We start from the raw sequence: 57,671 nt of genomic DNA, 5'->3' as shown, positions 1-57,671 counted from the left end.
TCGAGCGGAGAGAACCCATAGGGATACAGCGTTGGGGCAACAGACGGCATACGATAGTTTTCGTACGCCTCGGAATGACGGTGAGCATAGGTGATGAGGCCATAACCCGTCACACCTTCGGTCAGCGTCTTGCCGAACTCGATGCTGAGGTTTTCACGGGTTTCTTCCGGCGTACTCAGGATCTTGTTGGAGTTATGGGGAACATTATAGCCACTATATTCGGAATTTCCCGGCACCGTTCGCACGTCTGTCGTGTTCGGGACCATGTGATCGGTGTGGTACATCTGTCCGCTGATGTGGACATAGCCGTCACCCAGAAAGCCGAAGCCTCCATCCGCACCAAGCTGATACTGCCAGCCATCGCCGTTATAGGCGTTTGCACCCGTTTGGGCGGTCATGTTCAGACCGTGCGGTGTCTTTTTCAGAATGATGTTCACAACGCCTGCGATGGCGTCCGAGCCATACATGGCGGCCGCACCATCACGCAGGATTTCGATGTGATCAATTGCAGAGGCCGGAATCATGTTAAGATCGACCGGCGTTGAGCCCTGCTGCGGACCGGCATCCGCGTAGATGTTGGCTGTCGTATGACGGCGCTTTCCATCCACGAGAACCAGAACTTCGTTCGGGTTCAGACCACGCATACGGATCGAGGACGTCAGCGCACCGGCATCGGCTCCCATAGCGTTAACCGTAATCGACGGGTCCGTACGGACAATGGCATCCGCAAGGTTCATCTGACCGGAACGACGCAACGTTGCAGCCGTAAGAACACTGATCGGGCTCGTGGAATCACGGGCACGACGGTTGAACGCATGCGTTCCCGTCACGATCATCTGCTCATTGCTGTTGCTATCAACCGCATGGGGGCGACGCGGCGTAGCAGCAGCCTGACGGACGACTGTTTTCTTCCCTGTAGTTTTGACCGTTCCCTTCGCAGGCGTCGTGGCCTTGGTCGATTTATGCACGGCAGCAGAGGCCTGATGTGCTGGATGCAGAACCGTAACGATGGTAGTAGCGAGAAGAAGTGACTTGAGGCGCATTCAGGCAGTCCTAATCAGATCCGGTGTTCAGTTCAGATTAGGAACGTTTTTTAATGTGTCTAGAATTATTCCTCCCTCAAAATGTATCACACGATTTCCAGTGCACAAATGTCACACTATCGGGGCTCAAAACGAAATTTATGAACCCAGATAGAGTAACAGGAAGAAATTTCACGAAACAACGGGAGATTTTAGATCCGGGCCCCGGTATCTCCCATCATCGGGACGATTGACGGGCGGCGACATGAGGCTTTCAGGCCACGGTGCTTCAGACGGAGAATCTGATACGACAGCCGTACGACCGCGCGGCAGACATTCCGGCAGTTCAGACTGGATACGCCGCAGCATACGCTCTCGAATATCGCAGGACAGATTCCACATGTTTCCAGCATCCGCCGCACCCGCAATGATGCGGATGGATATGACCTGCGCATTACTATCTGCGACCTGGCAGGCAATGGACGAACGATCCTTATCCCAGTCCGGGCAATGTTCGATTTCTTCCATGAACATCTGACGCACCTGATCCATCGGCGTACGGTAATCCAGCCACAGGAAGACAGACCCGATCAAAGACTGGGAACTGTGCGTCCAGTTCTGGAATGGATTTTCCAGGAAGTATGAAATCGGCACGATGTAGCGACGGCGATCCCATGTTCTCAGAACCACATAGGTCGCATTGATTTCCTCAACCCAGGCCCAGTCACCATTCAGGATCAGCATGTCTTCCATACGGATCGGCTGCGTAATGGCAATCTGGATACCCGCAATCAGATTGGACAATGCGGGACGGGCAGACAGACCGACGATCAGAGATGCCGCCCCAGCGGAAGCGAAAAGCGACACGCCGAATTTCTGGACGGAATTGAAAACCATCAGAGAGGCAGCAACAGTCAGAACCCCGAAGGTAATCTCGATCAGACGCCGCAGAACGCGGATCTGCGTCTGATGGGAGCGGACCGTGATGTCATCCACGTTCTCCCGGGAACTGATCCGGTTGAGGTACTGATCCGTAATCAGACGAAACGCCCGGATGATACCAAAGCCCAGATTCATGATGAACAGACAGGCCAAAGCATGCGCGAGGAATGTCTCCGTCTTGGGAGAAAAACCCTCTGTTGCTGGCAAAGCCGCACTGGCCGCAATGATCATCAGGAAATAACTGATGTTCAGGCGCAACCGGTTGATGAGCGCATGAATGAACTGGATTTTCCGCAAACCCGGCAGGCGTGGAAGCGCCCCGGTAATGAGACGGCTCAGCAGAAGTGCAATCAGTGCGGCCGCGCAGAGGAGCAGAATGGAACCAAGTGGATCAGGCAGCCAGTCAAACTGGTGGCGGAGTGTGGACATCGAATCCACGTAATTCTGTCTGAACATGGGTCTCCCTAGACAATCGTGAGCAATCCACTTTCAGGTCGCGCAGGGGCCAACGTCCTGAACGGATGAAACGCTCTTTCTCAGTACTCCGCGGCGTATCTGCCAAGGAACGTCCGACTATAACCGCAGGAAGACCGAACCGTTCCCGAAATAGGGTTCCATTCATTTTCACTATATTATTTTGTTATTAAAGACCTTTCACGATCCATGTTGCCAAAAAGAGACACTGTGCAGGCCCTTTTCTGAGCAGCATAAAATCCAAACATTCACCAAAGGTGATTTGGCAAAAATCCTTAATATAAAAGAAGTTTTTAGTTTTTAATCGAAACGACACATAAACAACGATTCATATTGATGTTTTATTTTTTGAACGTAGGATTTGCGTAGTTTCTACATTTTACACTTCGGTGCAGTTTTATGGCAACCACCTCTTCTGTTTTGTCCTCTGTGCTTTCCTTCACTCTTCTCATGTCAGGCACCTCTGCCGTCGCATGGGCCGCAGCTCAGGAAGAACAATCGAAGACCAGCCATAAGACTGCTGTCAACACTCGTCATGACACGCAGAAATCGCGTCATGCGCCCTCCAAACATGTGAAGATCAGACATCAGGATGAGGCGGATGAAAGCCTCACAGTCCGTGGTCATGCCCATCCCGTTGATGGCGGCGCGTTGGGAACCAAACGTGTTCTGGACACACCGTTCTCGATCAGAACCGTTACGGCAGCCGAGCTTCAGGAGCGGCAGGTCAAATCCCTCGCCCGCGTCTTCTCACAGGACGCATCTGTCATTTCGAACGGGGACACCTATTCGTTCAATGCCTACTCCGTCACCGTCCGCGGAGTGCCGCTGGACGATTACAACGGCTACAAGATCAACGGCACGCCCTTCTTCATGACGACCGTGGAGCTACCGCTTGAATCGTTCGAGGCGGTACAGCTTCTCAAAGGTGCCTCCGGTTTCATGTACGGCTTCAATGCGCCCGGCGGCATCATTGACTTCCAGACCAAGAAACCAACAGACGCCCGCACATTTTCCTTTGATGCAGGCTACAGCTCAGGCGCCGTAGGCAGCCAGCACATTGATACAGGCGGCCGCCTCTTCCGGAACGACATCGTCGGATACCGCCTCAACCTCACGCATGAAAACGGTGAAACCTACAGCGGCTCTCACGTCACCCGGTTTTCAGGTTCTCTTTCCACCGACGTGCGCCTTGCACCCAACCTGCTGTGGACGGCCGACGCCATTTATCAGGACCGCAAGGTCCAGGGTGGCGTGCAGGACTTCTTTATTGATGATCCGTCCGCCTATGGCAGCAACCGTCTGCCTGATGCCATCAGCGGCCACAAGAACCTGACGGCCTCCCCCGCAAGCATGTTCACGTCTCACACGCTATTCGTTTCCACGGGGCTGCATTGGGACATCACGAAAAACTGGACCGCCCGCATCGATTACAGTCACAGCATGGATTACCGCCGCTATCGCGGGGAATGGATGTCCCTGCAGGATCAGGCCGGGAACTACGACACCTACATGAGTACCAATCCCGGCAGTTGGGCGCAGTACGACCAGGTGCAGGCCATTCTGGAAGGCAAGTTCCGGACAGGTTTTATCCGGCACGACTTTACAATGGGTGCTGCATGGCAGGGTCTGAGCCGGTATCTGCCTTATGATTCGGATTACGTTGATATTGGAGGACAGAACCTCTACGCGCCCGTCATCAGCCGATCCTATAGCGGAAGCTGGAACACGGCGACCTATCGCAATTACCGCTCAGACCAAGTCGGTCTTTTCGGAAGCGACACCCTGACGTTCGACGAACACTGGTCATTACTGGCCGGTATCCGCTTTACTGATTTCCATCAGTTGACCTGGACGTCATCCGGTACAAAAACGGCTCTGCGCACAACGCCGCTCACACCAACTGCGGCGCTGATGTTCCACCCGTGGAAAGACACCACAATTTACGCCAGCTACGTTCAGGCGCTGGAAAACGGTGGAACGGTGGGAGACACCTACAAGAACGCGCGTGAGACCCTTCCACCGATCCGTTCCGACCAGGTGGAAGTCGGTGCGAAAGTTGCTCGGGCAAGCTGGGATCTGACGGGCGCACTTTATCGCATCACGCGAGGCGCACAGTATGCAAATGCTGACAATGTCTATGTCTCGAACGGCACAGTCACATATCAGGGCGCAGAACTCAGCGGCCATGTGGATCTGCCGTTCGGCATTACCCTCACGGACAGTCTGGGCGCTGAAGGCGGAAAATACAGCAAGGCGGATGCCAGCATCAAAGGAAACAAGATCGAGGGCATTCCGCTGTTCCAGAACGTGTTTCAGCTGACAGACCGTATCCCCGGCGTACCGGGCCTCTCGGCCACAGCCGAGGTTCACTATACCGCCTCCATGTGGGGTGACAGCTCCAATACCTACCACGTTCCCAGCTATACCCTGCTCAACCTGCGGGCCAGCTATCGCACCAGCATCGGCCGCCACAAGGTGACGCTCCGTGCTGAACTCGATAACGCCACGAACCTTCATTACTGGGGCTTTCTGGCGTCTGATTACTTCTTCGTCGGTACGCCACGAGCTGTCTTCCTGAACGCCCGCTTCGATCTCTGATCTACGCCTGCGTCTCCCTTCCCTCTTCCGCTCCCAACCTCACAGGAGTAGGACAGGGGGCAGGGAGATGAGCACAATGAAGAAGACACATTACGACCTGTGCATTAACGGAGCCGGCCCGGTTGGAGCGACGCTCGCGTGCCGTCTGGCGGCAGAGGGCGTACGTGTTCTGCTGATTGACCGTGCGCCTCTCCCGGGCATGGAAGATCCCTCTCTGGATGGTCGCGCCTACGCCATCGCCGAAGGGTCACGCCAGATGCTCGAAGCCGCGGGCATCTGGGACAATCTGCCCGGCATCTCCCAGCCCATCCGTGAAATCCGCGTGTCTGATGGCCGCCCGCATGAGGCCGCCTCTCCGCTCTTCCTGCATTTTGGCGTTGAGGATGCGCCAGAAGGCATGAACTTCGGCTGGATGGTCGAGGCCCGCGATCTGCGGCTCGCCATCAACCAGACGCTGGGACAGTATGAAACGCTCGATGTCCGTGCGCCCGACACCGGTACCTTCACGTTCCACCCGGATCACGTTTCCATCCGGCTGGCCTCTGGCCCGACTGTCACGGCAAAGCTCGCCATTGCCGCAGAAGGTCGTCGTTCGCCCCTGCGCGAGCAGGCTCGCATTGGCCTGACGAAAATTCCCTACCATCAGTATGGTATCGTCGCGACAATCGCGCACGAAAAGCCGCATGACGGCGTGGCTCTGGAACACTTCCTTCCAGAAGGGCCGTTCGCCCGTCTTCCCATGCCCGGCACACCGGAACACCCACACCGTTCCGCTATCGTCTGGGCAGAAGGCGAAGGCCGTGCGCAGCGTTTCCATAGCCTTCCGCATGACGTCTTTGCGCGAGAAATCAAGGCTCGCATGGGAGACGAGGATCTGGGCGCGATTACTCCCATCGGGCGCCGCTGGATCTATCCCCTCTCCGCGCAATACGCCCAGACATACATCGCGCCCCGTCTGGCCCTTGTTGGAGATGCCGCACACGGTATTCACCCGATTGCCGGTCAGGGCCTGAACATCGGCTTCCGGGACGTCATTGCCCTTGCCGATCTGCTGATCGAAGCTCACAGCCATCGTGCCGATCCGGGCAGTCGCGACCTTCTGACGCGCTATCAGCGCCGGACGCGCCCCGGCAACATGGCCATGCTGGCTGCGACTGATATTCTTGAGCGTCTGTTCGGGAACGACAATCCGCTCCTTCGGCGCGTGCGCGATCTGGGCATTGCAGGCGTGCATCGTTTCCCACGCCTCAGACAGGCCTTTGTCCGTAGGGCGATGGGCGTATGACGACAGCGCCTAACCTCGTTCAGCTTTGGCAGGACATGCAGTCTCAGGCGTGCAGTTGCCATGACCCGCTGATCCAGGATGTCTTCGCGACCAATATTGGAGACCATGCCGATTTCAGCTCGGCTCTGGCGTCTCTGCTGGGTACGAAACTCGCTGACCGCTCGATTTCGGCCACAGCCATCACACGCCTTGTCGCCTCCATCCTTCAGGACGTTCCCGATATTGCGGAAGCGGCTGCCGAAGACATTCTGGCTACCCGGGACCGGGACCCTGCCTGCCCGGATCTCGTTACACCCTTCCTGTTCTTCAAAGGCTGGCAGGCTCTGCAAGCCCATCGTATCGCGCATTATCTGTGGCGACAAAACAGGCGCCATCTGGCCTATCATTTCCAAAGCCGGGTCAACGAACTGTTTTCGATCGACATTCATCCCGCAGCCCAACTGGGCCGCCGCCTGAGCATCGATCACGGGACAGGCATCGTCATTGGCGAAACCTGCATCATCGAAGATGACGTTTCACTGTTCCAGGATGTCACCCTTGGCGGAACTGGAAAACTGAGCGGGAATCGTCACCCGATCGTCCGTCGCGGAGCCATGATCGGTTCAGGCGCCAAGGTTCTCGGACGGCTTATCATCGGCGAATACGCGCGTATCGGCGCAGCATCCGTCGTTCTGGAAGACATCCCGGCCAATGCAACGGCGGTCGGGAATCCTGCCCGTATCCTCGGAACAGCCAAAACTGCGGCTGTTACGCCCACCCCCGCTCATCCCGTTTCCTGATGAACGCGGCAGGCAGGTTATTCCTGCCTGCACAGCAGAATTGTTTCTATATGAAACGATAATGTATCAGTAATTAACTTTATAAATTACCAGGAAACAGACAGTATAGTAGCGTTATTGTTGTATGATATTTATGCAACAGCGTGCCCTGATGGCATCTGTTACAGGTATTTCCGGATAGACAAAGTTCTGAGACAAAAACATTAATTGCGGGATCTCAGAAATATAGTCTGACTGTGAGCCCACATGATTCTTCATCGACGCAGGGAGCTGCTTCTGTGCGCTTCCGTTCTCGCCATGGGACTGGACGCGACCGCATCCGCGAACGCACAGACCGCCACGAGCACGCATCACCGTGCGTCCTCTCATCGCACAACCACACACGCCAAGACGAAGGCTTCGTCAAAGGCCACAACATCCTCAACCGTCGCAGCAACACCGGCAACGGTGCCGGTCGCAGTAACAGCGCCGACATCGACGTTGAGCGCTCAGGTTAACCGCCGCCAGGCTGTTGCCTCGATCGATTCAAGCCGGTCGGAAAGCGTTGTCGTAACGGGTTCAGCGCTCAGCACGTCTAACAACCAGAACGCCAACCCGGTCCAGATCGTGACCAGCAAGCAGATCGAGCAGACAGGCGCCACTACGCTTGGTGACTACCTGCAGCGTCTGCCGTCCATCGGCTCTTCCGGAACGACAAACAGCCAGACGAACGGAACGGGCGGCTCATCCTGCACCGATATCCGTAACCTCGGGCAGAACCGCGTTCTGGTTCTGATCGACGGCAAGCGTGCTGCCATTAACGGCAACAACAGCTGCTTCGACATGAACACGATCAACGTGCATCAGGTCGCAAGTGTTGAAATCCTGAAAGATGGCGGTTCCGAACTCTATGGTGCCGACGCTGTTTCCGGCGTTATCAACATCAAGCTCAAGCATAACCTGAGCGACGGCAACCTCACGGTCCGTGGCGGCATCACGGATGTAGGTGACGGCCAGACAGGCATGATCTCCGGCTACAAGGGCTGGAACTTCGATCATGGCAAGGGCAACGTCACGATTTCCGGCTCTTACATGACCCAGAGCGGAATCCAGCAGAAGAACCGTTCCTGGGCCAACCCGGTTCAGGCTAACGATCCTGCCAGCGCTTCCAGCATCAGCTATGGTTCAAGCATTCCAACGGCAGGGCGCTTCATCACGGATAGCGGTGATTACATCGCCACAGGCAGCGGGGGAGTCCGCGATTTCACATCCGCCGACCGTTACAACTACGGCAATGACCAGAGCCTGACGAACTCCCTGACGGACGCGACGCTGGCTTTTGATTCTCATTATGAGATCAACCGTCATTTCACGCCGTACCTGAACTTCAACTACAGCCACCGTAATTCGTCCACGACGATGGCACCGATGCCTGTCTCCGGCAGCATCTACCCCTCCACACTGCCGACGACGCTCTACATTCCCGCCAATGACCCGTACAATACGACGGGCGAAGATGCGGTCATGTACAAGCGCATGGCTGAGTGGGGAAATCGCCGCAACGAAAATGCTTCTGATACCTACACTGGTATTGCAGGCATCAAAGGCGAGATCACGCACGACTGGAACTATGACCTGTCCTACACCTACGGATGGAACCAGGTCATGAACCAGCTGTCAGGTGTGGGCAACTACTCCAAGCTTCTGGAAACATACGGCTTGCAACAGGTTGAGCCTGGAAACGCCGATAGCGCACTGGTCTACAACCCGTCTGTCTGCAATGCATCGGCTGGTTGCGTCCTGTCCAACCCGTTCACGAAGCTATCTTCCGCAGCAGCCGCGTATTCCAACTATACGGCCCACGACCACTATTACTATCAGCTGCGTGACCTGAACCTGCGCATCAACAACAACCATGTTGTTCACATGCCATGGGCAAATGGTGGCGATCTTGGTATCGCTCTGGGCATGGAACACCGTGGTGAGCAGCTTGCCTATCATCCTGACGCACTGGTTGAAGCTGGCCAGACGCTGACGAACTCCGCATCCTACACGGGCGGTGGCTTCAACGTCACGGAAGGTTACCTCGAAGGTAAGGCAACGCTTCTGCATAATGCGTTCCTCGCCAAGGATCTGACGATCGACGGCCAGGGCCGTTACTCGTCCTACAACACGTTCGGTGGCGCCAAGAACTGGAAGGTCTCCATCAACTGGGCCCCGATCCAGGACATCCGCTTCCGTGCAACGCTCGGCACCTCCTATCGTCAGCCGAACGTGTACGAACTGTATGGTGGCCAGTCTCTCGGTTACGCTTCAGCAACTGATCCGTGCGACTCTGTGCAGGCAGCCTCTTATGGCGCCAAGTCTGCGACAGTGGCTGCAACCTGCGCCAAGCAGGGCATCAATTCTTCCACGTTCTCTTCCGCTTACTCAGGCCAGACACCAACCCTGTATGGTGGCAACAGCAAGCTGAAGCCGGAAACCGGCCGCACCTATACAATTGGTACGGTCATTACGCCGCGCTGGATTCCAGGTCTGTCGGCTTCCGTGGAATACTGGCACTACACGCTCAAGAACATGATCACGTATCTGAGCAGCCAGTACATCATGGACCAGTGCTACACGGGTGCGAACACGAACTACTGCAGTGCGATCACACGCGTTGCCAGCACGGGACAGATCAACTCCGTCACATCCACCTATGCCAACATCGGTGGCCTGAAGACGAGTGGTATCGATTTCGATCTGGACTATCGTCTCCGGATCACACCGCATGACGTTCTGACGCTGTCCAACAACTTCCAGCAGCTCATCAGCTATCTGCAGCAGAACGAAGTGGGTGGTCAGTGGTACAACTATGCCGGTCGCATGTTCTATCAATCCGGAACGGGCAACCCTCGCGTTCGTGACTACGCTACAGTGGGCTGGCAGCATGGCGCTTTCGGCATCACCTACATGATGCAGTACACCGGCGGCATGATCTGGAACGATGGTACAACCGATCTTACCCGCGCCAACGGTTATGGCCGCACCAAGACCCCGGGCATCTTCTCCCACGATGTGACTGTGACGTATCGCTGGAAGAGCTGGAACTTCCAGGGCGGTGTAAACAACCTCTTTGACAAGAAGCCACCGTTCGTTGCCAGCGCAACAGACAACAGTGCCGCCGCTCTTTATGGCAGCCTGTACACGGGACGTTACGTCTTCCTGCAGGCAGGCGTGAACTTCTGATCCTGTTTCTTTGAACAGAAAAAAGGGGGGCGGTCCTTGCGGATCGCCCCTTTTTTTTATGCGTGTACCCGCCAGTCTTACTTGTTCGAGAACTTGAAGATCGTCGTGTAATCGAAGGTCTGACCCGGCTTCAGCTCCGTCGTCGGGAAAGACGGATGGTTCGGGCTGTCGGGATAGTGCTCGGCCTCGAAAGCGATCGCATCGGTCTGACGATAGGCCCGACCGGAAATGCCAGCGTAACCGCCATCCAGCGAGTTGGACGTATAGACCTGAAGACCCGGCTGGTTCGTCAGGATCTCCATGCTACGGCCCGAGCGCGGATCGTAGACCTTCCCGCCAAGGCGGGGAGCCTGCCCGTAAGCGCCGTTGACGACCCAGTTCATGTCATAGCCGCGTGCGTACATCATCTGCTGGTCGTTGCTGCGCAGACGATCCCCAATGACGGTCGGCTTGCTGAAGTCCAGCGGGGTTCCGGCCACGGGAACAATCTGGCCGGTTGGTAGGGACGTGCTGTCGGTCGGCGTGAAGCTGTCCGCGTTCAGTTGAAGAACTTCCGGCTCAATGCTGCCCGACCCTTCACCGTTCAGGTTCCAGTAGCTGTGGTTCGTCAGGTTCAGAACCGTGGGTGCATCCGTTGTCGCGACATAATGCAGAGCCAGCGCATCATCGTTACCCAGCGTGTAGGTGATGTGCGTCGTCAGAGTTCCCGGGAACCCCTGATCCCCGTTCGGGCTGACCAGCTTGAGGGTCACATAAGCGCCCGAACCGTTGGTTCCGGTCTTTTCAAGCGTCCAGACATTCTTGTCGAAGCCCTTCTTGCCGCCATGAAGCGCGTTAGGGCCAGCTGTGATGTCCGTGTGGTAGACCTTGCCCTCAACCGGGAAGCTGCCGCCAGCCAGACGGTTGGCGTAACGACCGATCATCGCACCGAAGAACAGACCACCCTTGGCGCTGTCGACCGTATAGCCCTTCAGATCGCCAAACCCGAGAACGATGTCCTGAACATGACCGCTCCGATCCGGCGTCTCAACGGACTGGATGATGCCGCCATACGTGATGACGCGGACGGTAACGTTATGATCGTTCTTCAGCGTCACGATACGAACGGGCTTACCATCCGGCGTTGTGCCCCATGGCTGTGAATTGACAGCCGGGTGTGCCTGAGCAGCCCCAAGCGACAGCCCGACGAGGGCGACAGTGGCGAAAAGAGGGGCTTTGAATGCAGTCAATGTGGACACCGAAAAACTCCCAGGTGTTGAGTTGCCGCCACACTGCTCTCAAAATATTTCAGCCGTCAAAGTCGCTGGAGTGTCCTTCAGGCATCTGGATCGTTAAAGGATCTCATCTCTTCCCTGTGTCATAATTTGGATACATAGAGGGGTGCGGCTTGGCACAGTATAGGCTATGACTACGGCCTTCCGCAGTTTTCCGCGACGGACGGCTCAAGGCTCCGCTGACGGCATGACAATTGAATGGGAACGGATTTTGAAAATTTCCGTTTTCAGATGAAGTCTTTGTGAGCACGCCCGCGGAGTGGGGTTTTTGAGGAATGGTTATGGACTCTCGGCAGGACAGAATCGGTATCAGGGCGACGCGTTCGCGTCGTGGCAGAGCCATTGCAGGTGTGTTGGCACTGCTGACGCTGGGGGCCTGCGGCTCCCTGCACAAACCGCCGCCGACAGATCCGGACGACCTTGCTGACTACAAGGCTGCCAACGATCCGTACGAGCCGTTTAACCGTAAGATGTATAACGTTCAGATGTGGGCCTACCATGTAGCGCTGCGTCCTGTGGCCAAGGCGTGGGTGTGGGCCGTGCCAAAGCCGGTGCGCCATAGTATTTCCAACATCAATGAAACCTGGCGTGAGCCTGCGGTGTTCTTCTCCGATGTCGGGGCAGGAAAGCCACGGCGCGCAGGCGACTCGTTCATGCGCTTCACGATCAACATGAGTGCAGGTGTGGCCGGTTTCTTCGATGTCGCCAGTCTGGTGGGTTACAAGCAGCATGAAACCGACCCAGGCATGACCATGGGAACATGGGGCGTGCCGAGCGGGCCGTATCTCTTCATCCCATTCGTCGGCCCCAGCAACATCCGCGATGGTGCAGGTTATGCGATCGGTCAGGCTCTGACCCCGATCAACTATGTGCCAAGAGGTTATGGTCTACTGACATTCAACTGGGCTTATAATATTCTGGGCACGGTTGATGGCTTTGCCAACAGTGTGGATCAGATCGATCATCTGGAGCAGGACAGCCTTGATCCGTACTCCTACGTCCGCAGTGCCTGGCAGCAGAACCGCCAGAGCCAGATCGACGCAATGCAGAACGATCACCGCGCCACCACCCCAGACTGGTACAACTGAGGACAAACGCATGCTTAAAGCCCTCTCGCGCCGCGCCCTTTTCGGTGCACTTGCTGCAACCCTCACGTTCGGGGCTGGTGTCGCGCATGCCAACCCTGCGACAGATTTCGTAAATTCCTTTGGTGGCCAGCTGGTCAGCATCGTCAACTCCAGCAAGCCACTGGGTGAGAAGAAGCGCGAAGTTCTCCCACTTCTTCAGTCCAACGTGGATATTCAGGGTATCGCCCGCTACTGCCTCGGCCGCTACTGGCGCACGGCAACGCCGGCACAGCAGCAGAAATATCTGCAGCTGTTCGATCAGGTTCTGGTCAATACGATCACGGACCAGATCGGTAACTATCAGGGCGTCAGCTTCCGTGTGACGGGTTCAACCCCCACGCCGGATGGCGAACGCGTCAATGCCCTGATCGACCGCCCTGGCCAGCCTGAAGTGAACATGCAGCTCGTTATTGGCGGCACTCCGGCCAAGGTCGTGGACATGTATGGCGAAGGCGCAAGCCTGCGCATGAACCAGCGCGGCGACTACAGCTCCTACCTCTCCCGCCACGGCGGCGATGTCGGCGCCCTGAACACTGCTCTGGAGCATCAGCTCAGCAATCATCACTGAGTGCTACGTCTACAGAACTGACATCATAAAAAAAGGCCTCCTGTTCAGGAGGTCTTTTTTGCTTCGTGCTGATGACCGCCCTTACCGAGCAGCACGCTTCACGACTGACACGTGAAAACGATAGATCGTGTCTTTCCCGGTGAAGAGAACATCCGTCTGTCCCTCATGGTGAGCCAGAATTTCTGCGACTTTCTGAGAGACGAGATTGACGTGCAGAACATCAGGCAGACTAAGAGTAGCCGTCTGGAGATCAGGGGGCAGAGCCACGATTTCCGTCCCTCCAACGGGCAGGACAAGCGTGCGATCAATAATATGCATGCCTCCCACGATAGACTCGGGCGGTTTGACCTCTGCCGCCTGCACTCCCGCAGTTACCGCAAATCCCATGATTGCAGCGCCAAGCGCCATTTTTCGCAGATTTCTCAGAAAATCGACCACACCGCATTCCTTAACGAACAATATCGTATGGTTTTAAACGGTAATTCCCGAGAGGCCAGGAAACAAACACCAGTGCCCCCTGTTTTGCGTCAGACAGGAGCAATTTCGTAAAGGAACATCGTATTGCCATCGCGCTTGAAGGTATCGACATGGCGCATACCAATACTGCCAAGCACGACGCGGGAAGCCAGATTGTCTTCTTTGGCCACAGCCACAATGCGTGGCTCTCCTTCATCCAGAACATACCGGATGGCAGCAGCGGCGGCTTCACGGGCAATACCGCGGCCGGCAGCCCATGGAAAAATGGAAAACCTCAGCCCAAGGCCACGCCCATCAGGACGTTCATGAACACCTGTTATCCCGACGAAACGCCCGTTCTCGCGAATAGCGAAAATTCCGATCCGGCGTCTCGCCCAGAACGCAACATCCTCGGCCATTTCCTGTTCAGTTTCGAAGCGGCTTCGCACACCACCCAGCATTTGCCCGAAAGCACCGGCATCAGCCTTGAGGGCGATCATATCCTCAAGGTCCGGCCAATTGACCGGGCTGAGAACCAGACGTGCAGTGCGGAGTTCGCGCCCTAGCAAACGGGCCTCCTCAAACCGTCAGAAACCGGGACAGATTGCCCTGCCCCGGTGACGAGCAGAAGGAACGGTCCGTCTTAGCGGGCCAGCGGGCGGTACTTGATGCGGCTTGGCTCAGTCGCATCCGGTCCAAGACGACGGCGCTTGTCTTCTTCGTAGTCCTGGAAGTTACCTTCGAACCACTCGACATGGCTGTCACCCTCGAAAGCGAGGATATGCGTTGCCAGACGGTCAAGGAACCAGCGATCATGGGAGATGACCACGGCGCAGCCAGCGAAGTCTGCCAGAGCATCTTCGAGGGCACGCAGCGTATCAACGTCAAGATCGTTGGTCGGCTCATCGAGCAGCAGCACGTTGCTGTCTTCCTTGAGCATCTTGGCAAGATGAACGCGGTTACGCTCACCACCCGACAGGATACCGACGCGCTTCTGCTGGTCAGAACCCTTGAAGTTGAACGCTCCGACATAGGCACGGGACGGAACCGTCCGCTTGCCAAGCTGAATGACGTCCGTGCCACCGGAAATCTCTTCCCAGACGGTCTTGTTGGCATCCAGCGTATCGCGGGACTGATCGACATAGCCAAGCTTTACGGTTTCACCGATCTTCAGTGAACCACCATCCGGCGTGTCCTGACCCGTGATCATCTTGAACAGCGTGGACTTACCTGCACCGTTCGGACCGATCACACCCACGATGCCACCAGGCGGCAGCTTGAAGTTCAGCCCATCAATCAGCAGACGGTCGCCAAAGCCCTTCGTCAGGTTCTCGGCTTCGATCACCGTACCGCCAAGGCGTGGACCCGGCGTGATGACAATATCCGCCGTACCACCAACCTTTTCGGAGTTGGCTGCCAGCATCTCTTCGTACTTGGTGATACGAGCCTGGCTCTTGGCCTGACGGGCCTTCGGAGAGCTGTTGATCCACTCCTGCTCGGCAGCGAGCGCACGCTGGCGGGAGCTTTCTTCCTTCTCTTCCTGGGCCAGACGCTTGCGCTTCTGTTCCAGCCAGGACGAGTAGTTGCCTTCGAACGGATAGCCACGGCCACGCTCGAGTTCGAGAATCCAGTTGGTGACGTTATCAAGGAAGTAACGGTCATGGGTGATGACCATGACGGTGCCCTGATAATCACGCAGCGTCTTTTCGAGCCAGCTGACACTCTCGGCATCAAGATGGTTGGTTGGCTCATCGAGCAGCAGAATGTCAGGCTTTTCCAGCAGCAGGCGGCACAGGGCCACACGGCGCTTCTCACCACCGGACAGCTTGTCAACCGGGCTGTCTGCGGGCGGGCAGCGCAGCGCATCCAGAGCGATTTCCAGCTTGCGATCCAGCTCCCAGCCGTCGCCTGCGTCGATAATTTCCTGAAGCTCGGCCTGTTCAGCCAGCAGGTTCGTCATTTCTTCATCGGACATCGGCTCTGCGAAGAGCATCGAAATCTCGTTGAAGCGATCAATGGCATGCTTGAGCTTGCCAAAACCAAGAGCGACGTTTTCCCCGACCGTCAGCTTCTCGTCGAGCTTTGGCTCCTGCTCAAGATAACCGATCTTGACGCCCTCAGCGGCCCAGGCCTCGCCACCGAATTCCTTGTCGATTCCGGCCATCACCTTGAGCAGCGTGGACTTACCGGCACCGTTGACGCCGAGAACGCCAATCTTCACGCCGGGCAGGAAGGACAGGGTGATGCCCTTGAAGACCTCACGTCCACCCGGATAGGCCTTTGTAAGATCCTTCATGACATAGACATACTGGTAGGCGGCCATGCGAGGTCTCCTGAACGGGGTGGAACGTGGAATGGGCGGCGGCAAACGGCACGCCAGACAGAATAGAACACCGTGCGCCCGGAGGGACTCGAACCCCCAACCAAGCCGTTATGAGCGGCCGGCTCTAACCAATTGAGCTACAGGCGCGCGGTTGCTGCACGGAATCGCTTACCTGACGCATTTTTGCAAGGCCTGACATGGTGAAATGTCTTTTTTTGCATTATGTGTCTAAAGCCTTCCCGTCTCCGACAGGCCTCCGATGAGCCGCTGCCGCCGTTTCGAGATGGCACCTGCCGGCCTGCATCGCTCTGGGGGAAGATATGACGGAAGACACCACACACCATAGTAGCGGCTGGCAAAAACAGTGATGTCAGCCAGCCCAGCGCTTCTTCTGCGCAAGCTGCGCTGGCTCTACGCTCCCGATCCGGTCATGGCCGGGTACGCCCTCCGAACAACACTGACCTCCCTGTTGGCTCTGGGAATCGCCCTGAAGATGGAACTGGGCAGCCCGCAATGGGCAGCCCTGACCGTCTGGATGGTAGCGCAGGGCACGCGTGGGCGCAGCCTGGCCAAAGCGAAGTGGCATCTGTTCGGCATGGTGCTGGGTGTGATCTGCGGCGTAGTCCTCGTGGCAGTATGCCCCCAGGCGCCACTGATGTTCATTTTTCTGCTGGCTGCGGGGATCGGTCTGTTCTGCCTGATCGGGACATTCATGCCCGGCCCGGCTTCCATGACCAATTATCGCATCCACGGCATGCGAGCGACGGGCTTCACCTACGCCATCGTCTCACTGGATGGGATCGCGGACCCGAACCATATCTTCGAAATCGCCATGTCCCGTGCGACCTATATCGTACTGGGCATCGTTCTGGAGGCTTCGGTTTCGGGGCTTTTCCAGTTAGGCCTGACAAAACGGACCCGCCAGCAACTCTCCAGCACCTTCAAGGACACGCTGAAACCAGCCCTGCTCACGATTGCCGATATTCTCATCGGCAAGGTGGATGCGCTGGAAACTATGCAGCCTGTGTTTAGCCGCATCACCACACTCGGTGATCAGGTCGAATTTGCGGAAGTCGAACTGGGCCGTCAGGATCATGCAGGGGATCACACCCGGGCGGCTTTAGCGGATATTGCCGTTCTACTGGCCAGAGCGCTCGATCTGGCCACGTTGATGCGCCTCCCGCTAAGTCAGGATGATGCCTTCCGGGAGCAGGCGGAACGCATCCGTACCCTGTTTCTGGCTCTCCCCGACAGGCTGGAAAGAGCTGAGCCCATGGATGGGATTCTGGACGAACTGCGAAGCCTCCGTCGGGACTGCCGCCGCCGCGTTGTCCAGTATTTCGGGACCAAGCTGCCAGGAGCAGATGATCGGGCAGCCATGCTGCGTCACGGCATGTTGCAACAGGCGCTTGTGGAACTAATTGATGCCCTGCGCATGGCCCTGCGTCAGTTCGAGGCCAGCCGCAACCCACAGCCCCACGATCATTTCCATGAACCGATTCGATCTTACCGGGACTGGCGACAGGCCATCGTCAACAGCCTGCGCTCCTCCGTGACGGTCTTCGGAGCTGGCGTAATCTGGATTGCAACCGCATGGCCCAGCGGCCTGACATTCATCATGTTCGTCGCGATTGCGTGCAGTCTGTTTTCCACACTCGAAAGACCGGCCCTTGCCACACAGGCCTTTCTGCATGGCGCGTGCTGCGCGGTTCTGGCAGGTGGCGTGCTGGACCTGCTTCTGCTCGGCAAACCTACCACCTTCGAGATGCTGGGGATGTGGTCAGGCGTCGCCATGATGCTGGGCGGCCTTGCCTTCGCATATCCGCCCCTGACACTTCCAGCCGTCTCCTACAATCTGTTCCTGCCCATCATGCTCGGCCCCTCAAATCAGGGCCGAACGGATGAGATCGTCTATTTCAATACGGCACTCCCGCTCGTGTTGGGGCTTTTCTACACGACATGGATGTACAGGGCTTTCCTCCCTTACGATCCGGCTCACCAGCGCTGGACCATGCGGGAAAATATTCTACGGGACCTGCATCACATCGCGGATGGGAAAAACGACACGACACTGGATGTCATCGTATCCCGAAATGTGGACCGCTTTGTGCGCCTCATGACCAACTCGGCAGACACCCCCTCCCCTGTTGTTCACGCCTATCTCCAGGGAATTCTGTCCGCCATGCGTGTCATGCTGAACCTTCTGCGCCTCCGCGCCATCAGCCATGATGCAGCTCTGAACCCACGGGCCCATCAGGCTCTGGAACTCGTTTTGGCCCGTATGAGCCATTTCAGCGGTCAATATCATGGGCATTACGGGAGAACTCTTCGCGCCACATTACTGGCCATCCAGCGTCTCAGAGACTGTGAAACAACCGAATCGCATCCCAGACAACGGTTTGTTCTGATTGCGGCCCTGACGGCTCTGGATGTCATTTCCACCGAACTGAATACGAACCGCGTCTTCTTTGACGCCCGTTCTCCCTATCTTGATCCTCCCGTCTGAATGCTCACGAAGAAATGTTCTGAAATGGACTTTTCTTTTCACGCAAACGGGAGAAGTGTTCCGTTTCAACCGCGGGGTGCCGCGGAAGACAGGGTCTCAGAAAGGATACCGTCCATGTTTCGTCGTATCGTGCCCGCTTTTGGCCTCGTAATTGGCCTCGGTATGGTTTCGTCGGCCGCTCTGGCACAGGAACAGTCACCGCCGCCACCACCGGCCGTTCAGGGCACGCCTGGCAAGGATTTCACGGGCGTTTCCCCCGCCAATCTCGCAGGAATCATGAATTACTGCGTCGAACTTCAGTATCTCTCCTATGATGAAGGCAACCCGGCTCTTTACGGCCTGAGCGAGAAGTACAAGGCCACCGAGCAGACGGTCGGCAACGAAGACTACGCTCTTGGTACTGCGGGTTATTTCAACAGCAATGGCAAGCGCTACTATCTCGTAGCCTACACCAACGAAGATGATCGCCGTGCAGCCTGCCACAATGCACTGAAGGCCGCCCAGCCGCTTCTCTGATCCTGCTTGATCATCAGTTTTTTTACGGGACGCCCTGGCTTCATGCCGGGGCGTTTTGCATTTCCGGACGCGTTTTCCGTCTACACTGGGCAGAAAGCTTAAGGGTCGTTAATGTCCCTCTGTTTTAAAACCAGTTCAGGACGTGAACATCATGGACGTTTCCAAGATCTCGCCCGGCAAAGATGTGCCGAACGACATCAACGTGGTCATCGAGATTCCGCAGGGCTCTCAGGTCAAGTACGAAGTGGACAAGGAAAGCGGCGCGATCTTCGTGGACCGTTTCCTGTTCACGCCCATGGCCTATCCGGCAGCCTACGGCTTCATTCCGGGCACGCTCGCCGCTGATGGCGACCCGGCTGACGCCCTCGTGCTCGCACCGGCTGCCGTAGTGCCGGGTGCCGTCATCCGTGCACGCCCGATCGGCATGCTGAAGATGGAAGACGAGAGCGGCCAGGATGAGAAGATCATCTGCGTCCCGCACGACAAGATCCATCCGCAGTTCACGGACGTTAAGTCCATCGATGACCTGCCGGAGATCACCCGCAAGTCCATCGAACACTTTTTTGAGCGTTACAAGGATCTTGAGCCAAACAAGTGGGTCAAGGTGACAGGTTGGGCCGGCAAGGAAGAAGCTGGTAAAGTGATCGAAGCAGCACTGGCTGCTGCAAAGTAATACGCGTTTGTGATCCGTTTTATACGGATCACAACTTCTTTTCTCTGGTACAAGCTGTGTTTGTTCCTTAAAAAGCACAGCTCGTATCATATGAACGTGATTTTTGAGATTTTTATCTCACAATCTCTGTTCTTTATCCCCGATAAAGTGTTACGAAGATCTCGCAACCTGATACCCGAGGATAAGAGACTTGTCTCGCCTGCATCTCTATGCCGCAGCCTGTGCGGTTTCGCTTACGCCCGCTATCGCCGCAGCTGAAGGCGCGGCCACAGCTCCTGCACCTGTCACGACCGTCGTCCAGTCAGCGACTGGAAAAAAGCTCACGACAGTTCACGTCCTCGCGCCCATCACGGTCATGGACTGGCCGGATCAGAACTCGGAAAACCCCAGCGCACGCGTTAATACACCGCTCACCATTCTGTCCTTCGACAAGGAACAGGTTCCGCCACTTCCAAAGCCGGAAGCGCTGCTGACCAATCCTTTCGGCTGGAACAAGTGGCTGCGTGATCGTGGTATTGCGCTGATGATGGACAATACAAACGAATATACCGGCGCAATTACCAAACCAACACCTGGTTATGGACTGCGCCAGGGCAGCAGCAATGCTGGCCAGTACAGCCTTGAGAACGATATCGACTGGGAAAAGCTCGCTGGTATCCGCGGGTTCTCAACCCATGCCGTCGTTGTCGGCCGTTACGGTATTCCTGCCAGCCGCATGTTTGGTGACAACCTCAACCCCAGCTCCGAAATCTACGGCGCCGGCGGCAACGTGGTGGTTCACCTTGTTTATGCTTACGGCGAAGAAACGCTCGGAAACGGTCATTTTGACATCGCCGCCGGGCGTATCCCGTTCCTGAACGACTTCTCCGCCAACCCACTGTACTGCAACTTCCAGAACAATGCCTTCTGCGGTAACCCGAAGGCATCGTCCGACAACACGACCCACTCATCCTACCCGGATGCCGTGTGGGCAACGCGTATCCGCGTTCGCCCGACGAAAAGCACCTATATCCAGACGGGTGTGTATTTCGCGCAGGCCGGTATCTACGGGAACGTCCAGTACCGGACAGGCTTCAAGTTCAATGGATCTGACATCAATGGCGAAGCCGTGCCGGTGGAGGCTGGCTGGGAGCCGCTGTTCGGCAAGGACCATCTGCCGGGCCACTACAAGGTCGGCTACGCCATCGACAACGCGCCCCACAAGGACAACTACTATGACATTAACGGAAATCCGTATGTCGTAACCGGCTTGGCCCAGCGAACAGTCAATTACTCCTGGGCTGCCTGGTTTCTGGCTGACCAGATGCTCTTCCGCCATCACACACCCGGCAATCCGGATGCTGGCCTCGTCGTGCTGGGCGGCTTCTACGCCAACAGCCCGCGCACCCAGACGCGCGCGCAGCAGTATGAAATCGGCTTCGTGGACAGTGGCTTCTGGAAGGCACGCCCTCTGGACGGCATCGGTGTGAACTTCACCTATGTCCGTGTTCCTAACAGCGTGTCAGACACCCAGCGCCTCCAGCTTGCCCGTGGCATGGCCCTGATGAACGGCTCCTACGGCATTCAGAGCTACGGCGAAGTGCTTGAAGCGAACTACCGTATTCATGTGATGCGCGGTGTGACCTTCGCACCTGACTTCCAGTACTATTTCCGCCCCGGCGGTCAGGCAGCTCTGCACAATGCTGCAATGCTTGGCTTCAAGAGCCATATCCAGTTCTTCTAAGCCGGACATATACGTCCCGGAAAGCGGCCAGCAGGTTCTCCTGACTGGCCGTTTTTTTTATTCAGTTCCCGTTAACGGGCTCGAACCGCACATCCAGACCAGCCACCTGTTCAACAAGAAAATGCGCCAGTTCCGCAGCCTGCTGACGAATTTCCGGAATGGCTGTTGTCTCGAACAGGGCACCCCACCGCATGGGACCAAGCGCATAAAGCGTTGTGCTCCAGCTCCCAGTCTCATCCTGCAACGCACCCGCAGAATTGCAGACCAGTCCCCCTAAAGGTGTCTGCTGCACAACGCCCTGTTCCAGCAGGCCTGTTAAAAGGGCCGATCCCACAGCCCTGTAATCGCGGCTTGGGCCGGTACAGTTCACAGCGTGAGCAACTGTCAGGGACGACAGCCCGTTCCTGCCCCGAATACTGAGCCGCACACGATCCGCCACTCCCGACACCTGCTCCACACGCCCCTTGAGCGTCCTCAGGGTGCCCAACTGAATGTCTGCATCAATCTGTTCCCGGAGAGCGGGAGCCATGCGATGCCGCACAATATCCCAGCGTCGCTGGAGATGGCGTGAGAAACGACGCTTCTCTTCCCAGGAAAGGCGATCCCATAAGGCATTCGTCTGAGACCTGAGCGCATTCACCACGCTTCGCCAGGGAATGCCGCTCCGCAAGCACTGACGGAACGCGGCAAGATAGGCACGCGCTGTCGGAGCCGTCTCAGCAAAGACAACCTGAGAGTCACCCGACAAACCTGCTGCGTGAGACGTCGGATACCATCCATGCCGGGAGATGGCCGTGATGCGCCCTCTGTGTCCCTGTTCCCGCAGACGCATCAGAACGTCTACCGCTGTGAGGCCGGTACCAATCAGGGCCACATCATCATCTGGCTGAATACGGGCATAAAGGTCGTTCTGCCACGCAGACGGATAGTACCCCGGTACCTGGCGCCGTGGATCCGACAGGCTGGCGGGCGCAAAATTTCCTGTGGCGAGCACAACATAGGATGCTTGCAGAATTTGCCCATCCGCCAGAACAAGCCGCCATCCAGAAGGCGTTCTGTCGCAAGTCAGAACATGCCCGTGCACATAATCTGCTGCAGTTTCTTTCCATAGACTGGACAGGTACTGCCCATACACCATTCTCGGCACGAAGCTTCCAGCCTGAACGTCCGGATCATGATGCAATTGCGCCCAGCGCAGGAAATGGTGGGGATCCTCCGCCAATGCACTCATTCCCGAGGCGCAGACATTCAGAAAATGGGAAGAGCAGCGCGTACCATACGCCAGACCAAGCGCAGGTTCCGGAGCATCCCCAATAACGACGACCTTTGCCTCTACTCCGATTTTCCAAAGACGCCACGCAAGAAGCGTACCGCTGGCACCGGCACCGATGATGGCAATGACCGGACAGGCAGGGTCAGAATTTTTCACAGGAATGAATCGCTTGGTTCAGGGCCAAAGAAGACCCTGATCATCGGGGTATTTCCTGCAACCATGCGATTTTTATCGTAACAGAACGCCACATCCTGACCATCGAGTGGTCCGGAAACGAAAAAAGACGCCCGAAGGCGTCTTTTTCAAACTGGAGCGGGTGATGGGATTCGAACCCACGACCCCAACCTTGGCAAGGTTGTGCTCTACCCCTGAGCTACACCCGCACTCCGTGTTGGGGCTTATGACGGAAACCGGCAGAGTCCGCAAGAGGAAAGACGCTCTGAAAAGCATTTTCCTGATGGGTCAAATCTCCGGTGCCGGAAACGAAAAAAGACGCCCGAAGGCGTCTTTTTCAAACTGGAGCGGGTGATGGGATTCGAACCCACGACCCCAACCTTGGCAAGGTTGTGCTCTACCCCTGAGCTACACCCGCGTTCCGTGGGCGGTGTTATTACCGAACTTCAGAAACCGCGCAAGAGGGAAAATAAGCCTGACAAACGAATTTCCCATTTCTCTCACTTTGATGATGATCGTCCGTCTTTTCCAGAGCCATTCCCCCTGCCCCAGCCAAAGTCCTCTTGCACTGATCCGCATCAACCCCGATCTTTCGGGGAAACAGATTTCTCCAGCAGGATGGCCTCCCTTTCATGAGCAGCACTTTTGACGAACATCTGATCGGCCAGTCTCCGTCACAGGGAGCCACAGCCCATATCGTCGACGCCGACCAGACGACTTTCATGGCGGAAGTTGTCGAAGCCAGTCAGCAGACACCCGTTCTGGTGGATTTCTGGGCTCCATGGTGCGGCCCCTGCAAGCAGCTCACACCCGTTCTTGAAAAGGTCATCCGCGCGACAGGCGGGCGGGTTCGCCTTGTCAAAGTGGATGTCGAAGCCAACAAGTCCCTCGCAGCCCAGCTCGCCCAGATGGGTCTGCCCCTTCAGTCGATTCCACTGGTTGTCGCATTCTGGAAAGGACAGGTGCTGGACCTTTTCCAGGGCGTGCAGTCAGAGGGTGAAATTCGCCGCTTTGTCGAAGCTCTCCTGAAAGCGGCAGGGGGCGCGATGCCATCAGCCGATCTTCTTGCTGAAGCCAAGAAAGCACTCGCTGAGAACCAGCCTGCAGAAGCCCTGGAACTTTATGCACAGCTTCTGGATGTTGAACCTGAAAATCCAGAAGCGTGGGGCGGAATGCTGCGCGCGCTTCTGGCACTCGATGAAATCGAAGGCGCAGAAGAAGCATCTGGCCAGATTCCGGCAAAGCTGAACGCTCACCCGGAAATTACCGGGGCCCGTGCCGCTCTGGCACTCAAAAAAGAAGGGGCCCAAGCTGCGTCCGAACTGGACAGTCTGCGTCAGCAGGCCGAAGCTGACCCTTCGAACTTTGACGTCGCCCTGAAACTGGCGGCCGCCCTGAACGCTTCCGGTCAACGTACTGAAGCCGCTGACGTTCTGCTCGGGATCATTCGCAAGGATCGGGACTGGAACGAAGGCGCTGCAAAAGCTGAACTCCTGCGCTTCTTTGAAGCCTGGGGCCATACTGATCCCATTACCCTTACCGCCCGTCGCAAACTGTCCTCCCTCCTGTTCGCGTGAGCCTATGACCCGGACGCCTGATACATTCGTGGATCTCAGCGATATTCCCCGCAGGGTTCCGGCCCTGACGGAGCTGACGCTGGCGGATCTTCCCCCTCGTGTCGGGCTTTTCCCGGTATCAGGGGCGATGCTGCTGCCGGGAGGACAACTCCCTCTCAATGTTTTTGAGCCGCGCTACGTCGCCCTTCTGGAAGATGCACTGGCCGAGCGTCGGCTGATCGGAATGATCCAGCCGCAAGAGGAAGACGAGGATGATCCTCTTCCCGTCCTGCACGACATCGGCACGCTCGGGCGCATCACCAGTTTCACGGAGCATCCGGACGGAACGTTCTCCGTGACTTTGCTGGGCGTGACCCGTTTCCGACTTCTCATGGAAGGCCTGACACGTCGCGGCTGGCGCGAAGGGGCTATCGATGCATCGCCATTCTTCTCGGATCTGGTGGAAAATGACCCCTCACCCCTCAACCGGTCCAGACTGCTCAGCCGGCTGAAAGAGTATCTGACAGCCCATGAACTCCAGACAGACTGGTCCCTGATCGACGAGATGGATGACGAGATGCTTCTTGTTGTCCTTCCCATGCTGGTGCCTTTCAGCCCCACACAGAAACAGGCCCTTCTGGAAGCCGGCACACTGGACGATCGCGCCGGGGTCTTGCTGGATCTTCTGGCAAAGGGCATGGAATGATCATGAACGCTGAACTTGACCCCCGCCTCCTGTCCCTTTTGGTCTGCCCGGTAACCAAAGGCCCTCTGACCTATGACCGGGACACACAGGAGCTTATCAGCCCGCGCGCAAAGCTGGCCTTCCCGATTCGGGATGGCATCCCCATCATGCTCCCGGAAGAAGCGCGCCACCTCTCGGACTGACGCGCCAAAGCGGCTCAGGCTTGTGAGAGCGCAGGCTGATCCTCGCGGACCTTGAAGTTCGTGACGATTTTCATCAGCTCTGCAGCATCTCCAACCAGTTCCTGGCTGGAGCCGCTCATTTCCTGCACGATGGCCGCATTGGTTTTCGTAACAGCTTCGAGTTGGGTCGTGCTGGCGTTGATATCCATGATCCGCTGAGCCTGTTCTTCTGCACCAGACGCAATCTCTCCGACCGCCTCTCCCAGCCGGTTCACGGATGTGCTGATGTTCTCGAGTGCCGAGCCTGTCTCGTCGACCATCTGTACACCCCGCTCGACGTCCTCCATGCTACTGCTGATCAATTCCTTGATCTCGCGCGCTGCCGTGGTCGATCTCTGTGCCAGCGCACGAATTTCCTGCGCGACGACTGCAAAACCCCGACCAGCATCGCCCGCTCTCGCAGCTTCCACGCCAGCGTTCAAAGCGAGCAGATTTGTCTGGAAGGCAATTTCATCAATGACGCTGATGATCTGCACGATCTGAGCCGAAGACTCGGAGATTTTGGCCATGGCTTCGACCGTGCGATTGACGATGTCCGTGCCCTGCCCGGTTTCCTGACAACAGGCCTCTACCGTTTCGTCCGCCTGCCGGGCCTCTTCGGCCACTTCCTTCACGGACGCCGTCAGCTCCGTAATGTTGCGCGACACTGTCCCCAGTGCCTGCACCTGCTCTGCGATCCGGCAGGCGACATCTTCCGAAGAACCATTCAGCGTTCTCGCACGATGTTCCACCATGCCAGACGTCGACCGCACAGCATGGACAATATGGCTCAAACCACTACAGGCGCTCTGAAAGGCACCACTCATCCGCGTTGTCTCGGTTTCCAGTGCCGGATCAATTTCCTGCACCAGATCGCCCCCAGCCATACGCTCAAGGGCGTCCGCAAGAGCTTCAGAGAGCGTTGTCAGGCTTTCCGTCCGCTCTTTCTCAGCCCTTGACCGCTCTTGTCCGTCCAGGTTCAGCGTATAGGTCTGAAGGCCCAGCTCCATATCCAGAAGCGCTGCCTTGATGAGAAGACCTGTTCTGCGTGTGACCTCTTCAACAGGCAGCGCAGGGTCAGACTTTCGAAAAAGGCGTCCAAAAAGCCCCTTCTGCGGCTTCGGCCAAGCTTCCTGAAGAAACTCTGAAACAATCCCTTCCAGCAGTAGCCCATAACTTCCAATGTACCACTGAGGCTCCAGACCAATCCGGGCATGGGTATTCCCAATAGCCTTCGTACTCTGAACGTAGTCAGGACCGAAGTCGCCATCGAGAATGCGGCTCCAGTGCTTTTCCTGCTGGGTACGAGCGGACTTCTGGTGGCTTGGATTAGAGAAAAGCCGGGACAGCGCGGGCGTCTCATCAATCCGGCGATAAAACCGATCCAACGCGGGCCTCAGCGTCTGCCGCACCTGATGACCAATACGGCTGATCAGGGCTTTTTCCGCAGCACCAATGCCCAGAAAAGCGAGACGTTCTTTAATATCTGTAGCGACCTGATCGGTCATCTTTGATCTCCAAGGCGTCACTCGGTCCGGAGGAAGGACGGCCCTCGCCCTAGCACATCAAAGGTTACGCAATCATGAAGACCACACCGTCAGGCAACGACAGAGTTAAGATGGAAGGCTAATTGCCGCTGTTCTGACCATAGGACACTTCCGTGTCCGGGACGGAAGGTCGGGGCGTAATATCCGCCGTGTTGCCTCCGGCGCCACCTGTGCCGAAGCTTACACCTTCAGAAGATGGGCCAGTTGTGTCACGCGGGCGACTATCCTCACTCATGCCTCCCGGCGGCATGGGCATGACAGGCGCATCGTCGGCATAGGACATGCCACTCGGGTGCGGACGACGCCTGTGATGATCTCCCCGATCCGGACCGGCACCAGGAGGCGGCAAAGCGGTCATGTCTGCAGCCGGGCCATCGAACATGGAACCGACACCACATCCCCCCAATGAAAGGCAGGACAACGTAAGGAAAAGAGAAAGCCAGCGCATGCCACGATATTAGCACTTTTCCGCGGTTGACGCATCCCCGTCCGGGATGGGACACACCGCAGCCATACGCCTTTCATCAGGCACCCACAGTCGAGGATCCCCTTTGATGTTTGAAGGCCGCATTACCTCTGCCGCCGATCTGAGACGCGCCTGGTGGGACAGTCTGTTCGTGGACCATTCCATTTTCCGCCTTGGCTGGACAAACCTTTCAGAGGTCGTCCCGGGAAAGGTGTGGCGCTGCAATCATCCTACGCCCGCGCGTCTGCGGAGCCTCAGCCGGCGTCTGCATCTGAAGACGCTGGTCAATCTGCGGGGGCACCGCAAATGCGGCTCTGATGCCCTGTCACGCAGGGCCAGCCAGCAGGTTGGCCTGACACATCTGGACATGGCCTTTGAAAGCCGTGGCGCTCCACACAAGGACCGTATCCTGCGCTTCTACGACATGTATCAGACGCTTCAGTTCCCGATGTTGATGCACTGCAAGTCCGGCGCAGACCGTGCGGGCCTGGCGTCAGGGCTGGTGACCATGTTTGAAGACGGAACGGCAACGGATGCCCTGAAGCAGCTTCACTGGCGCTTTGGTCATTTCAACCGCTCCAGAACCGGCATTCTGGACGCATTCTTCCTGCGCTACCGCGCCGAGGCTGAAGGCCGCTTGCCGTTCATGGACTGGGTGCGCACAGAATACGATGAAGATCGTTTGCGCGCAGACTTCAAAGCCGGAAAGATCTCATCCTTCCTGAACGACAGTATTCTGCGCAGGGAGTAACTCAGGCAGCCTTGTCGTCGGGCGCGCCAAGCGTCCGGATAAGATCTAGCATCCGCTTGCGGACGGACTGGTCCGGGATGCGATAGTAGGATCTTACAAGATCAACCGTCTCCCGACGGCTGAAAAGCGCCGCTTCGTCGACCGGGAGATCGAAAAGACGCGGCGGTACGGGAGCGGCGGCCTTTGGCGGAGGGCCGCCAAAAGTCGCCTGTGTTTCCGCAAATCCGGTTGCAAAGGCTGGCGCCGGCGGAGCAGACGGCTTTTGTATCCCGTCCTGCATGTCATCAAAGAAAAAGCCGATTGGCACATCCAGAACACGCGCCAGATCGTACAGGCGGCTGGCCCCCACACGGTTGGCGCCACGCTCGTACTTCTGAACCTGCTGGAAGGTCAGGCCAAGCGCCTCACCAAGCTTCTCCTGCGACAGTCCAAGAAGGGTCCGCCGCAGACGGATACGGTTTCCCACATGCACGTCTACTGGCCCAGCAGCGGCCGCACTCTTGGGCTCGCCCTTACCGTGACCGATTGTCATGTGGTTCCCTTCCCAATCAAGAAAGAGAAAGTAAATATAACAACCCTAGATTGTCAATATTAACCTTTTTAACGCATTGCAACCGATGCTCTCGCAGGTTGCCGACGCGGCCAGAATGCAAGCAGAATGCAGAAGATCGACAGACCCAACGGAGTTGCCCGCCCGTACCGGGAAAAGACGGTGGGCGGTAGCGGGGATGGAATGTTGCTCACCAGCACATCTGTCTTTCCCCAGCCCAGTCTGGCCGTTTCATGACCGGCTCCGTCATAGAACGCCGAAATGCCTGTATTGTTTGCAAAAACAACTGGAAGCCCCTCTTCAACGGCGCGCATACGCCCCGTCGCCAGATGCTGGCGAGGACCCGCGCTGTTTCCGTACCAGGCATCGTTGGAGATGGTGACAAGCCAGTCCGGCCGATCATGAGGTGCCACCACAGACCCTGAAAAGATGATCTCGTAGCAGACCATCGGCCCCACTTTGCCAATGTCTGGCATGGTCCAGGTTTTCAGCCCCGGGCCCGGGGTCAGCACACCGGGCAAAACATTGAATGGTAAAATCCAGGGCTGGTATTCGCCAAACGGCACAAGACGGCTCTTGTCATAGATCGCAGCGATCTTCCCGTCCTGGTCCACGACTTCAAGACTGTTGTACCAGTGATTGTTCTCTTCCCGGTCGGAGCCAATCATCGCCGGCGCACCGCCGGCCGCATGCGCGATGATCTGCCGGGCAAGGTCATCTTCATCCAGCAGACCCGGAAAGCCTGATTCCGGCCAGATCACAACACTCGACCTGTCGTCTCCCATCAGTCGAGCCTGCTGAACGCCCTGTGCCGTCATCCGGACATACCGACGGAAATTCTCGACGCTCTGTTTGTGGTCGATGATTTCCGTTTCCGGGACATTGCCCTGCACCAGCACGGCACGCGGGTTGATCACCGGAAGCGGCTGAAGAGCAGACAGGCGCCAGAACCCTGCCCCCATCCAGAGAACAGCACACGCCAGAACCAGAAGAGCCGCTCTGCGGCCACGGAAGATCGCCAGAGAGGCCAGAACCAGCGCCAGCGTCAGCCCATCCACACCCAGAACTGAAGCCGGCTGGATCAGCGCGTCACCAATCCGCCCCGGAAGCTCCAGATCGCTCCCCAGCGGGTTCCAGGGAAAGCCGGAGAAGATCAGGACCCGCCCCATATCGACGACAGTCCAGCTTCCACCAAACATCAGAACACGCCGCCAGCCCGCCGGAACCAGACGACACAAAACAGCCGGAACAGCGATCAGTGGCGCAATGATCAGCGAGACACCGGGGGACGCGAACGGAACGATCCACCAGAATTCATGCACACGCGTCAGAATGGCATTTGTCAGCCAGTAAAGACCCGCCGTGTGAAAGCCCATCCCGAACAGAAAGCCATACAGGGCAGCGCCTTTCCATGACGCAGCGTCCTCAGCCGCCCGGTATAGAACCAGAAGCCCGAGAGGCAGCGTAAAAAGCGCGCAGACAGGCGGCAGGGACAGGGCCGCGAACGCCCCTGCAAGCACCATCAGACCAGCAAGTCGCCAGCCATGAACAGGGAGCGTCGAAGTCATGAAGACGACCATCCATCAAAATGGAAAAACGGCCGGACCATAAGGGCCCGGACCGTCAGCAGGGATGTCAGGAGTCGAGAGCGTCCCGGAGGCGGCGCTCATAGTGACGGTAATACTTGTCCGCCAGAAGCTCGCTTTTCACCAGAACGGCAACATCAGTCGTGTTGAACTGCTCGTCCACCACTGCACCGTCACCCACATATCCGCCCAGACGGAGATACCCCTTGATGAGCGGCGGCAGCTTGTTCAGGCATGCGCGGTGATCCAGCGTATGGGGATCAACGCGCAGCATTTCCACATAGCGATCCGGCAGAGCGCGGATACGGAGCGCCGGCGGAGCCAGATGGTTGTGATGCATATAGGTCAACTGGTCGGCCACTGCGTCCGGGTTCGTACCCGGCAGACTTCCGCAACCAAACAGGACGTCAATACGGTGCAGGAAAATATAGGAGGCAATGCCGCGCCACAGAAGCTGCATGGCCGAACGACCACGATGCTCGCGCGCGACGCAGGAGCGTCCGACTTCCAGCAAACGTCCCGGAAATTCCGTCAGAGTCGAGATGTCGTATTCGGACGACGTATAGAAACGGCCAATCTTCTCGGCAGCATCCGAGCGGAGCAGACGATAGGTGCCCACAACCCCTTCTGCACCCGATCCAATGCTGTGATCGATGACGAGAAGATGATCCGCAACTTCGTCAAACTCGTCCACATCACGCTTTGTGCGGAACGTGCGTTCGTCAGGGTGAGCACCAAGCTCTTCGAAGAACACCTTGTAGCGCAGAGCCTGTGCGGCATCACGCTCAGCCTCGGTCTCCGCAATCCGTACACCCAGGGAACCTCCCCGAAGCTCCTGAAAGCCGCCATCGCGGTTCAGGGCCAGCGTGGAGAGAGTCTCCATCTGCTTCAGCGTTTCTTCACTGCTGACGAGCGAATGGGCTGGCGCTGAGTTTTTGTCCTCGGCCGGGTTGATGCTCATGTGTCGCTCTTGTTCCTGTTCTTGGGAAGCGGCCGCTTCGGGGTCTCTTTTTCCAGTCGATGCCCGAACAGTTCAATACGATGAGACACGAGATCGAATCCAAGACGCTGTGCGATTTGCGTCAGAAGACGGACGGGCTCGTCATCTTCGAATTCGATGACCCGGCCACTATCCACGTCAATCAGATGATAATGATGGCCACTGTCGCTGGCTTCATAACGGGCACGTCCACCGCCGAAATCACGGCGTTCAAGGATACCTTTTTCTTCCAGCAGACGAACGGTTCGATACACCGTGGCCACGGAAATACGGCTGTCTATGGCCGATGCGCGGCGATACAGCTCTTCGACGTCGGGGTGATCGTCGGCTTCAGACAGAACATGGGCAATCACCCTGCGCTGTCCTGTCATCTTCAGGCCATTCTCCACACAGAGGCGGGCAATGGGCGAATCATCCACAACGGCGGAACCGGCTGGCTTCCGACCTTGCGTGCGGGTGCGTCTGTCCGCGACTTTCGTATCTACGACCATAACAGCGGCCTAGCCGAAAAACGGACCATTTGTCCAATCAGAGATGCAAATAAAAATACCGGCTTCCTGCGGATGAGGGTCAGGAAGCCGGGAAACATGGTCAGTCGTCGTCGCGACGGCGGCCAAGACCAATCTTGCGAGCCAGTGAGGAACGGTGGCTTGCGTAGTTCGGAGCAACCATCGGATATTCCGGCGGCAGGCCCCAGCGCTCGCGGTATTCCTGCGGCGTCATGTTGTATGCTGTCTTGAGGTGACGACGAAGCAGCTTCAGCTTCTTTCCGTCTTCAAGGCAGATGATGTAGTCGGGGAATACCGACTTGCGAGGCGGCACGGCCGGTACCGGCTTCTCAACCGGTGCTTCTTCCTGCACGTCAACATTCGCAAGGGATTCATGCACCGAGCGAATGAGCGCCGGAAGCGCATCGGCTCCGATGTCATGGCTGGATACATAAGCGGTAACGATCTGCGCAGTCAGGTGGCGCAGATCTAGGTCTGCAGTCTCTTGCGACATAGTATAAAGTCCTTCATCCGGAAACGGACAGTTCTCTATCAGTGACTTTTGACTAGTATCAAGCAAAAACAAGGTGCGGACCAGAAATGACAAAATATGAAATATTTCTTCTTGATGTAAGAGACAAGCGTTGCCCAATGACGACTGTTTACGTCCGTGCCCGTCTTGATGCCATGACTTCGGGGCAAAAACTCAGGGTTTTAGTCAAAGGTGAAGAGCCAAAACGGAATGTGTCTTCCGCCGTTCGAGCACTTGGACATGAGATAGTCGAAGAAAATCACGTCAATGAAGACGATGATTTTTACTATCTTCTCATTATCAAATCCTAGAGATCATAACGATCGCATCACTTCCATCCTGATAATAACCACGCCGCAGACCAGCCTGAACAAAACCACAGGCATAGTAGAGACTTCTCGCAGCGTTGTTACTTACAGATACTTCCAGAAATATTTTCCCTTTTGGAAGAACGGCCTCCACCAGCCGACGCCCAAGCCCCAGTCGCTGGAAGCGGGGGCGAACGGCGAGCGTAAGGATTTCCGTTTCATCCAGAATGGTTCTGGTCAGAATGAACCCAGCAGGCTGCTCGTCAACGGAGACCACAAGCGCCTCTGCTCCCGGGACAGTGAGCAGAGAGGCGAAAGAAGCCTCGTCCCAGATCTCACCGCCCTGAAACGCCTCCGCATGCAGTGCCGCCAGCAAAGGCGCGCCCTCCACACCCAGCCTCTGAAAGGTCTGTCCAGGTTTTGAATTCGTCATTGTGGGAGCGGGCGCAGTCCGGCCGCAGGCGGCTTGGCTTCGGGCGGGTCAACGTAAAGCGGACTTAGGGGGCTCGCAGATTGCCCCTCTGCTGCACGAACAATTCCCAACGCATCCGGGGCAACGCAGTCTATCGTAGGGCACAACCAGGAGGATCGCTCCTGAACACCATCTCCCGCGATGGCGGAAAACGAGGTGGCATCCAGATCATCAGCAGAGATGGCAAAGACTGGTCCACTCGGAGGATCAACAAAGAACCGGCCTCGCCGTGCAAGACTGACACAGGTGACATCCGACCGACCGAGCGTAGCCCTGATGGCAGCCCCCAGAGTGACGCCAATGGTTGGGCAGTTCCAACCAGCAGCCAATCCAGCCGCAAGGGACAGGGAAGCCCGCAGACCCGTAAAAGAACCGGGCCCGATCACGGCTACGACCGCATCCGGCGCCGCTGCCCACTGCCCTTCTTCAAGAAGGGATCGCAAAGCGGGAGCAAAATGTTCGGATGCCCCTCGCCCAGTCAAAAGCTTTTCCGCAACGACCCGTCCGTCTTCAACAAGAGCAATAAGATTGGTTGTTCCCGTCCCTGCGCCCGCGCCGTTGAAAACCACAGTCCTCACAGGCACAGACACGCCTCACCAAAGTCCAGACGCGGGGCACGGGGTTCAGCATGGTCTGGATGCGGCTCGTTTTCCGCTGGGTACCCAAGGCCAATCAGGAAGTTTGCCCGCCAGCCTGAGGCGGTCAGCAAAGCGTCTTCCACCATGAAGGAATCAAATCCCGACATTGGCATCGCCGCAAGACCCAGCATCCGGGCAGCGAGAATGAGATAGCCGCCCTCCAGCGTGCCATTCCGGAACGCTGTTTCTTCGGACAGGCCGACATCCGCCGCGAACCAGTCCCGCAGGCCTTCATCGCTCCCAAGGCGTGGGAGGGCTTCGAAGAACAACGGATCATGGCAGACAACGGCCAGAACGGGTGCGTCCATTGCCCGCGCCACGTTCCCCGGTGACAGCGCAGGACGCAGGCGCTCCTTGGCGTCCTGCGTGGTGAGGAACACGAAGCGCCCGGGCGAGCAGTTGCCGGACGTCGGCCCCAGCTTCACCAGATCATACAGATGCCGCAAGACGTCTTCCCCAACAGCCCGCGGGGAAAATGCCCGTGGTGTTCGGGCCTGTGTAAACAGGGCCTCGGCTCCCGGCACAGGGCCAGAAACCAGATGGTCCGTTACGGGGAGAGACGTCTGGTCATCCATGGATCAGTCCTCGACCTGCTCAACGGACTGCACTTCCGGCACGTAATGACGGAGCATGTTCTCAACACCATGCTTCAGCGTCGCGCGGGAAGACGGGCAGCCGGAACAGGCCCCCTGCATTGTGAGATAAACAATGCCGTCCTTGTAACCACGGAATGCGATATCGCCACCGTCACCGGCCACAGCCGGACGGACCCGCGTGTCCAGAAGGTCACGGATCCGAACCACAACGTCGGCATCTTCCGGCGCAACGTCATATTTCAGGGCTTCGTCACCACCAGCCAGCACGGCTTTCCCACTCTCGAAGAACGTCGTGAGCGTGCTGAGCACGACTGGCTTCATGTCCCCCCAGCTGACGTCCGGCGCCTTGGTGATGGATACGAAATCACTCCCCAGAAAGACGCGCTTGACGTCCGGCAGGGCAAAAAGCGTTTCAGCCAGTTCAGAACGACCTTCAGCAGCTGAGGCCTCTCCGAAATCGACCGTACGCGAGTCACCTGTCACGGGTCGCCCCGGGAGGAACTTCAGCGTTGCGGGATTCGGGGTATCTTCGGTTTCAATGAACATCGTCGTCATGTCCTCAGTGTCCAGTCCGTCCCTGACATGTGCCACTTCAGCCGTGGGCGCAAGGGTCTGGACTAATGTAGTCCCACTTCCTGCCTCTCAAACCTGCGGACGTGCTCCGATGTTCGGCTTGCGCGCAGGCGGCAGGACAATCGTCGCACAGAGCCCCCCGTAACCTTTCTCGGCATCACCCCGCCCGAGACGCAGATAGCCGCCTTCCCGGGCAATCTCGCGGGTTACGATGGCCAATCCCAGCCCGATCCCGCCCGTCTGGCGGGAGCGTGAACCCTCGAGACGATAAAACGGCGTCAGAACACGCTCGTATTCGCTTTCAGGAATGCCGGGGCCACTATCCTGAATGGCAATTTCTATGGAGCCATCGTCCCGCACCTTGAGGGTAGCCAGAACATTGCCTCCGTAATTCAGGGCATTCTCGATCAGGTTGGACAAGACGCGCTTGATAGCCAGCGGCCGGACACGGACCAGCGCACGGTCCGGGCCTTCATAGCGGGCATCCTTGCCATGGTCGGCATGGTCATCCACGAGGGTCGTCAGTGTGGCGACAATATTGATGGTCTTTGGTTTTTCCGGATCATCAGCGCCAGCGAGATAGGCGAGAATGCCATTTACCATCCCCTCCATCTCATCGAGGTCCGATTCGATGGCGGCCTGTGCCTCTCCATCATTCAGGAAGCCGCACCGCAGCCGCAGTCGCGTGAGGGGAGTCCGCAGATCGTGAGACACTGCGGCCAGAGCCTGCGTTCGATCATTGATGAGGCTTTGAATACGACGCTGCATGGCATTGATGGCGCGCGCAACACCGCGAACTTCCCGGGGACCGCGCTCAGCAAGGGGCACCCAGGTTTCATTGGAACCAATCTTGTCTGCCACGGATGCCAGAGCCCGCAGCGGCATACTCAGACCACGAATGAGCATGGTTGCCGCGATCGCCACAGCACAGGCCGCAATCGCTGCCGAAGCCAGACCGCGCGTAAAATGGTGCCGCCCCAGCAATCCCGGTACGCGGAAATGGATATAGCTTCCATCAGGGAGACGCTCTGCTCCCAGAACATCGGGAGATCCACTTCCCAGAGTATAAAGATCAAGCTGGGCCTGCGCGAGGATAGGGTCATCCTTGATCAGACGTTGCGTCAGATCCAGCAAAACCTGCGGGCGATGACCCGGTAGACGGGGCATGGATGTTGCAGGCTGCCAGGCAACGCTCAGCTCGCTCCCCGAAAGCATGACTGCAAGAAAGGAGCGTTGCGTGACGGGTGCAGCAGCCAGCACGCGCAGATCGGTGCTGAGAGCCTCTCCGAGTTGTGCAATCCGCACATCATCAACAATGTAGGTTTCAGCCTCGCCATAAAAAACGGCATTGGCGAGGAAGACCAGCGTGACCGCTACGGTCAGGACGACGCAGACACGACCGACCAGACCAAGCGGCCACAGCAGGATCCGATTCTGAATGTTCAGACCCGTTCAACCTCGGCCACGAAAATATAGCCCAACCCGCGCACCGTGCGAATCAGCTGATCAGCGTCAGAGCCCAGCTTGCGACGAAGGCGGCTGACGAGCACGTCGATGCTGCGATCAGAAACATCCCCCAGACGGGTGCGGGACAGTTCCAGCAGACGATCACGCGCAATGACGCGCTGCGGGTTGTCGAGGAAGCTGGTCAAAAGATCGTGTTCAGCACCGGAAATATCGACTGTCGCACCGCTTGGGTCCGTCAGTTCGCGACGGCGAAGGTCCAGCGTCCAGCCCGCGAACTGTAGTTTTTCGCGGCGAACCTTCTCTGGCGCTGCCGTGCCCGGGCTGCCACGACGCAGGACCGCACGCACACGCGCCAGCAGTTCGCGCTGACCGAAAGGCTTGGGCACATAGTCGTCCGCACCGGTTTCGAGACCCATGACACGGTCACGCTCTTCACCACGGGCAGAGACCATGATGATGGGCACCTGGGAAGGTGGGGTTTCGTCAGGGTGGCTTGCCCCCTGGCCACCGCGAAGCGCACGGCACAGCTCGATGCCGTTTGTTCCAGGCAGCATGATGTCAAGGATGATGAGATCGACCGGAGCCACCTCAAGGGCGGCCCACATCTCATCTCCACTGGCTACACCACGGGCGCGGAAGCCGCCGCCCTGCAATGCACGCAGAATGAGGGTACGCATGCCTGCGTCATCTTCGACAACAAGGATACGGGCGGGAAGATCGGGATCTGAAAGATTTGGCACCATACTTTTCCATAATCGCAGCGGGGCAAACACTACAAGCAACAAATCTGGGCTGGAACTGTTCCCTTATCTTGAGCGCTCATGACGGAAAGACTTTTCTAGCTTACAATACATGAAACGCAGGAGCGGCCTACCAGGGTTCCTGCCACTCGACCGGAGTCTCTCATGACAAGCGTTTCTCCCGGCGTCGTAACGGGCGCCGACTACAAAACTCTTCTTCAAGCATGCAGGGACGGCGGATATGCCCTTCCCGCAATTAATGTCGTTGGCACCAACAGCGTCAATGCCGTTCTGGAAGCCGCCGCAGCCAACGGCTCAGACGTCATTATCCAGGTTTCGAACGGTGGCGCCCGCTTCTTTGCGGGTGAAGGGCTGCCGGACGCACACCGCGCCCGTGTTCTCGGCGCGGCTTCCATGGCCCATCATGTTCATCTGCTGGCCAAGGAATACGGCGTCGCCGTCATTCTTCATACCGATCATGCCGATCGTAAGCTGATTCCCTGGCTTGAAGATCTGATCTCCCTCAGCGAAGCAGAATTCAAGGCTACCGGGCGGCCGCTGTTCTCATCCCACATGCTCGACCTCTCTGCTGAGACTCTCGACGACAATCTTGCCCTTTCCGAAAAACTGCTGAAGCGCCTTGCGCCTCTCGGCATGGGTCTGGAAATCGAACTGGGCGTCACAGGTGGCGAGGAAGATGGCGTCGGCCATGATCTGGAAGAAGGTGCGGACAATGCGCATCTCTATACCCAGCCGGAAGACGTGCTGAGAGCCTGGGAACTGCTCTCGCCTATTGGCATGGTCTCCATCGCCGCGTCTTTCGGCAACGTTCATGGCGTTTACAAGCCCGGTAACGTCAAACTTCGCCCGGAAATCCTGAAGAATTCACAGGATGCCGTGCAGAAAGCCAGCGGAAGCGGTCCGAAGCCGCTGCCGCTAGTCTTCCACGGCGGGTCCGGCTCAAGTCTGGAAGAAATCCGGGATGCCGTGGCTTACGGCACCTTCAAGATGAATCTGGACACGGACATCCAGTTCGCCTTTGCCCATGGTGTCGGCTCTTATGTCAGCGCGCATCCGGTTGCCTTCCAGCACCAGATCGACCCGGCTACCGACAAGCCCATGAAGTCTCTCTACGATCCTCGCAAATGGCTTCGCGCAGGCGAGAAGTCCATCGTGGAGCGTATGGGTGAGGCTTTTGAAATCCTCGGTTCCAAAGGCAAGTCCATCGCCCGGAGCTGAAACAGCTCCGGCTTGAGGCGCCGGGTCTCAGGGACCCGGTGTTGCAGAAGCAAGCTTCGTTTTGGTGACGTCCTGTGCCGGGACAATCTCTTCCCAGCCGCCGCCAAGAGCGTTGTAAAGACGGGCCAGATTGGTCGCGACGGTTGCATCGCTGTCCGCAAGGCTCATCTCGGCGGACTGTAGCTGGCCCTGTGCATTCAGCACGTTCAGATAGTTAGTCAGGCCGCTGCGATACTGACTCTGGGCCAACTGGAGCGCCTTGCGGTTATCATTCACCGCACGCTCCAGACCCTGATGACGAAGCTGCTCGTCACGATAGGCGATCAACGCGTTATCCACGTCATGCCAGGCCTGAATGACCGTCTGCTGATAGGAAATCGCCGCAGCTTTCTGGGCATATTTCTTCAGCTCAAGCTGACCACGCAGACGACCACCCTGAAAAATAGGCAGGGAAATGGAAGGGCCAACATTCCATGCGCGGGCATTCCAGAATCCAAGATCACGGAATGACAGGGTCTGGAAACCGAAATCAGCATTAATGGTGATCTTCGGATAGAAGTCCGCTGTCGCCTCGCCGACTTGTGCAACAGCCGCGCGCAGCTTGGCCTCGGCCTCACGGATGTCAGGACGGCGATGGGCCAGTTCGGACGGAAGCCCAACGGGCACAACCGGCGGCACAACCGGAACACCGGCATCCTTCTCCAGCTCTGCATTCAGGCTACCCGGAGGCGCGCCCAGCAGCAACGCCAACGCGTTCTCTTCCTGCGCAATGCCCTGCTGAAGCTGTGCGGCCTGCGCTTCGGTGTCATGCTGACGAGCCTGAGCGGAATCCACATCCACTTCCGTCACCAGACCGCTGTGATAGCGGCTCTGGGAAATATCCACGATCTGCTTCAGCGTTCCAAGATTCGCCTGAAGAACCTTCAGACGTTTCTGATCTCCACGCAGGGTCATATAGCCGTGTGCCATATCCGCCTGCTGGGCAATCAGAACGGAACGTCGTTCTTCATCCGTCGCCTGCAGGTCGGCTTTTGCAGCATCATACTGATGCGCAACGCGGCCCCAGAGATCGATTTCGTAGCTGGCATCAATGGACGTCTTCCACTGGTTGAGCAGCGGAACGGTTGCACCGCTGGCCGCACCGTCGATAAGGCTGGTGCCCTGGCCGCCCAGAAGACCGTTATCAGATTTGGAGATACTCCCCCCTACCCGACTGATAACTTCCTGCATCTCCTTCGTGCTGTACTGGCTGCGGGTATAGGAGCCCGACGCACTCAGGCCAGGAAAACGCTCGGCGCCAGCCATCAGAAGCTGGGCACGGCTTTGTGCCAGATTGGCGGTAGCCAGGCGGAACGACAGGTTCTGCTGAACCAGCCGGTCTTCCAGCGATGCCAGTTCCGGATCATTAAAGACCGTCCACCACTTGCTGGCGGCTTCGGCTTCGCTTGTCACACTGTCAGGAGCACCCGCCATATGGTCGGCATAATGCGCGGCCGACCAGGGATGGGGTTCATGATACTCCGGCCCGACCCGCAGGCAGCCGGAAAGAGCAACAAGGGCGCAGCCTGACAGCAGCGCGCGGGACAGAAAGGCTGCGCTCACAAAGAAACTCCTGAAACGGAAATGATCTTGCGGTGACCGACCAGTTCGGTCAGCATAATGGAGACGGTAGAAAAACCATAAAAGGACCCTGTCCCCTCATGACCAGCACGCCTGACACCCACACTCAGAGCACGCCCGACGAAAGCAGTGCCTCTCTGTGTCAGCTGCGCGCCAAGCGCGAGCAGATCCTGCAAGGTGCGGAAAAGGTTTTTCTGGCGAGCGGGTACGAAGGCGCGTCCATGTCCCAGATTGCGCGGGAAGCCGGTGTCTCGAAGGGCACGCTTTACAATCACTTCGATGGCAAGGCGTCCCTGTTCTCCGCTTTTTTCGAAGAGCGCAGCAAGACCAAGCTTGCCCCCATTGAGGCCATTTCCCGCGAAGAGGGGCAGAACGTTCACACGGCTCTGCGGCGTCTTGCGGAAACTGCCATCAAAATGATGCTCAATCCCACATCCATGGACCTGTACCGCATCATTGTCGGCGAAGCGGGAAAGTTCCCGAACCTTGCTGATGCGTTCTGGCGCTATGGCTTTGGGAGAACCCTGCACAATCTCTCCGACTGGCTTCGTCGCCGCAGCGATGCCGGTGAGCTCGTGATCGAAGATCCGGATTTTGCGGCCGAACAGCTCATGATCCTGTGCCAGGCCCGCATCGTTCATCGCCGCCGGCTCATGCTGCCTGTCGATGACAGCCCGGAGGCCATCAGCCGACTTGCCGGCGTGACTGCTAACTCGTTCATGAAAATATACGGTCCGGATCATCAGTGACCTCCCGCCGGTTTCGTCTTCTTCGTGCTGTTGGGTGACAGCAGGAAGCAGAGCGGAACGACGAACATCGCAATGATGCCAATCCAGCGGAACACCTCGTTGTAGGCCAGCATCGAGATCTGGGACGTGAAGTCCAGGAACAGGCGATGAATGGCAAATGTGTGCGCGGCGGCAGGTGTCAGCCCATGCGCTTCACCTACGGTCTGGGCATGGTTGATGTAGTTCGTGAACTCCTGCCGCCCTGGCGTCATGTTGTCGGTCACGTAGTTCTGGTGTCGTTGCCGGGTCTCGATAATCGCCGCTGTTGCCAGCGAGATGGCCATGGATCCCACGTAGTTTCGCGCCATGCTGAACAGGGCGGAGGCGTCCGAGTTCAGCTCGCGCGGGAGGGTCGAGTAGGCAATCGTTGAAATCGGCACGAAAAGGAAAGCCAGCGAAGCAGTCTGGCTGATTCGATAAAACATCAGGTGTTTGAAATCGATTGCCGCGTACAGATGGGCAGCCTGGAACATAGCCATGCCCATACAGAAAAACCCGAAAGCAATCAGATACCTCAGTTGAATAACCTTCATAAGGCGACCAACAATTGGTATCAGGCAAATCACCGCGACCCCACCTGGGGCAAGCAGCAGACCAGACGTGGTGGCCGTATAACCAAGCACCTGCTGCGCAAATTGCGGAACAATAATAGCAGAAGCATACAGTGTTGCACCGACCATCGAGATCAGGAACATGCCCGTGGCGAAGTTCCGGTCTTTCAGGACCGTCAGCTTCACCAGCGGGTCCTTGGCATAGCAGAGCCAGACAATCGCACCGAGAACGCCGATCACACCCAGAACAGCCATGGTGATGATGAAGTTCGAGCCAAACCAGTCATCATCCTCGCCACGATCGACCATGACTTCAAGACAACCCAGCCCTAGCGTAATAAGGCTGATGCCGATTACATCAATCTTTTCACGCTTCTGTTTCTCCCACGGCGGATCTTCCACGAAGGCCGTAACGGCCATGACTGTCAGAATACCGAACGGCACGTTGACGAAGAAAATCCAGCGCCAGGAGAAATTGTCCGTCAGGTAGCCACCCAGCATCGGGCCGAGAACAGGGCCGACGATGGTTGCGATAGCCGTCATCCCGAACGCCGCGCCTCGTTTTTCAGGCGGGAAGGTATCCAGAATGATGGACTGCTGGCTGGGTTGCAGACCGCCACCAAAGAAGCCCTGCATCAATCGGAAGACCACCAGCATGGGTAGGGATGTCGCCAGCCCACACAGGAAGGACGACACTGTGAACATGGTGATGCAGATGAGGAAGTATCGTTTCCGCCCGAACAGCCGCGAGAGCCAGCCGGAAATCGTCAGAACGATACCGTTTGCCACGAGATAGGACGTCAACGCCCACGTGGCATCGTCATAGGAACTGCCGAGCGATCCCGCGATGTGTGGCAGCGCCACGTTGACGATGGTGGTGTCCAGCACCTCCATGAAGGCCGCCAGCGTGACCGTAATGGCCACAAGCCACGGATTATGACTGGGTTTCCAGTCCTGATGCCCGGCAGTATCGCTCATTTCACATAGACCGTGGGAACAACAGACATACCAAGAGCCAGCGGAAGATGCGGATCAAGACCGCTGTCGATCAGGATCTTCACCGGAATACGCTGTACCGTCTTCACGAAGTTACCCGTCGCGTTTTCCGGCGGGAACGTGCTGAAGGATTCACCTGAGCCGAGCTGGATGGAATCCACATGGCCCTGCAGCTTGAGTGCGGGGTAGGCATCGACTTCGATATCCACCTTCTGGCCCGGACGCATGTGTGTCAGCTGCGTTTCCTTGTAGTTGGCCACAACCCAGACTTCCGGCTCAACAATCGAGAACATCTGCTGCCCGGTCTGGACGAAATTGCCGCGCTCGACACTACGCTGGGAAACCCAGCCATCGTTCGGGGCGCGGACCTGCGTCCATTCCATGTTGAGTTCAGCCTGCTCCAGAGACGCCTGGGCAGATTTAAGATTGGCCTGCTCCTGTGAAACGCGGGCATCAGCATTGGCGACATTGGCCTTGACCGGCTCTGCCTGAGTCAACTGACCCTGAGCCTGAACCACGCGGGCGCGCGCTTCTTCAAGAGCTGCACGGGCGTAGTCGATGTCCTGCTGGGACGTCGCCGCACGGGCAACACTGCGCTGGCGCTTGTAGTCCGCCTCGGCTTTCGTCAACTGGGCCTGCGCTGCTGAAAGATTACCCTGTGCCGTCACAAGCTGACCCGGGAAGTTCTTGTGAGCTACTTCAACCAGAAGCTGGTAGGCCTGCATGTTGGCTTCGGCCTGCTGGATTGCTGCCTGAGCCTTGTGCAGGGATGCGGCATAGTCACGGTCATCGATGGTCAGAAGCAGATCGCCACGATGAACATACTGATTGTCGTTCACCAGAAGCTGGGTGACATAGCCATTCACATGCGGCGCGATGGCAACCTTGCGGCCTGCCGTATAAGCGTCATCCGTCTCGATGTTGTTGCGGGTCAGGAAAAGGTACAGACCAATTCCAACCAGAACCAGAACAACCACCAGAATCAGAATGATCCTGACAAGTGGGTTACGCTTTTTCTGCGGTTTTCCGGACGCTCCGGACTGCTGGTCGGCCTGCGCCTGGTCGCCTTGCGCCATATCGTCTCTCTCGCTTTAAACGGGTCTGTCCGAAGTGACCGGCTGGAAGAATGAGCCTGAAGGAGGCTTATTGACCGATCGGTTCGGTCATCCATGACATATCGTCTCTCAGCCTTCAAGCCGGAAAAAACTGATGCGTTTCCTTTCCAGAGAGGATGCTTTTTTCTTTTTCGTCCCAGCCTCACAAAAAGAAATTTTCCACTCTCCAAACGAAGGGCCCGCGCAATCCTCTGACAATGCGTCTCTTTCAGAGAACACCCTTGATCTGCCTCAGCCCGGCAATCAGGGCCTGACGTTCCCGCTCCGCCTGGTCCGTTGGCCCGAGACGGAGAATCCAAGACGGATGAGCCAGGCTGAGATGCGCCCAGCCCTCACCCTCACGGGCACGCAACGTGCCACGGACGTCTTTCAACCGCTCTGACGGACCACTTATCGCCCGTAGAGCCGTTGCCCCCAATGAGACAATCAGTCTCGGCTTCACCAAGGCAATTTCCCGTTTCAGCCATGGCTGACAGGCCGAAATATGCTCGACACCGGGCGTTTGGTGAATGCGTCGTCGGCCATTGGTTGTAAAACGGAAATGCTTGACGGCGTTCGTCAGGTAAAGAGCCTCGCGGGCGACGCCGACTTCTTCCAAACATCCCATTAAAAGCTGTCCGGCAGGCCCCACAAATGGACGACCCGCCAGATCTTCCTGATCTCCCGGCTGCTCCCCGACGATCATCACCTTTGCCGTTTCCGGCCCTTCTCCCACAATCGCCTGTGTCGCGTGACACTGCAAAGAACAGGCCCGGCAGGCGCGAATATCCTGTGCGAGCTCCGTCATTCCATCAGGAGCATGCTCCTGAACGGTGATGGCTCGCTGCCTGGCCTGAATGGCCTGATGGAATTTCGGCGCGGGTAACGCTTCCCTCGCGGCCATTTCCGCAACGCGTTTTTCAGCTTCTGCGACAAGCTGAGGAATCAGGGCGGCTTCCGGCAGGTTCTTCCAGTAGCGGCGCGGCATCTCATTGCGCATGGCTTTTGTGCGAACCCGGGCCGGATTGAAGGTCGAAGCATAATAAGTCTGCCACAGACGTTCGACATCATCCTCAAGGGCCTGCTTTTCACACGGCGTGAATGAGCAGTTCAGCGTGGCGCCATCCCAACTTATGGAGCCTCGCGGCGTCAGGATAAGCCAATCCATGTCAGCGAAACGCTTGGCAAAAAAGGACGAGACTTTCTCCAGGACATGATGATCCGGCTCAAACCATGACAGGAAGCGGCGCCGGCCATTTTCTGCTGCGTCCTGCTCCCGGAAGCGCACGAAGGCGGTCATTTTGTGTGCTGCCCGGCGAACCTGCTGCACCATGCGCCGTGCCTGACCAACATCCGGATCTGTGGGGATGGACAGAAGATCCGGATCATCCTGCAGACGCCAGAGCAGGCGATACGCCAAGGCAAACCGCTCCGGGCTGGAATGACACAGAACATCTTTCAGAACAGGCAGATTGGCGGCTTTCAATCTGACGTCCCGCCTGATCTCCCCAGCAAAAGACGTCGTTTCTGCCCGGGAGAAAAGATCTGCGTCCTTTCCTTGCAGACGCCAGACAATCTGTTCGGGAGGAACATCACGCTGCAGGGCGGCGCGCGCAGTCTGGCGCCAGGGCTCGAATGCGCTGGTATCTGCCACAGTGATAACAACAGACATCAAAGAAGGCTCATCTGTTGTGGCGCAGGCAGGAACAAAGTCCGCAAATCGTGCCGATCTGTCAGCCGCGCCGGGCTCCATCCCACCCCCTTCACAAATGGGCGCACCTTTTTAATAGACACATTCAGTCGCCCCAGATCTTCCAGGCGGATCGCCCTGTGCTTCCGCGCCATCAGAAGAGCCTGAACGGTTTTCACACCCAGACCCGGAACCCGGAGCAGCATTTCCTTGGACGCCCGGTTCAGATCCACGGGAAACTGCGCACGATTATCCAGCGCCCATGCAAGTTTGGGGTCAATCTCCAAATCCAGCATCCCACCGGGCCGTGACGCCGTCAGTTCCCCAAACTCAAACCCATAAAACCGGAACAACCAGTCAGCCTGATAAAGCCGATGCTCGCGCTGCAGCGGCGGACTGCGAACCGGGAGGATGGCGGACGCATCCGGGATGGGACTGAACGCCGAATAATACACCCGGCGCAATCCGTAAGACCCATAAAGCCCCGAACTGCTGGCCAACACGTCCCGATCGGTAGCGGCATCGGCGCCGATAATCATCTGGGTGCTCTGACCGCCCGGTGAAAATCGTGTCGCACGGCGGCCGGTGTGCGTTTTTTCCTTTGCGGCATCGATCTTGAGGCGCATGTCCCCCATGGCACGACGGATGCCACCTGCATCCTTTTCAGGCGCATAATCCTTGAGGCCCGTTTCTGTCGGCATTTCGACATTGATGGACAGGCGATCCGCGTACAGACCCGCTTCCTCCAGAAGTTTGGGGGATGCATCCGGGATGGTCTTGAGATGAATATATCCCCGGAAACCATGCTTCAGCCGCAGATCACGCGCCACCTGAACAAGCTGTTCCATCGTGTGATCGGAGGACTGGATAATTCCTGAGGAGAGGAACAAACCTTCAATACAGTTACGCCGATAGAATTCCAGCGTCAGCCAGATCACTTCGTCTGGGGTGAAGCGCGCACGCTCCACATTCGAAGAGGAACGGTTGATGCAATAGGCGCAGTCGTACACGCAGAAATTGGTCAGCAGGATCTTGAGAAGCGAAATGCAGCGACCGTCCGGTGTGTAAGCATGACAGATCCCGTTTCCCGTTGTGGACCCCAGACCACCGGTTTTCGCAGAGTCCCGGCGCGTTGAGCCGCTTGATGCGCAGGACGCATCGTACTTCGCTGCATCGGACAGAATCGCGAGACGTTCAGACAGAGATTTCTTCATGCCTTGTTCTTATTTCGTTCTTATGGATAAATTGCAAGAACTGCATGGAATTTACCGGTTGTTTGCCATTTTTCCGTTAAACCCCGTCACCGTTTTTTAACGATACAGATTCAGGTTCCCTTAACCATTCGAGGCCTATCTTGAAGGGGCAAAACTGCACCGACGGAGAATGTCTCGATGTCCATGTCAATCAATACAAATACAGCCGCCATGTCGGCTCTTCAGGTCCTGAACCAGACGACGGACCAGCTGAGCAAGACGCAGAACGCCGTCTCCACAGGCAAGAGCGTCAGCTCCGCCTCTGACAGCCCGGCCATTTACGCCATTTCCCAGACGATGAATTCCCAGATCTCGGCCCTGTCCGGTGTCTCCACGGGTCTTCAGTTCGCTGGTCAGGTGCTCAGCACGGCTTCTTCTCAGGCAAGCTCCATCTCCACCGTTCTGAGCAGCATGTCCGAAACGGTCACGAACGCTGCCAATAACGGCGAAGACCAGGACACGCTGAACTCCCAGCTGAGCAGCTACCTGTCCCAGATCGACGTTGCTACATCCAACTCGACCTTCCAGGGCGTGAACCTGCTGTCCGGCTCCACGAGCAACAGCGTGAAGTACACGTCGATTTCTGCTGCGCAGGACATTAACGGCAACCTGTTCACCATGAATGGTGCCGATGCCACGTCCACAGGTCTGGGTCTGCAGGGCCTGAGCACAGACATGAAAGGCGTCACGATCTCGACGAGTGGGATTACGGATCTCACAGGAACCGGCGATACGGCAACAACGCTGACGCTGAAGAACCTGTCTTCCGCCGACAGCTCAAATGCAACGGCTTCAAACCCTGCCATCACAACGTCTTTCGTGCTGGACTCCAAGCCGGGCGATACCACGAATGGTGCCGCAACATCTGTTGGTAATGCCATCGCCGCAGGCCTGACGGATAGCGGCACTTCTGTGACGGTTGGCGCTGGTGGTGCCCTGACCATTGACGGTGCAACGTCCAAGACAGCCTCGGATGGTACCACGACCTATTCGCTGACCAACGGTGACACCATCACTGCCAAGGCAGACGCCAGCGGCAACATGACCTACAACGTCGCCAAGGTCGGTGATCTGGATGCCAACGGCAATGCCAAGGCGCTAACGCAGATTGTAGATGTTGATGTCTCCGGCGCGTCTTCCACCACCACGAAGAACGATCAGCTCTCCACGCTTGTCACAGCCCTTGGCAACGCCGGTTACGGTGCCCAGATGGCAAACGACGGTACGCTGACGATTGCTGGTGGTAACCTTGACGCCGCAGATGCAACAACTTCATCTGTTAAGCTGACAGGCGCCACTGTTGCAGACGGTACCGTCTCCACCACCTCCGGTACAAACGTTGTTCAGCTGGCTGTGACCGGCGCCATCAACAAGATGAGCCGCATTTCTTCCAGCATCGGTGTGGCCTCCAACACCGTTACGCAGCTTCAGACGTCCAACAGCACCCTGTCTGACGCCCTGACGACCGGCGTTGGCGCTCTGACGGACGCCGATCTTGCAGCGGAAAGCGCAAAGCTGACCTCCCTGCAGACGAAGCAGCAGCTGGCCATCCAGTCGCTGTCGATTGCGAACTCGCAATCTTCCAACATCATGTCGCTCTTCCGCGGCTAATGATGGTGGGGCACCGGTTTTTCCGGTGCCCTTCTCCGGACAGCTTCAGACGTTTTCCGAACTCGTTCAATTTTCCACGTACCGGAAGCCTTCTGAAACCGTCCTTTTGAAAAGGAGCCTCTTTTCGTGACCTACGGCATGTCACAATACCAAAGCCAGTCCGGCACCTATCTTCCTCCCCGGGAAGTGGAAGCCATGGCGTTCAGACACGTCAACGATCTGCTTTCAAAAGCGAAGACACACTCTGATCGTCAATCAGCCCTGTCTGCGAACCTCAAGCTCTGGGGAATTTTGCTGCAAGGCGTACAGCGCGTTGATTGCCCGCTGGATGAGATTTTGCGCAACGATCTGACAACCGTTGGTACCTGGTCGATGCGCTACGCTAATGTGGCCCTGAATTCGGATACATCCCTTAAGGCCCTGATCGATATCAACGAAGACATGATTGAGGGTTTGTCGGCATCCGCGCCGATAACAGCCGCTCCTTACGCTTCTTCTACCACGCCGGGCGAAGCCCGTATGGCCGTACAAATGGTTGGCTGAACACGTCAGTCGCTTTTGCAAAGAAAACCCCCTCCGCCATCAGGCGAGGGGGTTTTCTTTATCGTGTCCCTGACGCGACTACCGCATCAGGGATAATCAGACTTCACTTCCGGTTATCGGTCCGGTCGATATCTGGAATGACATGATCCGGATCGAGCGTTACAGCCTTCACCGCGCCATGCGGCTCAAACGTGACCTTCAAATCACTGGTCTGGCGCCATGCTTCTGTCGGAATACGACGGTCCAGCACTGTTCCGTCCTGATATTCAACACGGAGAACCACCGGAAGGGGCAAGGTCCCGTAGTTCAAAACCTGAACGGATACAGGATCATTTCCAGGCTGCTCAACCGATCCCACAGCGTAATCCGGGGCGGCATTGGTGAAATACCATCCACGCCAGAACCAGGAGAGATCTTCACCGGCTTCACTGCTCATCAGACGGAAGAAATCGGACGGTGACGGATGATGGTAAGCCCAGACGGCAATATACCGGCGAAAGGCCGCATCGAAACGCACTGGCCCCAAAATCTGCTCGCGCAGCAGCTTCAGACCATATGCGCCTTTGAAATACGTCACGCTGTGGCGGTATTTCTCGGAAATTTCGTCAGCACCCGTCATCAGGTTGGGCGCCCCCGGATCCGTTAGAACAGGAACAATATCCTGAGCCGGATTGCCGGTTTTCGGAGCGAACTCCGGATCACGCTTGGGTGCAAACTCGCCATTATGGAAATGGTCGGAGGCATAGGCGTCAATGAAGGTGTTAAACCCCTCATCCATGAACGGATTCCGGCGCTCGTCAGACCCGACGATCATTGGAAACCAGTCATGACCCAGCTCGTGCGTCGTGATCCAGAAGAGCTGCGGATCACGGTCGCTCATGCCATCAAACACGATGCCCGGATATTCCATGCCTGCGCCATGACCGCCGAGGTTAATGGCGTTCGGCCAAGGATATTCATACCACTGGGATGAGAAGTACTCGATGGCGTGTTTCACATACTCCGTCGAACGATCCCAGCCATGCGGACCAATGCCTTCACGCGGGTAGACGGACATCGCCAGACGCGGCACTGCACGATAATTCGTCCATGGCACCACCGGCGCAAGGTTGATGCGGGCTGCGTCCCACAAAAATGCTGGAGAAGCCGTGAACGCCACGTCACGGCTGTTGCGCATGACGTAATGCCAGGTCACCTCGCCAGACTGCTTCAGATGGCTCTTCGGGTCCGTAACGTCATCAATCGTGCGGATCATGACGCGGCTGTCGCTCTGGGCAGCCTGAGCCAGACGAGAGCGTTCGGTAGGTGTCAGCGTCTGCTCAGGGTTCAGCAGAGCGCCCGATCCGACCAGCGTAAAGTTCCACGGCACCGTGACCGAGTAATCGAAGCTGCCATATTCCAGATAGAATTCCTGCCCCAGATACGGCAGCGTGTTCCATCCTGCGCGATCATCATAAACGCTCAGGCGCGGATACCACTGGGCGATTTCGTAGATTTCGCCTTCGCGGGACGGTGTGACAGCCGTACGGCCACCCCATTCGCCAGGAATGGTGTAGTGCCAGTCGACCTTGACGAACGCGACGCCGTGAGAGTCCAGTGTCCGGGGTAGGCGCAACTGCATCCGGGTGTCGGAAACCAGCGGCGTAACGTCGACTTCGCGTCCACCCTGCACGATGGAAACATGCTCGATTTCCATTCCGGACGTATGGCTTCCAGACGAAAACCTTCCCAGGAACGAACCGCGGGAGTCCTGGCGGTAAATGTTCTGGTCAAGCTGAACCCACAGAACGTCCAGAGCTTCGGGGCTGTTGTTTGTATAGGTGATGGTTTCCGAACCATGCAGGACATGGGCCTGCGTATCGATCCGGGATCGAATCGTATAGTCCGTGCGGTTCTGCCAGTATTGCGGACCCGGCAGACCCGAACCCGACCGATAGACATTCGGAGCGTCCGGCAGGGTCAGCGGAGCAAAGACAGGCGCTGGATCAGAGAGGGTTTTAGCGGAAAGAGCGGCTGGAACCAGCACGCCTCCCAAAAGCGGCAAGAGGAAAAGGCGTGCGTGCATCCGGGCTATGATCTCCGCTCTCGTTAGTTCTTACCCCGTTATAATATCACTCAGTCCACCCAGATAGGACGCAAGATCAACTTTCAGGGGCATCAGGTAGGTATTGTCATTCTTTTCGCGCACCAGCGTCAGCATCTGGCGGGCGAGACGAATATTACCGTCCAGCGTGTCATCATAGTCTTTCGGGAACACCACATGGTTAACGCGCTCCCAATATCGGCGGGACCGTTCGCCCAGAACGGGTGAAATCCCCCAGAACACCGTGTCATCGCGCAGCCAGTCCATGGACAACTGAAGCATATGCAGATCGAAGAGGGGCTGCGTGAAGAACCCGCAGGCGCCGGCGTCTTTCTTGCGCGCAACGTCATCGAGTTCCTGCCAGGGCGCACGGCGATAAGGATCGAAGACCGCATAGACATCCAGATGCGGCGCTTCACGGCGATACCGTTCGATAATCTGTGCAGACGTGTTCGGATAAGCCACCCGATTGCTTCCGGCAGGTAGCGGATCACCCGCGACAACAAGAACAGAGTTCAGTTCCGGACGGTCAGCACCCGGCAGCGGCGCATTGGGCGCAATGTCGATCGCGCGGATATGCGGGATGACAGTCAGGCCAGACGCCCGATTAACGCGCGCCGCAGCCTCATCACTGCGCAGATCAAACCGGAGCAGGTCTGGAATATTCAGCAGATCAACTGATGGCAGCACCTTGCGGACCACCGAAACATCTTCAAACAACGCCTCTTCCGAGCGTGGAACAAGTTCAACGGAAACGCGCATCAGAAAAGATCGTCCTTCCCCAGACCCTGCGTGGCGCGGGCCGCCTGAAGTGTGTTGTGCAGCAAACAAGCAATGGTCATCGGGCCGACACCGCCCGGAACAGGCGTAATATGACCAGCGACGGGAAGCGCCTCTTCAAATGCGACGTCTCCCACAAGACGGGTCTTGCCCTCAGGGGTCGGAATACGCGTGATGCCGACGTCGATCACGGTTGCACCCCGTTTAATCCAGTCTCCGCGAACAAGACCATGCTTGCCTGTCGCAACGACGAGAATATCTGCTTCACGGGCCAGTTCACGCGTATTGCGCGTATGAATATGGGCGATCGAGACCGTGCAGTTCTCTTTCAGGAGAAGCTGCGCCATGGGCTTGCCCACCAGGCTGGACGCCCCGATGACAACTGCATTCTTGCCCGTCATGTCCTTGTGCACGGACTGAAGCAGCATCAGGCAGCCAAGTGGCGTGCAGGGTACGATGCCTTCGATCCCCAGCGACAGACGACCCGCGTTAACTTCCCCAAGACCGTCCACATCCTTGTGAGGAGCAATGGCATTCGTCACCACGACCGGATCGATCTGCGGCGGCAACGGAAGCTGCACGAGGATGCCATGGATTTGCGGGTTGGCATTCAACTGCGCAACCAGTTCCAGTAACTCACCCTGCGATGTGCTCTGCGGAAGCATATGCATGAAGGATCGCATTCCGGCGCGGTGCGTCTGAATGGCCTTGTTCTTCACATAGACTTCGGAAGCCGGATCGTTTCCGACCAGAACGACAGCAAGGCCCGGCAGGGTGTTTCCCTGCTCGATGAAGCTGGACACTTCTCGGCCGACACGATCTGTCAGGGACCGGGCAATGCCTTTGCCATCAATGAGTTTGCCGGCCAGTTCAGGGGGAAACGTGCTCATGGGCTCTCCGGATGACAACAGGCTGCGGTTTCAGTTACGCTTCACGCCAGCCCGCGTTGTGCGCAGGAAAAAGGATGGTTTCGTGTCCGAGGAAATACGCAAGAACTTCGCCAGTGACAATGTCACACCGATCTGCCCTGAAGTCATGGCCGCCCTGCTGGCCGCCAATGAAGGCAGTGTCGGGTCCTATGGAGAAGACGATCTGACCCGCTCCCTGAACGAACGGTTCGGGGAGGTTTTCGAAACCGAGGTCGCTGTTTTCCCGATCGCCACGGGAACAGCCGCAAACAGTGTGGCACTGTCAGCACTCGTTTCGCCTTATGGCGCCGTCCTGTGTGATGAGAGCGCACATATCAACATGGACGAAGGCGGAGCTCCCGAATTCTACATGCACGGGGCCAAACTGATCTGCATTCCCTCCGCGGACGGAAAGGTTGACCCTGTGACGGTCCCTCCCGTTCTGAGAAGCAATGCAGAAAGCGGCATTCTGAGCCCCGTCATTCAGGCCTTGTCCCTGACGCAGGCCAATGAATGGGGCACCGTTTACAGCACAGGCACTCTGACCGAGCTATCCCGCATCGCGCATGACCATGATCTCGCCGTGCATCTGGATGGCGCCCGCCTGGGCAATGCCCTCGCCCATCTGGGGTGCAGCCCGGCGGAAGGAACATGGAAAGCGGGCGTGGACGTTCTCAGTTTCGGGGGCACCAAAGCAGGCGCCATGGCGGCCGAAGCCGTGGTGTTCTTCCTGAATGAACGCACACGACCGCTGGTGAAGGATTTCCTGAGGCGCATCAAGCGCAGCGGAAACCTGTGGTCCAAGCATCGCTTCCTAAGCGCCCAGCTTCTGGCGCTTCTGCAAAACGATGTCTGGCTGAAGAACGCGACGCATGCCAACGATATGGCACAACGGCTCGTAGACGGGCTTCGCCGTCATGCCGCGGCCCAGATGCCCTATGAACGACAGAGCAACGAGGTTTTCGTCATTCTACCAGACCTTCTTCTGAAGGATCTGGAAGAAGCAGGATACGGTTTTTATCGCTGGCCAACACCGGAAGGCGTTCCCGGCACGCTGATCCGTCTGGTGACCAGCTATTACACACGCCCGGAAGATGTAGACGCGCTTCTGGCCGAAATCGCTGCCTGAGCAGAATGGTTGATCCGGTCAAACCCCGGATCAACCATTTCAATCAATTGCCAGCCTTGAGAGATGCATCAATCTCCAACGCCAGACGCGCCATCTTCAAGGCCCCTTCACGGCTCCCCGCCCCGCAGATGAAACGGGCCGGGTGAGCGAAAACTGCGTCGGGCACGCCGGAAATCTCGGCCAGCGCTTTCTTCTCGAGACCACCCCAAGCTTCCGGCAGGGAAACACGCTGCCCAAAGTCGCCGCGCACAGGCGGAATGGCCTTCACATTCCACTGTTCCGGACCGGCTGGTGACACGACGTACACGACCGGAAGATCACGCTCGAAAATAACCTTTTCCGTCGGCATTCCCGTTTCCATAAGCAGAATGCGCTTGTCTTCCGCAGCTTCGTAAGCTTCCACGACACGATTGGCAGCCTTCAGGCTGGCGCGAACGCGGTCCACCATGTTGACCAGATGCGCCGCAACAGCCGTTGCAGCGTTCGCAAAGCCCAGCGATTCCTGCTTTTTGGCTTCTTCCGCACCATACAGCTCGGCCGTATCCCAAGGCGGGCTACAGGCTGACACAATATCGGCCAGAGACAGCTTGCCCATCTTGGCAACGCCATTGTCGTCCTGATCCACCGGGATGATCAGGGACTTGTCGAGGGACTGCCAGATGGCAGTCAGGGTTGCCTCATCCACCGGGGTTTTGACGATATTGCGGACAGCAGCGAGCCCGTAGTCCTTCCACAGCAGACCAGCAGCGCTATACGGTGTTCCGTCTTCACGCAGGGGCTTGTCTTTCATGTGGTGATCGTAGCGGCCCTTGGTCGGGTCAAAAACGCCGCCCACGTCAAAGACAATATCCGCCTCTGCAATACGGTCTGGCGAACGGGTCCGCACAAAGGTCAGACGGTCCGTGCCCGGCTCCCTGAGAACACGTCCACGCAGATCGCCTTCTGGTGCCAGAGCATAATGCAGGATGGCGTAGCCCAGCGTTTCATCGGCATGGAAATTGCCGGAATGGGTGAGCGCCTTGACGGCTCGGGTATTGTTTTCGAGCCCGATAGGAGTGTGTTCTGACATCTGGAAGACCTGCTGACAGCGAAGGGGAGTTTCTGATTGTGCCCCCTCATGCCGCAGGGACTACGGCCAGACAACACGCTTCCTCAGGAAAATGCAGCCACTTTCTCTTTCTGCCGCCCCTTTATGACGCAAATTCGGAGTCCCGAAAGCAGCTTTCGCAGCATCCCGCGCAGCCATGCAGGATTAGCGCGTAACTGCCGCAATTCATGCTATGAGCTGCCCGATGGAAACCGCATCCCCTACCCCGCTCGCCGTCCTTGTCGGCATCCAGACTCCAGACGTCGATGACATCGCCCATGAGGCAAGCCTTGAGGAACTGGGGCGGCTGGTCAAAACGCTCGGCTACGAGGTCGTCGGCTCTGTCTCGCAGAAGCGAGAAGGCACTGGCGCGGCATCCCTTCTAGGGGCTGGAAAGCTGGAAGAACTGGCCGACATCACGGGTGGCCGGGGCATCATCACGCCTATCGTCAAAACACCCATGACGAAAGCGCGGAAACGGTTTGAAGGTGCGGCAAGTTCTCATGAAGACGCTGAGGAAGAAACGGACGATCTCCGTCGCCCTGAGTTCGTCATCGTCGATCATGAACTGACTCCCAGCCAGATCCGCAATCTGGAGCGGGCGACCGGCGCGCAGGTGCTGGATCGGACGGGCGTTATCGTTGAGATTTTCCATCGTCATGCCAACACACGGGAAGCAAAGCTTCAGGTCGAAATGGCGCGCCTTCGTTATGTCGCGCCCCGCCTGCGGGAATCGTCGAATGGCGGAGGCAGACAGCAGGGGCCGGGCGCAGGTGAGAGCAACCTCTCCCTAGACCGCCGCAAGATCCGGGACCGGCTGGCCGAACTCAAAACCCAGCTTGAGGCCGTGCAGCGGGACAGCGATCATCGGCGTTCTGCCAGAAAAGACCAGCTTCGCGTGGCGCTGGTTGGCTACACCAATGCTGGCAAGTCCTCACTGATGCGGGCTCTGACAGGCAGCCAGGTTCTCGTGCAGGACAAGCTGTTTGCGACCCTCGACACGACTGTTCGCACGCTCCAGCCGGAAACACGGCCCCGTATTCTGGTGTCGGATACGGTGGGCTTCATCAAGCAGCTTCCGCATGATCTGGTTGCCTCCTTCCGCTCTACGCTGTCCGAAGCGCTGGAAGCGTCCCTGCTACTTTTCGTCGTGGATGCGTCGGACCCGACATACGAAGCACAGCTTGAGGTCAGCCGCAGCGTTCTGCACGAAATTGGCGCGGATGTTGTTCCGTCCCGGCTTGTTCTGAACAAAATGGATCGCGTTGATGATGCCAGACGGGCCGAGCTTCTGGAAAAACACCCGGATGCCATTCCGCTGTCCGCGCATCGCCCGGAAGATGTCAGTGCCCTGCGGGAAACGCTGATAGCGTTCTTCGAAGCCGACATGGTGGAAGACGTTCTGGTGCTGCCCTACGCAAAACAGGGCATGATCGGCGAGATCTATGAGAGCGCGCGTGTCCTGTCAGAAGATCATGACGAGACCGGCCGGGTTCTGACGGTTCGTGGTCTTCCCGGCGCTATTGCACGCTTGAAGCGCAGTCTCGCCGGTTAAAACGCCATAAAAAAGCCCGTCATTCATATTCGATGAATGACGGGCCTGCCTGCTTTTCAGCAGAAATGCTTCAGCGTTACGATGCGAAAACCTTGGAAATCGCGGCCTGCGCCTCATCCTGAATAGCCTTCAGGTGCTCTGGGCTTTTGAAGCTTTCGGCATAAATCTTGTAAACGTCTTCTGTGCCGGACGGACGGGCTGCGAACCAGCCGTTTTCCGTCACAACCTTCAGGCCGCCAATCGCCGCGCCATTGCCGGGTGCCTTCGTCAGCTTGGCAATGATCTTATCGCCAGCAAGCTCTTCTAGCGGGAACTGCTCAGGTGCCAGCTTGCTGAGCTTGGCCTTCTGCTCCGGGTTCGCCGCCGCGTCGATCCGCGCATAATACGGCGTACCCAGACGGGCGATAATCTCATGGTAATGTTGGCTCGGGTTCTTGCCAGTCTTGGCAGTAATTTCCGCAGCAAGAAGGCCGAGAATGAGGCCGTCCTTGTCGGTCGTCCAGACAGAACCATCACGACGCAGGAAGGTCGCGCCTGCACTTTCCTCGCCACCAAAGCCCAGCGAGCCATCCATCAGGCCCGGCACGAACCATTTGAGGCCGACCGGCACTTCGACCAGTTTGCGGCCCATATCCGCGACAACGCGATCAATCAGACCGCTGCTGACCAGCGTCTTGCCGACGCCAAGGTCAGGCTTCCATTCGGGGCGGTTCTGGAACAGGTACGAAACCGCCACGGCCAGATAATGATTCGGGTTCATCAGGCCATCCGGCATGGCAACGATGCCGTGACGGTCTGCGTCCGTGTCATTGGCGAACGCGACGTCGAAATCCTCGCCCATCTTGATGAGACGCGCCATGGCGTAGGGCGAGGAGCAGTCCATACGGATCTGCCCGTCCCAGTCTGCCGTCATGAACGCAAACTGCGGGTCCACGACATCGCTGACAATCGTGGCGTTCAGGCCGTACTTCTCAACGATGGGCTTCCAGTAACCAACAGCAGCGCCACCCAGCGGATCAATACCGATCTTCACACCCGCATCACGGATGGCCGCCATGTCGATGACGTTTTCCAGATCGGCCACATACGGCGTGACGTAATCATAGCGCTTGATGGACGGGGCGTTCTTGGCTTCATCGTAAGGCAGGCGCTTTACGTCCTTCAGGCCATCCGCCAGCAACTCATTCGCCATGTCCTGAATGGCTTTCGTCACGGCTGTATCTGCCGGACCACCATTTGTCGGATTGTACTTGAAGCCACCATCCGTCGGCGGGTTATGGGACGGCGTGACAACTACACCATCGGCCAGACCCGTCGTGCGACCTTTGTTGTAGGTCAGAATGGCGTGGGAAATGACAGGCGTTGGCGTGTAGCCGTCATTCTGGTCAATGCGGACGTCGATGCCGTGCGCGGCAAAGACTTCAATTGCGGAACGCTGTGCAGGTGCCGACAGGGCGTGCGAGTCAATACCGATAAAGAGCGGACCATCAATCCCTTCCGCCTTGCGATAACGGCAGATGGCTTCGCAGATGGCGAGGATATGTCCTTCATTGAAGCTCGTATGAAACGATGAGCCACGATGGCCTGAAGTCCCGAACGACACACGCTGCGTCGGGACGGAGACGTCCGGCTTGCGATCGTA

The 57,671-nt window shown here is 57.5% G+C and carries 51 protein-coding genes and 3 tRNA genes (2 of these 54 running past the window's edge); 21 read left to right on the top strand and 33 right to left on the bottom strand.

Translation table 11 applies throughout. The features are described 5' to 3' along the window. Together GFR01_RS07555 and GFR01_RS07550 are read right to left on the bottom strand one after the other, a co-directional pair. A protein-coding gene (locus GFR01_RS07555) for a TonB-dependent receptor plug domain-containing protein (protein ID WP_099181922.1) crosses the window boundary here: on the bottom strand, positions 1-1,043 show its 5' portion. It extends 1,483 nt beyond the left edge of the window; the window shows 1,043 of its 2,526 coding nt (coding positions 1-1,043); its start codon is at positions 1,041-1,043; its stop codon lies beyond the left edge, outside the window. A gap of 171 nt (positions 1,044-1,214) precedes the next feature. Then, on the bottom strand, positions 1,215-2,420 hold the full coding sequence (locus GFR01_RS07550; protein WP_099181921.1) for a mechanosensitive ion channel family protein: 1,206 nt from the start codon (positions 2,418-2,420) through the stop codon (positions 1,215-1,217). 417 nt (positions 2,421-2,837) lie between these two features. On the opposite strand from GFR01_RS07550, the gene GFR01_RS07545 reads away from it, so the two are divergent. From GFR01_RS07545 to GFR01_RS07530, 4 genes are all read left to right on the top strand, one after another. Then, entirely contained in the window at positions 2,838-5,039 is a 2,202-nt protein-coding gene (locus GFR01_RS07545) for a TonB-dependent siderophore receptor (protein WP_099181920.1), read from the top strand. Positions 5,040-5,106: 67 nt separating this feature from the next. Continuing rightward, positions 5,107-6,324, top strand: coding sequence for a UbiH/UbiF/VisC/COQ6 family ubiquinone biosynthesis hydroxylase (locus GFR01_RS07540; protein ID WP_099181919.1), 1,218 nt, complete (start codon positions 5,107-5,109; stop codon positions 6,322-6,324). After that, positions 6,321-7,103, top strand: coding sequence for a serine O-acetyltransferase (gene cysE / locus GFR01_RS07535; protein WP_099181918.1), 783 nt, complete (start codon positions 6,321-6,323; stop codon positions 7,101-7,103). The genes GFR01_RS07540 and cysE overlap by 4 nt, the downstream gene beginning before the upstream one ends. Before the next feature lie 246 nt (positions 7,104-7,349). Beyond that, positions 7,350-10,313 (top strand): TonB-dependent receptor domain-containing protein, encoded by a 2,964-nt coding sequence (locus tag GFR01_RS07530; RefSeq protein WP_099181917.1) that lies wholly within the window; start codon positions 7,350-7,352, stop codon positions 10,311-10,313. 77 nt (positions 10,314-10,390) lie between these two features. Here the strand turns inward: GFR01_RS07530 and GFR01_RS07525 are convergent, their stop codons facing one another. Continuing rightward, complete coding sequence (locus GFR01_RS07525) at positions 10,391-11,551, bottom strand: aldose epimerase family protein (protein ID WP_099181916.1); 1,161 nt, start codon at positions 11,549-11,551, stop codon at positions 10,391-10,393. 317 nt (positions 11,552-11,868) lie between these two features. On the opposite strand from GFR01_RS07525, the gene GFR01_RS07520 reads away from it, so the two are divergent. Both GFR01_RS07520 and GFR01_RS07515 read left to right on the top strand, forming a co-directional pair. Beyond that, positions 11,869-12,675 carry an MlaA family lipoprotein gene (locus GFR01_RS07520; RefSeq protein WP_099181915.1) on the top strand — a complete coding sequence of 269 codons (807 nt, stop codon included), beginning with the start codon at positions 11,869-11,871 and terminating at the stop codon, positions 12,673-12,675. 10 nt (positions 12,676-12,685) lie between these two features. Beyond that, positions 12,686-13,282 (top strand): MlaC/ttg2D family ABC transporter substrate-binding protein, encoded by a 597-nt coding sequence (locus GFR01_RS07515; protein WP_063903183.1) that lies wholly within the window; start codon positions 12,686-12,688, stop codon positions 13,280-13,282. Positions 13,283-13,363: 81 nt separating this feature from the next. On the opposite strand, the gene GFR01_RS07510 is transcribed toward GFR01_RS07515, so the two are convergent. The 4 genes from GFR01_RS07510 to GFR01_RS07495 form a co-directional block, all read right to left on the bottom strand. After that, on the bottom strand, positions 13,364-13,720 hold the full coding sequence (locus GFR01_RS07510; protein WP_099181914.1) for a pilus assembly protein N-terminal domain-containing protein: 357 nt from the start codon (positions 13,718-13,720) through the stop codon (positions 13,364-13,366). Between the two features lie 89 nt (positions 13,721-13,809). After that, positions 13,810-14,307, bottom strand: coding sequence for a GNAT family N-acetyltransferase (locus GFR01_RS07505; RefSeq protein WP_063903185.1), 498 nt, complete (start codon positions 14,305-14,307; stop codon positions 13,810-13,812). A gap of 74 nt (positions 14,308-14,381) precedes the next feature. After that, positions 14,382-16,061 carry an energy-dependent translational throttle protein EttA gene (ettA, locus tag GFR01_RS07500; RefSeq protein ID WP_063903186.1) on the bottom strand — a complete coding sequence of 560 codons (1,680 nt, stop codon included), beginning with the start codon at positions 16,059-16,061 and terminating at the stop codon, positions 14,382-14,384. A 73-nt stretch (positions 16,062-16,134) separates the two neighbouring features. Next, a tRNA-Ile gene (locus GFR01_RS07495) sits at positions 16,135-16,208 on the bottom strand. Between the two features lie 220 nt (positions 16,209-16,428). Between GFR01_RS07495 and GFR01_RS07490 the strand changes: the two genes are divergently transcribed. From GFR01_RS07490 to GFR01_RS07475, 4 genes are all read left to right on the top strand, one after another. Continuing rightward, a complete protein-coding gene (locus GFR01_RS07490) occupies positions 16,429-18,567 on the top strand; it encodes an FUSC family protein (RefSeq protein WP_099181913.1) in 2,139 nt (712 codons plus the stop codon). Between the two features lie 114 nt (positions 18,568-18,681). Beyond that, entirely contained in the window at positions 18,682-19,083 is a 402-nt protein-coding gene (locus tag GFR01_RS07485) for an alcohol dehydrogenase (protein ID WP_099181912.1), read from the top strand. 151 nt (positions 19,084-19,234) lie between these two features. Next, a complete protein-coding gene (ppa, locus tag GFR01_RS07480) occupies positions 19,235-19,756 on the top strand; it encodes an inorganic diphosphatase (RefSeq protein ID WP_029495719.1) in 522 nt (173 codons plus the stop codon). 190 nt (positions 19,757-19,946) lie between these two features. Beyond that, the gene (locus GFR01_RS07475; protein ID WP_099181911.1) at positions 19,947-21,479 is read left to right on the top strand and encodes a carbohydrate porin; all 1,533 of its coding nucleotides are present in this window, start codon (positions 19,947-19,949) and stop codon (positions 21,477-21,479) included. A 61-nt stretch (positions 21,480-21,540) separates the two neighbouring features. On the opposite strand, the gene GFR01_RS07470 is transcribed toward GFR01_RS07475, so the two are convergent. From GFR01_RS07470 to GFR01_RS07460, 3 genes are all read right to left on the bottom strand, one after another. Then, positions 21,541-22,908: an FAD/NAD(P)-binding protein gene (locus tag GFR01_RS07470; RefSeq protein ID WP_145994562.1), complete on the bottom strand. Its 1,368-nt coding sequence runs from the start codon at positions 22,906-22,908 to the stop codon at positions 21,541-21,543. A gap of 152 nt (positions 22,909-23,060) precedes the next feature. After that, positions 23,061-23,135 (bottom strand) — tRNA-Gly (locus GFR01_RS07465). Positions 23,136-23,269: 134 nt separating this feature from the next. Then, a tRNA-Gly gene (locus GFR01_RS07460) sits at positions 23,270-23,344 on the bottom strand. Positions 23,345-23,558: 214 nt separating this feature from the next. Here GFR01_RS07460 and GFR01_RS07450 point away from each other — a divergent pair. The 3 genes from GFR01_RS07450 to GFR01_RS07440 are packed head-to-tail and all read left to right on the top strand — an operon-like array spanning position 23,559 to position 25,370. Then, positions 23,559-24,503, top strand: a complete 945-nt coding sequence (locus GFR01_RS07450) for a tetratricopeptide repeat protein (protein WP_099181910.1) — start codon at positions 23,559-23,561, stop codon at positions 24,501-24,503. Positions 24,504-24,507: 4 nt separating this feature from the next. Next, a complete protein-coding gene (locus GFR01_RS07445; protein ID WP_099181909.1) occupies positions 24,508-25,188 on the top strand; it encodes an LON peptidase substrate-binding domain-containing protein in 681 nt (226 codons plus the stop codon). Then, on the top strand, positions 25,185-25,370 hold the full coding sequence (locus tag GFR01_RS07440; RefSeq protein ID WP_063903192.1) for a Trm112 family protein: 186 nt from the start codon (positions 25,185-25,187) through the stop codon (positions 25,368-25,370). The genes GFR01_RS07445 and GFR01_RS07440 overlap by 4 nt, the downstream gene beginning before the upstream one ends. 14 nt (positions 25,371-25,384) lie before the next feature. Here GFR01_RS07440 and GFR01_RS07435 read toward each other — a convergent pair whose 3' ends face one another. Both GFR01_RS07435 and GFR01_RS07430 read right to left on the bottom strand, forming a co-directional pair. Further along, positions 25,385-26,896, bottom strand: a complete 1,512-nt coding sequence (locus GFR01_RS07435) for a methyl-accepting chemotaxis protein (protein WP_099181908.1) — start codon at positions 26,894-26,896, stop codon at positions 25,385-25,387. Positions 26,897-27,014: 118 nt separating this feature from the next. Further along, a complete protein-coding gene (locus GFR01_RS07430) occupies positions 27,015-27,383 on the bottom strand; it encodes a hypothetical protein (RefSeq protein ID WP_099181907.1) in 369 nt (122 codons plus the stop codon). Between the two features lie 106 nt (positions 27,384-27,489). Between GFR01_RS07430 and GFR01_RS07425 the strand changes: the two genes are divergently transcribed. Further along, a complete protein-coding gene (locus GFR01_RS07425; RefSeq protein WP_099181906.1) occupies positions 27,490-28,152 on the top strand; it encodes a protein-tyrosine phosphatase family protein in 663 nt (220 codons plus the stop codon). A 1-nt stretch (position 28,153) separates the two neighbouring features. On the opposite strand, the gene GFR01_RS07420 is transcribed toward GFR01_RS07425, so the two are convergent. The 5 genes from GFR01_RS07420 to GFR01_RS07400 form a co-directional block, all read right to left on the bottom strand. Beyond that, a complete protein-coding gene (locus GFR01_RS07420; RefSeq protein WP_099181905.1) occupies positions 28,154-28,684 on the bottom strand; it encodes a helix-turn-helix domain-containing protein in 531 nt (176 codons plus the stop codon). A 68-nt stretch (positions 28,685-28,752) separates the two neighbouring features. After that, positions 28,753-30,282, bottom strand: a complete 1,530-nt coding sequence (gene lnt, locus GFR01_RS07415) for an apolipoprotein N-acyltransferase (RefSeq protein ID WP_099181904.1) — start codon at positions 30,280-30,282, stop codon at positions 28,753-28,755. A gap of 55 nt (positions 30,283-30,337) precedes the next feature. Beyond that, positions 30,338-31,171 (bottom strand): GNAT family N-acetyltransferase, encoded by an 834-nt coding sequence (locus tag GFR01_RS07410; protein ID WP_174694694.1) that lies wholly within the window; start codon positions 31,169-31,171, stop codon positions 30,338-30,340. A 74-nt stretch (positions 31,172-31,245) separates the two neighbouring features. Then, entirely contained in the window at positions 31,246-31,779 is a 534-nt protein-coding gene (locus GFR01_RS07405; RefSeq protein ID WP_063903199.1) for a Fur family transcriptional regulator, read from the bottom strand. Positions 31,780-31,879: 100 nt separating this feature from the next. Further along, positions 31,880-32,290, bottom strand: a complete 411-nt coding sequence (locus GFR01_RS07400; protein WP_063903200.1) for a MucR family transcriptional regulator — start codon at positions 32,288-32,290, stop codon at positions 31,880-31,882. 86 nt (positions 32,291-32,376) lie between these two features. Between GFR01_RS07400 and GFR01_RS07395 the strand changes: the two genes are divergently transcribed. Next, entirely contained in the window at positions 32,377-32,619 is a 243-nt protein-coding gene (locus GFR01_RS07395) for a sulfurtransferase TusA family protein (RefSeq protein ID WP_063903201.1), read from the top strand. Here the strand turns inward: GFR01_RS07395 and rimI are convergent. From rimI to GFR01_RS07365, 6 genes are all read right to left on the bottom strand, one after another. Continuing rightward, positions 32,609-33,049 carry a ribosomal protein S18-alanine N-acetyltransferase gene (gene rimI / locus GFR01_RS07390; RefSeq protein ID WP_099181903.1) on the bottom strand — a complete coding sequence of 147 codons (441 nt, stop codon included), beginning with the start codon at positions 33,047-33,049 and terminating at the stop codon, positions 32,609-32,611. The genes GFR01_RS07395 and rimI overlap by 11 nt on opposite strands. Beyond that, on the bottom strand, positions 33,046-33,657 hold the full coding sequence (tsaB, locus tag GFR01_RS07385) for a tRNA (adenosine(37)-N6)-threonylcarbamoyltransferase complex dimerization subunit type 1 TsaB (protein WP_099181902.1): 612 nt from the start codon (positions 33,655-33,657) through the stop codon (positions 33,046-33,048). The genes rimI and tsaB overlap by 4 nt, the downstream gene beginning before the upstream one ends. A gap of 5 nt (positions 33,658-33,662) precedes the next feature. Next, positions 33,663-34,301: a malonic semialdehyde reductase gene (locus GFR01_RS07380; RefSeq protein WP_063903204.1), complete on the bottom strand. Its 639-nt coding sequence runs from the start codon at positions 34,299-34,301 to the stop codon at positions 33,663-33,665. Positions 34,302-34,304: 3 nt separating this feature from the next. Further along, positions 34,305-34,868 (bottom strand): NifU family protein, encoded by a 564-nt coding sequence (locus GFR01_RS07375; RefSeq protein ID WP_026017565.1) that lies wholly within the window; start codon positions 34,866-34,868, stop codon positions 34,305-34,307. Between the two features lie 96 nt (positions 34,869-34,964). After that, the gene (locus GFR01_RS07370) at positions 34,965-36,317 is read right to left on the bottom strand and encodes an ATP-binding protein (RefSeq protein ID WP_063903205.1); all 1,353 of its coding nucleotides are present in this window, start codon (positions 36,315-36,317) and stop codon (positions 34,965-34,967) included. Positions 36,318-36,337: 20 nt separating this feature from the next. Next, positions 36,338-37,105, bottom strand: a complete 768-nt coding sequence (locus GFR01_RS07365; protein WP_099181901.1) for a response regulator — start codon at positions 37,103-37,105, stop codon at positions 36,338-36,340. Between the two features lie 162 nt (positions 37,106-37,267). Here GFR01_RS07365 and fbaA point away from each other — a divergent pair, with 162 nt between their 5' ends. Beyond that, positions 37,268-38,341, top strand: a complete 1,074-nt coding sequence (fbaA, locus tag GFR01_RS07360; RefSeq protein ID WP_099181900.1) for a class II fructose-bisphosphate aldolase — start codon at positions 37,268-37,270, stop codon at positions 38,339-38,341. A 27-nt stretch (positions 38,342-38,368) separates the two neighbouring features. On the opposite strand, the gene GFR01_RS07355 is transcribed toward fbaA, so the two are convergent. Then, complete coding sequence (locus tag GFR01_RS07355) at positions 38,369-39,943, bottom strand: efflux transporter outer membrane subunit (RefSeq protein ID WP_099181899.1); 1,575 nt, start codon at positions 39,941-39,943, stop codon at positions 38,369-38,371. A 98-nt stretch (positions 39,944-40,041) separates the two neighbouring features. On the opposite strand from GFR01_RS07355, the gene GFR01_RS07350 reads away from it, so the two are divergent. Continuing rightward, on the top strand, positions 40,042-40,710 hold the full coding sequence (locus tag GFR01_RS07350) for a TetR/AcrR family transcriptional regulator (protein WP_099181898.1): 669 nt from the start codon (positions 40,042-40,044) through the stop codon (positions 40,708-40,710). On the opposite strand, the gene GFR01_RS07345 is transcribed toward GFR01_RS07350, so the two are convergent. The 4 genes from GFR01_RS07345 to GFR01_RS07330 form a co-directional block, all read right to left on the bottom strand. After that, on the bottom strand, positions 40,704-42,278 hold the full coding sequence (locus tag GFR01_RS07345) for a DHA2 family efflux MFS transporter permease subunit (protein WP_099181897.1): 1,575 nt from the start codon (positions 42,276-42,278) through the stop codon (positions 40,704-40,706). The two genes, GFR01_RS07350 and GFR01_RS07345, sit on opposite strands and share 7 nt — an antisense overlap. Then, on the bottom strand, positions 42,275-43,372 hold the full coding sequence (locus GFR01_RS07340; protein WP_099181896.1) for an HlyD family secretion protein: 1,098 nt from the start codon (positions 43,370-43,372) through the stop codon (positions 42,275-42,277). Before GFR01_RS07340 ends, GFR01_RS07345 begins: the two co-directional genes overlap by 4 nt. Before the next feature lie 247 nt (positions 43,373-43,619). Continuing rightward, complete coding sequence (locus tag GFR01_RS07335; protein ID WP_099181895.1) at positions 43,620-45,062, bottom strand: UdgX family uracil-DNA binding protein; 1,443 nt, start codon at positions 45,060-45,062, stop codon at positions 43,620-43,622. After that, positions 45,062-46,294, bottom strand: coding sequence for a putative DNA modification/repair radical SAM protein (locus GFR01_RS07330; RefSeq protein WP_099181894.1), 1,233 nt, complete (start codon positions 46,292-46,294; stop codon positions 45,062-45,064). The genes GFR01_RS07335 and GFR01_RS07330 overlap by 1 nt, the downstream gene beginning before the upstream one ends. 183 nt (positions 46,295-46,477) lie before the next feature. Between GFR01_RS07330 and GFR01_RS07325 the strand changes: the two genes are divergently transcribed. Continuing rightward, positions 46,478-47,944, top strand: a complete 1,467-nt coding sequence (locus GFR01_RS07325) for a flagellin (protein WP_244902196.1) — start codon at positions 46,478-46,480, stop codon at positions 47,942-47,944. A gap of 126 nt (positions 47,945-48,070) precedes the next feature. Then, complete coding sequence (locus tag GFR01_RS07320; RefSeq protein WP_099181892.1) at positions 48,071-48,487, top strand: flagellar biosynthesis regulator FlaF; 417 nt, start codon at positions 48,071-48,073, stop codon at positions 48,485-48,487. Between the two features lie 103 nt (positions 48,488-48,590). Here GFR01_RS07320 and GFR01_RS07315 read toward each other — a convergent pair whose 3' ends face one another. From GFR01_RS07315 to folD, 3 genes are read right to left on the bottom strand one after another with little or no spacing between them, the layout of a single operon-like run. Then, positions 48,591-50,552 carry a M1 family metallopeptidase gene (locus GFR01_RS07315; RefSeq protein WP_099181891.1) on the bottom strand — a complete coding sequence of 654 codons (1,962 nt, stop codon included), beginning with the start codon at positions 50,550-50,552 and terminating at the stop codon, positions 48,591-48,593. Positions 50,553-50,582: 30 nt separating this feature from the next. Next, on the bottom strand, positions 50,583-51,332 hold the full coding sequence (locus tag GFR01_RS07310) for a methylenetetrahydrofolate reductase (RefSeq protein ID WP_099181890.1): 750 nt from the start codon (positions 51,330-51,332) through the stop codon (positions 50,583-50,585). Next, complete coding sequence (gene folD / locus GFR01_RS07305) at positions 51,332-52,240, bottom strand: bifunctional methylenetetrahydrofolate dehydrogenase/methenyltetrahydrofolate cyclohydrolase FolD (RefSeq protein WP_099181889.1); 909 nt, start codon at positions 52,238-52,240, stop codon at positions 51,332-51,334. Before folD ends, GFR01_RS07310 begins: the two co-directional genes overlap by 1 nt. Here folD and GFR01_RS07300 point away from each other — a divergent pair. Beyond that, positions 52,239-53,387 carry a threonine aldolase family protein gene (locus GFR01_RS07300; protein ID WP_099181888.1) on the top strand — a complete coding sequence of 383 codons (1,149 nt, stop codon included), beginning with the start codon at positions 52,239-52,241 and terminating at the stop codon, positions 53,385-53,387. The genes folD and GFR01_RS07300 overlap by 2 nt on opposite strands. 43 nt (positions 53,388-53,430) lie before the next feature. Here GFR01_RS07300 and GFR01_RS07295 read toward each other — a convergent pair whose 3' ends face one another. Further along, complete coding sequence (locus tag GFR01_RS07295; protein ID WP_099181887.1) at positions 53,431-54,456, bottom strand: MYG1 family protein; 1,026 nt, start codon at positions 54,454-54,456, stop codon at positions 53,431-53,433. A gap of 223 nt (positions 54,457-54,679) precedes the next feature. On the opposite strand from GFR01_RS07295, the gene hflX reads away from it, so the two are divergent. Beyond that, on the top strand, positions 54,680-56,029 hold the full coding sequence (gene hflX, locus GFR01_RS07290; RefSeq protein WP_240284766.1) for a GTPase HflX: 1,350 nt from the start codon (positions 54,680-54,682) through the stop codon (positions 56,027-56,029). Between the two features lie 76 nt (positions 56,030-56,105). Here hflX and pgm read toward each other — a convergent pair whose 3' ends face one another. Next, positions 56,106-57,671 carry the 3' portion of a phosphoglucomutase (alpha-D-glucose-1,6-bisphosphate-dependent) gene (gene pgm, locus GFR01_RS07285; protein ID WP_099181885.1) on the bottom strand. It continues 81 nt past the right edge of the window, so 1,566 of the gene's 1,647 nt are visible here — the last part of the coding sequence; its start codon lies beyond the right edge, outside the window; it ends in the stop codon at positions 56,106-56,108.

It is taken from the genome of Gluconobacter frateurii, assembly GCF_002723955.1.
Taxonomy (GTDB): domain Bacteria; phylum Pseudomonadota; class Alphaproteobacteria; order Acetobacterales; family Acetobacteraceae; genus Gluconobacter; species Gluconobacter frateurii.
The sequence above is the reverse complement of the archived record's forward strand: the minus strand, read 5'-3'. Positions and strand labels throughout refer to the sequence as shown.

Excerpts from the sequence above, each read along its gene's own strand:
- GFR01_RS07550 (WP_099181921.1), bottom strand. The coding sequence starts at position 2,420 with ATGTTCAGACAGAATTACGTGGATTCGATGTCCACACTCCGCCACCAG.
- GFR01_RS07545 (WP_099181920.1), top strand. The coding sequence starts at position 2,838 with ATGGCAACCACCTCTTCTGTTTTGTCCTCTGTGCTTTCCTTCACTCTT.
- GFR01_RS07540 (WP_099181919.1), top strand. The coding sequence starts at position 5,107 with ATGAGCACAATGAAGAAGACACATTACGACCTGTGCATTAACGGAGCC.
- cysE (WP_099181918.1), top strand. The coding sequence starts at position 6,321 with ATGACGACAGCGCCTAACCTCGTTCAGCTTTGGCAGGACATGCAGTCT.
- GFR01_RS07530 (WP_099181917.1), top strand. The coding sequence starts at position 7,350 with ATGATTCTTCATCGACGCAGGGAGCTGCTTCTGTGCGCTTCCGTTCTC.
- GFR01_RS07520 (WP_099181915.1), top strand. The coding sequence starts at position 11,869 with ATGGACTCTCGGCAGGACAGAATCGGTATCAGGGCGACGCGTTCGCGT.
- GFR01_RS07515 (WP_063903183.1), top strand. The coding sequence starts at position 12,686 with ATGCTTAAAGCCCTCTCGCGCCGCGCCCTTTTCGGTGCACTTGCTGCA.
- ettA (WP_063903186.1), bottom strand. The coding sequence starts at position 16,061 with ATGGCCGCCTACCAGTATGTCTATGTCATGAAGGATCTTACAAAGGCC.
- GFR01_RS07490 (WP_099181913.1), top strand. The coding sequence starts at position 16,429 with ATGTCAGCCAGCCCAGCGCTTCTTCTGCGCAAGCTGCGCTGGCTCTAC.
- GFR01_RS07485 (WP_099181912.1), top strand. The coding sequence starts at position 18,682 with ATGTTTCGTCGTATCGTGCCCGCTTTTGGCCTCGTAATTGGCCTCGGT.
- ppa (WP_029495719.1), top strand. The coding sequence starts at position 19,235 with ATGGACGTTTCCAAGATCTCGCCCGGCAAAGATGTGCCGAACGACATC.
- GFR01_RS07450 (WP_099181910.1), top strand. The coding sequence starts at position 23,559 with ATGAGCAGCACTTTTGACGAACATCTGATCGGCCAGTCTCCGTCACAG.
- GFR01_RS07445 (WP_099181909.1), top strand. The coding sequence starts at position 24,508 with ATGACCCGGACGCCTGATACATTCGTGGATCTCAGCGATATTCCCCGC.
- GFR01_RS07440 (WP_063903192.1), top strand. The coding sequence starts at position 25,185 with ATGATCATGAACGCTGAACTTGACCCCCGCCTCCTGTCCCTTTTGGTC.
- GFR01_RS07435 (WP_099181908.1), bottom strand. The coding sequence starts at position 26,896 with ATGACCGATCAGGTCGCTACAGATATTAAAGAACGTCTCGCTTTTCTG.
- GFR01_RS07430 (WP_099181907.1), bottom strand. The coding sequence starts at position 27,383 with ATGCGCTGGCTTTCTCTTTTCCTTACGTTGTCCTGCCTTTCATTGGGG.
- GFR01_RS07425 (WP_099181906.1), top strand. The coding sequence starts at position 27,490 with ATGTTTGAAGGCCGCATTACCTCTGCCGCCGATCTGAGACGCGCCTGG.
- GFR01_RS07420 (WP_099181905.1), bottom strand. The coding sequence starts at position 28,684 with ATGACAATCGGTCACGGTAAGGGCGAGCCCAAGAGTGCGGCCGCTGCT.
- lnt (WP_099181904.1), bottom strand. The coding sequence starts at position 30,282 with ATGGTCGTCTTCATGACTTCGACGCTCCCTGTTCATGGCTGGCGACTT.
- GFR01_RS07410 (WP_174694694.1), bottom strand. The coding sequence starts at position 31,171 with ATGGAGACTCTCTCCACGCTGGCCCTGAACCGCGATGGCGGCTTTCAG.
- GFR01_RS07405 (WP_063903199.1), bottom strand. The coding sequence starts at position 31,779 with ATGGTCGTAGATACGAAAGTCGCGGACAGACGCACCCGCACGCAAGGT.
- GFR01_RS07400 (WP_063903200.1), bottom strand. The coding sequence starts at position 32,290 with ATGTCGCAAGAGACTGCAGACCTAGATCTGCGCCACCTGACTGCGCAG.
- GFR01_RS07395 (WP_063903201.1), top strand. The coding sequence starts at position 32,377 with ATGACAAAATATGAAATATTTCTTCTTGATGTAAGAGACAAGCGTTGC.
- rimI (WP_099181903.1), bottom strand. The coding sequence starts at position 33,049 with ATGACGAATTCAAAACCTGGACAGACCTTTCAGAGGCTGGGTGTGGAG.
- GFR01_RS07380 (WP_063903204.1), bottom strand. The coding sequence starts at position 34,301 with ATGGATGACCAGACGTCTCTCCCCGTAACGGACCATCTGGTTTCTGGC.
- GFR01_RS07375 (WP_026017565.1), bottom strand. The coding sequence starts at position 34,868 with ATGTTCATTGAAACCGAAGATACCCCGAATCCCGCAACGCTGAAGTTC.
- GFR01_RS07365 (WP_099181901.1), bottom strand. The coding sequence starts at position 37,105 with ATGGTGCCAAATCTTTCAGATCCCGATCTTCCCGCCCGTATCCTTGTT.
- fbaA (WP_099181900.1), top strand. The coding sequence starts at position 37,268 with ATGACAAGCGTTTCTCCCGGCGTCGTAACGGGCGCCGACTACAAAACT.
- GFR01_RS07350 (WP_099181898.1), top strand. The coding sequence starts at position 40,042 with ATGACCAGCACGCCTGACACCCACACTCAGAGCACGCCCGACGAAAGC.
- GFR01_RS07345 (WP_099181897.1), bottom strand. The coding sequence starts at position 42,278 with ATGAGCGATACTGCCGGGCATCAGGACTGGAAACCCAGTCATAATCCG.
- GFR01_RS07340 (WP_099181896.1), bottom strand. The coding sequence starts at position 43,372 with ATGGCGCAAGGCGACCAGGCGCAGGCCGACCAGCAGTCCGGAGCGTCC.
- GFR01_RS07335 (WP_099181895.1), bottom strand. The coding sequence starts at position 45,062 with ATGTCTGTTGTTATCACTGTGGCAGATACCAGCGCATTCGAGCCCTGG.
- GFR01_RS07330 (WP_099181894.1), bottom strand. The coding sequence starts at position 46,294 with ATGAAGAAATCTCTGTCTGAACGTCTCGCGATTCTGTCCGATGCAGCG.
- GFR01_RS07325 (WP_244902196.1), top strand. The coding sequence starts at position 46,478 with ATGTCAATCAATACAAATACAGCCGCCATGTCGGCTCTTCAGGTCCTG.
- GFR01_RS07315 (WP_099181891.1), bottom strand. The coding sequence starts at position 50,552 with ATGCACGCACGCCTTTTCCTCTTGCCGCTTTTGGGAGGCGTGCTGGTT.
- GFR01_RS07310 (WP_099181890.1), bottom strand. The coding sequence starts at position 51,332 with ATGCGCGTTTCCGTTGAACTTGTTCCACGCTCGGAAGAGGCGTTGTTT.
- GFR01_RS07300 (WP_099181888.1), top strand. The coding sequence starts at position 52,239 with ATGGGCTCTCCGGATGACAACAGGCTGCGGTTTCAGTTACGCTTCACG.
- folD (WP_099181889.1), bottom strand. The coding sequence starts at position 52,240 with ATGAGCACGTTTCCCCCTGAACTGGCCGGCAAACTCATTGATGGCAAA.
- GFR01_RS07295 (WP_099181887.1), bottom strand. The coding sequence starts at position 54,456 with ATGTCAGAACACACTCCTATCGGGCTCGAAAACAATACCCGAGCCGTC.
- hflX (WP_240284766.1), top strand. The coding sequence starts at position 54,680 with ATGGAAACCGCATCCCCTACCCCGCTCGCCGTCCTTGTCGGCATCCAG.